The following is a 56,130-nucleotide window of genomic DNA, read 5'->3' as shown; positions in this document are numbered from 1 at the left end:
GTCTTCGCGTGCGTGCGGCAGTTCAGCAGATCGGTGCGGGCGACAACTTCGCGCTGCACCAGACCGGCGAACTGCTCGCCCACGCTGGACGAGGCGCCGTGCAGATCGGCGCCGTAGTAGTACGTCGCGACGCCCTGCGCAGCCGGGTTCATCGAACCGTCGGTGTGCAGCGAGACGCACAGATTCGCGTCCGTCTCGTTGGCGAAGGCAGCGCGGGCCAGCTCGTCCGGACCCTGATCCCGGCCGCGGGACAGATAAGCCCGTACGCCGGTCGCGCCGAGGCGACCCTCGATCCGCGCAGCCAGGTCGTAGGCCACGTCGGACTCGCGCAGCCCGAAGCCCTCCCAGCCGTAGTCGAACCCACCATGCCCGGGGTCGATCACCACGGTCTTGCCCGACAACCGCGGACCGGCCGCGCGAACAGCCTCCGAGGCGCGCAACGCGTCCGGCCGACCGCCGGTCGCCATCGGGCGGATCCGCTGCAGCGCCTTGAAGGTGGACGGGCCGCAGGTGCCGTCGGACGGCAGGCCCATGTTGCGCTGGAACTCGGTCACCGCGCGCTGGGTGTCCGGTCCGAAGATGCCGTCCACCCGAGCGACGGCGAACCCGAGCTCCTGCAGTTTCGCCTGCAGGCTGGCCACGTCGTCGCCGGTGAGCGGATGCGACGGGACGTACGTCAGCAGCCGGTCGCCCAGCCGCCAGCGGGCGTCATCGATCGCGCGATAGGTCTGTGGACCGACGATGCCGTCGATCATCAGTCCCCGGGCCTGCTGGAACCCCCGGACGGCCTGAGCGGTCGCCTCGTCGTACACGTAGTGATCACCAGGTTGCAGCAGGCCGAGCCGCTGCAGCTTGCCGATAATCTCGGCGACTGCTTCCCCACTGTCGCCGATTCGGTAGATCCGTGCGCCATCCGACGAATTGCCGACCATCAATGCTCCTTGCCGTGCGGCGGAAAAGTGTCCTGACCCGGAGGTCAGGACACCCGGTACTACGTTCAGCCGGTGAAAGCAGCCAGTTCCTTCAGCAGCGCGGCCTTCGGCTTCGCGCCCACGATGGACTTGGCCAGCTCACCGTTCACGTAGACATTGATGGTAGGGATACCGGTGACGCGGTAGTTGCTCGGGGTGACCGGGTTCTCGTCGACGTTCATCTTCAGGAAGGTCAGCTTGTCGCTGTGCTCGCCGGCCAGCTCCTCCAGGATCGGGGAGACCTGACGGCACGGGCCACACCACTCGGCCCAGAAGTCCACCAGGACGGGCTTGTCGCTCTTCAGGACCGTGCTGTCGAACTCGGCGTCGGTCACAGCGTTCATCTTCTCGCCCATGGCGATCTCCTTCGGTTGGTGCTCGAGGTGGTGTGTCAGGTGGTGCGGGGGTCAGACGCCGACCGGCTCGGTGGCCGCGGCGACCGCCGAGTTCGAGACGTCTTCCAGCGTGGCCAGGAAACGCTCGGCGTCCAGCGCGGCCGAACAGCCGGTGCCGGCTGCCGTGATGGCCTGGCGGTAGGTGTGGTCGACCAGGTCGCCGGCCGCGAAGACGCCCGGCAGGTTGGTCTTGGTGGAGCCGTTCTGAACCAGGACGTAGCCCTCGTCGTCCAGGTGGATCTGACCCTTGACCAGCTCCGAGCGCGGGTCGTGACCGATGGCGATGAACAGGCCGGTGACCGGCAGCTCGCGGGTGGCTCCGGTGACGGTGTCCCGCAGGGTGATCCCGGTCAGCTTGTCCTCGCCGTGGATCGCGGCCACCTCGGAGTTCCAGGCGAATTCGATCTTGTCGTTGGCGAAGGCCCGCTCGGCCATGATCTTCGAGGCGCGCAGCTCGTCGCGACGGTGCACGATCGTCACCTTGTCGGCGAACCGGGTCAGGAAGGTGGCCTCCTCGATCGCGGTGTCGCCACCGCCGATGACGGCGATCTCGTGCTGACGGAAGAAGAACCCGTCACAGGTCGCACACCAGGACACGCCGTGGCCGGACAGCCGCTCCTCGTGCTCCAGGCCCAGCTTGCGGTAACCCGAGCCCATCGCCAGGATCACCGTCTTGGCCCGGTGCACGGTGCCGGCCGAGTCGGTGACCGACTTGATGTCACCGGTCAGGTCGACCGCGACGATGTCGTCGGCGACCAGCTCCGCACCGAAGCGCTCGGCCTGGGTCCGCATCTCGTCCATCAGCGCCGGGCCCATGATGCCCGCGGAGAAGCCGGGGTAGTTCTCCACCTCGGTCGTGGTCATCAGCGCGCCACCAGCGGTGACCGAGCCTTCGAAGACCAGCGGGGCCAGCTGCGCACGGGCCGCGTACACCGCGGCTGTGTATCCGGCCGGGCCGGAGCCGATGATGATGACGTTGCGGACGCCTGCGTCGCTCATGAAGTGGGTTCCTCGGTTTGTCGTCGAGTGGTACGTCGTACTCAACGGATCCTAGAGGCCGACCATTCCCACGGTACCCATCCCGGGCCGCCTGTACCGCAACGGCTCACGGGCCGGCGATCACCGGTTGCGCAACGTCACCGTGGTGTCGTAGAACGGGCTGGCGACGCCCCCGGAATCACTACAACCGGTTACCACGAAGACCCGAACCTCGTGCGGCGAAGCGCCCCGCAGACCGATCATCGTGGCGCGCTTGCCGTCCACTGTGACCGGCTGCACCAACTCCAGTTGCGGACTCGTCCGGGCGGCGGCGAAGGTCTGTGCGCAGGCCTTCTCCGACTCGTTCCCGTGCAGCACCGGGCCGCTGGCCTTCTCCAGCCACTTCTGCGCCTGGGGACCCACGCGCTCGGTGGTCAGGGTGAACGGGTCCGGAGGCGGAGTGTTGGTGAGACCCGCGGAGCCGTCGTCGCTGCGGTCCATCGTGCTGATCACCACACCGGCACCGGCCGCCGCGACGGCGAGCACTGCGGCAGCGGTAAGCAGCAGCTTCGGCAGGTGGCGACGCGGCTCCTCACGGATTTGAGCCAGGGAATGTACGCCGACGGTCGACGCCCGCAGTACGGACTCGGACACGATGACGGCGTCCAGGTGCTCGGCGACGTCGAGCGGGATCGGGATGTCGGCGCGACCCTCGTCGGCGAGATCCTCGCTCAGCTGCAGCAACGCGTCGTACGTCTGCTGGCAGTCGGGACACGCCTTCACATGCTCACGAGCGCGATGCGCGTCCGCCGCGGGCAGCAGGTTCTCGATCAGGTCGGCGATCGTGTCGGTGGACAGATGCTCGAGGTGCTCACTGGTCGGCAGACCCGGGTCGGTCATCGGGAACTCGCCCCCTGATGGGAGGTGCGCAAAGTGGTCATCGCTGGAATGCTCCGGGATCGCGGGTCATGGGTGGGCGACCCCGCTTCGACGGCGGGACCGGTCATTCGGTTCCCACCGGATTCTTCGCCGGTGCAGCGGCTGGTTCGGTTGCCGGTCCGGCGGGGCTGCCGCCGCGGGTCGTCTGCCAGTGCCGCAGCAGCGGCAGCAGCTTGGCCCGGCCGCGGGCGCACCGGCTCTTCACCGTGCCCGGAGCGCAGCCGAGGATGGCGGCCGCCTCCTCGATCGAGTAGCCCTCCATGTCCACCAGGACGAGGGCGCTGCGCTGGTCGGTGTTGATCTGCTTGAGCGCGTGCAGGACGTCCATCCGACGCTCGCGCAGTTCGGCCGGGTCGTCCTCGGCGGGCCCGGCCAGCTCGGCCGCGCGGTCCTCGTCCTCGGGCAGCGGGTCGGCCTGGCGTACCTGGCGGCGGCGGATCCGGTCCAGGCAGGCGTTCACCACGATCCGGTGCAGCCAGGTGGTCACCTTGGCGTCGCCGCGGAACGAGTCGGCCCGGCGGAACGCGGAGATGAACGCCTCCTGGAGCGCGTCCGCCGCCTCCTCGGGTTCGCCGAGGGTGCGGATCGCGACCGCCCACATCCGGTCCCGGTGCCGCTTGACCAGGTACCCGAACGAGTCCGGGTTGCCGGCCACGTGCAGCCGGAGCAGCTCGTGGTCGTCCATCGTCTCGTACGGCGGGTGCGTGGGGACCGGATGGTCGCCGGCCGGTCCGATCCGCGGGATCGAGGGCGGCGGGCCGTCCTGACCGGGCGGGGTCGAGCTGTCGAGTGAGGTCATTTCTGGATCGCGACCTCCGCGATCTCGCCCCGGTAGTCGCTACCGTCCTTGGGCAGGCTGGTCAGCCAGACCAGCACGAACCGGGTCTGGGTCGGCGCGGCCGGCTTGAGGACCGCGGACTCTCCCGCGTCCTTCAGTTTGGCGACCGACTTCCAGTCGTCGACCGTCTCCGGCGCGGAGGCCGCGCCCGGGTCGGCGGGCACCATCAACTCGAGGCTGGTCGGGTCCCCGACCAAGGTGACCGTCACCTGCGAGACGTTCGTCGGCTGGCCGAGGTCGTACCAGATCCCGACGCCCTTCTTGGTGCCGCCGAGATCAGGCCGCTTCTTGTACGACATCGTCGTCCAGGTCGTACTGGCCTTGCCGTCGTAGGTGTTCTTCACGTCGTCGGGATGCTCGAAGCCATTGCCGTCCGGCTCCGGGTCGAAGTCCTTGGCCGCGACGATGGTGGCCTTGGCGTTGGTTACCGGCGGCGGTCCACTGGTGGCCGGCGTGGTCTTGTCCCCGCTACCGCCGCTCTGGTCGTTGTTGATCGCGCCCTTCACCAGGAACTGTGCGATCCCGATCACGGACAACAGGGCGAGGATGGCGAGCAGGATCAGGATCCGGCCGCCCCAGCTGCCGCGCGGCTTGGGCTCGTCGGTCGGTGGCTTGCGGCGGCCGTGGCCGTTCTGGCTCGGCGGTTGCTGGCGGCGTACCGGGCGGGTTTCCGCGGCGGTCGCGTACGCCGGCTGGGCGGCCGTCTGGCCGTTGCCGAGCTGGTAGTCGGGCGTCGGTGTCGGGTCCAGCGCAGGCGGCACGTAGGCCGGCGGGACCACCTGGGTGGCGTCGTCGACGCTGCCGTTCTGTCGCGCGACCGCGACCGTCTCGTCCATCTGGCTCGGTGGCTCGTGCGAGCTGCCGACGACGCCCGAGAGCGCTGCGGACAGGCCGGCCGCGCTGGTGATCGGTGCCGAGTGATGCCGCGGCGGGTCACCGAGCAGCCGGTCGGCGATGTCGTCGAGGGAGCGCGGTACGCCGGCGCGTACCTGTCGAGGGCTGAGTAGACGGCCGTGCTCGACCGGGGCGGGTTGCAGTCCCCAGGCCGGGCCGGAGCTCGGCCACCTACCGGTGAGGGACGCGTAGAGGAGCTCGCCGAGCGCGCGGACGTCCTGTTCCGGCGTACCGGGGCCGGTCGAGCGGAGGGCGGCTTCGGTCGCGAGACCGACGACCTTGATCGCGCCCGCGTCGGTCACCACGACCGTGGACGGGCTGATCGAGCCGTGCGAGTGGCCGGTCCGGTGCAGGTTCTCGAGCGCCTCGGAGACCTCGCGGGCCAGCCAGCCGGCCTGCTGGCCGGTCAGCGGCCCGGCGGCGAGCATCCGCTCGAGCGGGCGGCCGCCGGCCCATTCGCGGACGCAGTACGTCACGCCGTCGTGCATGTCGCAGTCCAGCACCCGGAGGAAGCGCGGGTCGGCCGCGGCGGCCGCGCGGCGGGCGGCGTCGAAGAGCAGGTTCGTCCGCGGATCGCCGACCGGGAGGACATCCACCACGACCGGGCGGCTCAGCACCTCGTCCACGGCACGCCAGACCCGGGCACCGTCGATCTCCGCGAGCAACTCCGCGATCCGGTAGCGCCCGGCGAGCAGAGCACCCGGACTGACGGTCTGGTTCGACACGGGGTCTCTCGCCCTCCTCGATGGCACTGGTCAGATCGCAGCCCCATGCTAGTGCTTCGGCACGACTAACCGAGGTGCACTAGCGCACAAGCGGGGGATCAGGCGCGGCGCGCGCCTCCGGGCAGCTTGGATGTGACCATGGCCACCAGGTCGGTGACCTCGTGGATACGTAGTACCCGGGCTACCGCGACATACACCGGCAGCATCACCGCGGCCGCGATCGCCAGCAGCACGGCCGAGGTGACCGGACCGCTCCAGTCGGTGACCGAGTCGATCACGCTGATCACCACCCGGCCAACGCCCGCGCCGGCCACCGCCGCGATCACCATTGCCAGCATCGGCAGCCCGATGCCCGAACCGGACACCCGGGGGATCCGGCGGGCCAGGACACTGCGGGACAGCAGTACGGCGACCAGGTAGGCGATCGAGTACGCCGCGCCCAGCATGACCGCGCTGTACCGCAGGTGCTCCTCGCCCAGCAGCACCCGTACGCCGACCACCGCGGCGATGATGTTGACGGCCGCGATCACGCACTGCATGAAGAACGGGGTCCGGGTGTCCTCGAACGCGTAGAACGTGCGCAGCTGGAAGTACTGCACGGTGAACGGGACCACGCCCAGCGCGAGTGTCATCAGCGTGTACGCCATCAGCTGGGTGTTGTTCGCACCCGCGCCGTACCCGGCGATGACCGTGGTGATCGGATGCGCGAACGCGATCATCGCCGCCGCGGCCGGGATGACGATGGCCAGCGCCTGCCGGAGCGACTTGGCCGAGAGCCGGGACACCTCGGCTGTATTGCCTTCGGACGCCAGGGCCGACATCTGCGGCAGCGCGGCGGTCGCAAGGGAGACGGTCACGATGCCGTGCGGCACCAAGATGATCAGCATTGCGGTGCTGTAGGCAACCAGACCTGCTTTGGCGCCTGGGGTGTTCGAGGCGCTACCGGCGATGGCGAGTTGGGTGACCACGACGAGGGTCACCTGGTTGACCGCGACGAACAGCACGGTCCACATGCCGAGTCGCGCGGTCTGGCCGAGGCCGGTACCGCGCAGGCCGAACTTCGGCTTGTAGTGATGGCCGCTGGCGCGCAGGTACGGCAGCATCACCAGCAGCTGGACCGCGATGCCGACCGTATGCCCGAGCCCGAGCAGCAGCTCCTCGCCGTGGCTGAAGGTGGGCGGGGTGGAGCCGACCCGGTAGACGAACAGGAACACCACGATCGACGCACAGGCGACGATGTTGTTCGCGATCGGCGCCCACATCATCGGGCCGAACCGGCGCCGGGCGTTCAGCACCTGGCCGACCAGCACGTACGCGCCGTAGAAGAAGATCTGCGGCAGGCACAGCCGGACGAACATGATCATCGACGCGCGCTCGGAGGCCCGGGACGGATCGTGCAGTTCCTTCGGCAGGTAGAGCTCCGCGATCAACGGCGACAGCAACACGCACGCGACCGTGACGACGGCCAGTACGACGAAGCCGAAGGTGAGCAGCCGGTTGGTGAAGTCCTGGCCGCCGTCGTCATGGTTCTTGATCGCGCGGACCAGCTGCGGGACCAGCACGGTGTTGAAGACACCACCGGCCAGCAGGATGTAGAGGCTGTTCGGGATCGTGTTCGCGGCGGTGAAGATGTCGCCGCGCAGCGCCGTACCGATGGCGGCTGCGAGCAGGGCGATCCGGACGAATCCGAGCAGGCGGGACAGCACCGTTCCGGCTGCCATCACCGCCGCGGAGCGCAGGGTGCGGTCAGCCATCCTTCGTCCCGACTCCTTCTTTCAAGCTTTCCTGGGCGTGGCCGTTCGGCTCCGGGTCGATCGCCAGCGGCTGGAGCTCGTCGGCCGGCAACTCGAGCCGGCCGGTGGAATCGGTGGACCCGGCGGAATCGGTGGAATCGGTGGACCCGGTGGGGTCGAGCGGGGCCGGGTGCAGCGGGTCCGGGCCGGGCTCCGGCGCGGTCGGGTTCCGCTTCTCGGAGCGGATCCGGCGGTAGATCCGGACCGCCGACGTCCCGAACAGCAGCGCGCAGGCGGCACCGACCAGGATCCAGCCGACACTGCCGTACTGCGCGGCCTGGATCACCAGCTCCTGCGACCGGCCGAGCGGGATCTGCTGTCCCGAGATCACCTCGGCCTCGGCCCGGATCACACCGTTCTGCTCGGCGCTCGCCTTGATCTGGAACGTCGCCTTCTGGTGCGGCGGGACGATCTTCTGCTGGATCGGCTGGATCCGCAGGTCGTCACGGTTCGGCGAGGAGACCGAGACGCCGACCCGGATCGTCATGTCCAGGCCGTTCTCGACGGTCAGCGGGAACTGGCCCTTGCTGCCGGACAGGTTCACCTTGATCGCCCGGTGCTGGCCGCGCTCGCCGCCGGCGTTGGTGACCAGGTGCACCTTGTTCAGCTGCGAGACCACTCCGCCCTGCTCGTAGCTGATGAACCGCTGGGCCTCGTCGGCGAACCCGCGCCAGCTGGTTGAGCCGGACCGAAGCAGTGCGCGGCGCAGGTTCTCGTCGGCCTGCTCGATGTTGTTCAGCAGCGAGATGAAGGTGTTGGTCGAGTTGCTGAGCTGCCGGATCTGGTCGAGTTGGCCGCTGGTCAGACCCGGGGTCTGGTGGGTCGCGGCCGGTGCCTTGGTGACGATCGGCTTCGGCGTCGCGGCGTTGATCTGGTTCAGCGTGACCGGGGTGACCCACGGCAGGCTGAGGCCTTGCATGAGCTGCGCGGTGGCCAGACCATCGGGGTCCCAGCCCCGCGGCGGCAGGGCGACGACGGAGAGCGGGCCCTTACCGGTCGAGGCGAGCAGTTCGGTCTCGGCCGCGAACCGCTGCCGGACCTGCAGGGGTGACGAAGCGTCGGCCGGGTCGGGGCCGCCCGCCGTCAGCGCCGAGTCCGCGATGACGGTCCGGACGCTCTTCACTGGTCCTTCGGGCGTGAGTACGTCGTACAGGGGTGAAGGGGACAGGCTCGGCCGGTCGGCCGCGGGCCAGGAGCTGCTGCTGACGAAGGTGGTGTCGTCCGGTCGCGACCCGGCGTACCCGGTGGAGGCGGCGGCCAGGTTACGGCTGGTGACCGAGCCGTTCTCCAGCCAGAGGCCGGAGTTGAAGCCCTGGGCGCCGCCGAGGTTGTACTGCTCGGTGGCGGCCCGGGACTGGCTGACCAGATCGCGCAGGGTGCCGCCGCCGTCGATCAGGCCGGCCACGTCCGGATCGCCGTACGGGAGCAGGATGGCGGGGTTCTTGGCGCGGGTGGCGTCGAAGGCCTTCAGCCAGTTCGCGACCGCCTTGGCTCCGGTGCCGGGCTTGCTGATGTTGTTCGCGCCGACCACCCGGTAGCCGTCGCGCATCTGCCGGGCCTCGTCGAGCATCGCCGGGTCGACCAGCCAGGTGACCGGCTGTTTCTGGCCGAGGGACAGCAGCCGGCCGAGCGCTCCGGTCGGTGCCATCGCGGTGGCCAGCGACTCGTTCGCGAAGCGGTCGTTGGCGAGCATCGTCGGGCGGTGCCGCAGCGGGAGGACGACGGCCGTTGTCACCTTGCGGGCGGTCGGTTTGCCGTCCGTCACCGGCATCAGGGTCCGGCTCCGGCCGGCCGTCACCCGGTCTTCCTTGGTCACGTTGCCGCGGAACATCACCCCGACGGCGTACACGCCGGGCTTCCTGCCGATGTTCCACTCCGCCCACGGCACCACCAGCTGGAACTTCACCGTCGCCTTGGGCGCGAGCGGTTCGGTGTAGGCCTGGAAGGTGGTCGAGTCGGCGTTGTCGAGACCGTGGCAGGTGTTCCGGTTGTTGACCGGCTTGTTCTCTTCGGTCGGGATCGCGGCGAGCTCGGCGGGGGTGGTCAGCCGGGTCTCGTCGATACACGCGATCGCCTGCGGGTTCTCCAGCGTGACGTTGCTGGTGTTCGTCACCTGGCCGGTGATCGTCACGGCCTGCCCCGGCCGGGGGGTCGCCGGGGTGAACGAATCGATGGTCACGTCGACCACGGGATCGTCGGCCAGTGGGCTCGCGGCCGCCGTCGTCGCGGCGCAAACAGTTGCCGACGCAACGATCATCAGGCTCGCCGCCGTCGCCGCGGAGAGCCTCAGTCGCCGTCTGAACACGCCGTCACCGTAACCTAGTTCCCCGTGTCCTCTACTCCCGACCGTTCCGCCACCGCTGGATCACTGTCCGCAGTACAGCGGAAAGGTGTCCAAGCCTTGCTGGAGATCGCTCCCGTGGTCGACGAACTGGGTGTCCGGTTCGCCGCGGCCGGGCACGAACTCGCGCTGGTCGGAGGACCTGTCCGGGACATTCTGCTAGGCCGCGGGAGCAAGGACCTGGACTTCGCCACCTCGGCGCGGCCGGAGGCGGTCGAGAAGCTGCTGGCCGGCTGGGCGGACCACGTCTGGGATATCGGCAAGGCGTTCGGCACCATCGGTTGTCGGAAGGGCGAGTGGATCCTCGAGATCACCACCTACCGGTCGGAGTCCTACGATCCCATCTCGCGCAAGCCCGAGGTCTCCTACGGCGACAACCTTGACGGGGACTTGTCCCGGCGCGACTTCGCGATGAACGCGATGGCGGTCCGGCTGCCGTCGCACGAGTTCGTCGACCCGTACGGCGGGTTGGAGGACGTCGCCGCCAAGGTGATCCGGACGCCGGGCTCGCCCGAGGACTCCTTCTCCGACGACCCGCTGCGGATGATGCGCGCGGCCCGGTTCGCCGCCCAGCTGGGGTTCACGCCCGATCCGGCCGTGGTCGCCGCGATGACCGCGATGGCCGAGCGGATCACGATCGTGTCCGCCGAGCGGGTCCGCGACGAACTGATCAAGCTGGTCTGCGCGGACCACCCGCGGATCGGGCTCGACCTGCTGGTCTCGACCGGCCTGGCCGACCACGTGCTGCCCGAGCTGCCCGCCTTGCGGCTGGAGCGGGACGAACACCACCGGCACAAGGACGTCTACGAGCACTCGCTCACCGTGCTCGAGCAGGCGATCGAGCTGGAGCCGCGGCTCGGCGGCACCGAGCCGGACTTCATCAGCCGGTTCGCCGCGCTGATCCACGACATCGGCAAGCCGAAGACGCGCAAGTTCGAGGCCGGCGGCAAGGTGACCTTCCACCACCACGACGTGGTCGGGGCGAAGCTGGCGAAGAAGCGGATGAAGGCGCTGCGGTTCAGCAACGAGCAGATCGACCAGGTCGGCACGCTGGTCGAGCTGCACCTTCGGTTCCACGGCTACGGCACCGGCGAGTGGACCGATTCCGCCGTACGCCGGTACGTCCGTGACGCCGGAGATCTGCTCAACCGGCTGCACATCCTCACCAGGGCCGACTGCACCACCCGGAACAAGCGCAAGGCGGATGCCCTGCGCGCGGCGTACGACGATCTGGAAGAGCGGATCGCGCGGCTGCGGGAGCAGGAGGAGCTGGACTCGATCCGGCCCGACCTGGACGGCAACCAGATCATGCAGATCCTCGGCATCGGTCCCGGCCGCGAGGTCGGCGAGGCCTACAAGTTCCTGATGAACCTGCGGATGGACGAAGGGCCGCTCGGCGAGGACCGCGCCCGCGAGGAACTTCTGAGCTGGTGGAACAACCGAACCTGATCACCCTCGACCGGGGTGACGCGCAGCTGCACGGCACGGTGAGCGGGACCGGGCCGACCGTTGTGCTGCTCCACGCCGGTGGTGAGGAGCGCAGCGTGTGGGCGCCGGTCGCGGCCGCGCTCCCGCTGCGGAGTGTCGCCTACGACCTGCGTGGTCACGGCTCGAGCACGGGTGTCGCCAACAGGCTTCAACCGCTGGCCGCTGACGTGACAGCGATGATCCGGCGCGAACCGGCCCCTGTGGTCGTGGTGGGCGCCTCGCTGGGCGGGCTTGCTGCGATCGCGTCGCTGGGGGAGTCGCCGCAAGACGTTGCCGGGCTGATCCTGGTCGACGTCGTACCCGATCCCGATGCGGCGAAAGTGCGTGCCTGGCTGGATGTGCGGGGTCTGCGCGACCATCGGGCCGAGCTCGTCGAGGACATCTTCGAGCACAGTCACGAGCTGCTGGCGGCCGCTGCGAACCTTGCCGTGCCGATCCTGCTCGTCCGGGGTGGACCGTCGTCGCCGCTCGGTGACCCGGAGGTGGAACGCTTCCGCGCTGCCAATCCGGCCGTCGTCGTCACCCGTGTGCCGGGCGCGGGACACCTGGTGGCGCGCGACGCCCCTGACGAACTGGCGCGGATCATCGCGGACCAGGCCTCTCTCTGGCTAGCGGGTTGACCAGGCTTGCGCCTGCTAGATCGGGTCGAGGGGGATGGTGGCGTAGGCCTTGGCTATGAGGTCGGCTGAGGGGGTGTGGGGCGCGTAGGTGGTGGTGCCGGTGGGGGTGGTGATCGAGGCGACCGGGAGGGCCGGGTCGATGGAGTTGGTGAGGTAGGCCGCGTCGTAGCCGGCGAGGGTGGTCAGCGGGACGGGGATGGTTTCACGTGCAACGGCGAGCGTGTCGAGGCCGGCTTGCAGGGTGAGCATGGTGATACCGGGCAGGACGGCGGCGTCGGGCCAGACGATGCGGTCGCCGGTGGCGAAGCAGATGTTCCAGATCGCGGCTTCGGAGACGTTGCCGGAGCGGTCGAAGAAGAGGGCGTCGTCGTACCCGGCGAGGTTTGCCTGGCGGCCGTAGTACGTGAGGGAGAACGTGCCGGTGTGTTTGAGGTGCGGGACCGGGCGCTCGTGGTCGAAGGCGAGGAGTCGCGGCGCGGTCGGGGTGGGCTCGATCGGGTCGGAGACGGTGACGAGCAGGTCCACATCCAGGTCGCGGCCGCGGCTGAAGGCGTTGATGCGGACCGAGGCGTCGGGCGACGGGGCGCGGTCGAGCGCAGTACGTAGTACAGAAAGGATGCGGTCGGCGGAGACGCCTCGGGCGAAGAGTTCTTGGGAGCTGCGGTCGAGCCGTTCGAGGTGCCGGGCGAGGCCGCGGACCTGGCGATCGCGGATCTGCATCGAGGTGAAGTGGCCGTAGTTGATGGCCCGCAGCAGGGCCGGTGGGACGGATTCGAGCGGTACGCCGTTCAGTTCGAGGTTCTCGGTCACACCTTCAGTCTGGGGGAAGCAGTCCACGCGTAGTCTCGCGGCGTGGACGTCATGAGCATCATCGGGTGGGGCGGATCGGCGCTGGTCGTGGTGTCGTTGCTGCAGACCCGGATCCTTCGGCTGCGGCTGCTGAACCTGGTCGGCTGCGTGATCCTGGTCGGCTTCAACCTCGCCATCGAGGTCTGGCCGATGGTCGGGATGAACGCCGTTCTCGCCGTGATCAACGTCGTGCACCTGTGGCGGCTCGTGCGGCACCGGCATGACGATGCCGAGTACGCCGTACTCGAGGTGAACAGCTCCGACGCCTATCTCGGCCATGTGCTGGCCGCGCACGCCAAGGACATCAGCAGCTTCAACCCGGACTTCACCTCTGCCGCGAGCCAGTACGCCTTCCTGGTCCAGCGCGGCGAACGCACTGTCGGCGTCGTCCTCGCCCACGACGCCGGCGAGGGCCGGGCCCAGATCGACCTCGACTACGTCCTCCCCAAGTACCGCGACTTCACCCCCGGCGAGTTCGTCTACCGCCGCAGCGATGTCTTCACCGACCACGGCTTCCACCGGGTCATTGCCCCCAGCCGTATGCGCGACTCCGGCAAGTACCTCGCCAAAGTCGGCTTCCACCGAGAAGGCCCCTACCTCGTCCTCGACCTCAGCTGAGGTCTTTGGCGAAGCAGAGGGAGGCTGGTTCGTTTTCGAAGGGTGGGTACGGCGCAGTGGGGGTGTAGCCGTGGTGGGTGTAGAGGGTGAGGGCTTCTTGCTGGGCTGTGCCGGTTTCGAGGCGTAGGCGGGTGATGCCTAGGCGTCGGGCTTCGGACTCGACTTCCGCGAGGAGGAGGCGGGAGAGGCCCCAGCCGCGGGAGGCCGGTTCGACGTACATGCGCTTGATCTCGCCGAGGCCGGGCTCGACGGGTTGCAGGCCGACGCAGCCGACCGGGGTGCCGTCGACGAGGAGTAGGATGAACCGGATGTCGGGGTGCAGGCCGACCAGGGGTTGGTCGTCGCCGTAGACGCCGGCCAGTTCGGCCTGCTGGGCGGTGGTCAGCGCGAGGATGTCCGGGTCGGTGGTCGCAGCCGGCCGCAGTTCCACCGCGTCGATCAGGGCCATGTCGCGACGGTAGCAACCTGCCGTGACGCTGCTGTTTCGACTTCCTCACCGGCTCGCAACCGGGCTGTGAGGCCGACGCTGGTGCAAGAGGAAGTAACAGCGTCGACGTGCTCTGATATCGGGTGTGGATTCCATCGAGCAGATCGCGGCAGATGTTCGCAGTGGGGCAGTAGATCCGGTCGAGCTGGTCGAGCGGGCTCTGTGGCGAGCAGAGGAGACAGCGGAGCTCAACGCGGTTGTGCACCTCGACAAGGACGGTGCCCGGAAGGCTGCGGCGGCGCACGACCGTACTGGCGCATTAGCGGGCATTCCCGTGCTGGTGAAGGAGATCATCGAAGTAGAAGGCCTGCCCTACCGCTGTGGCTCGCTCACGATGAACGAGCTCGGTGGTAGCGACGCAGACGTCGTACGGCGGTTGCGTGCGGCCGGGGCGATCGTGATCGGGCTCAGCCACAGTCACGAGTTCGCCTACGGGTGCACTGGGACTTCAAATCGCGTTGGGCCTTGCCGCAATCCGCATGACCTCTCACGCATCACCGGTGGCTCCAGTGCCGGAGCAGCAGCGGCAGTGGCGGAAGGTGTTGTCCCTTTGGCGATCGGCACCGACACTGCCGGCTCGGTGCGGATCCCCGCAGCACTGTGTGGGGTAGTCGGCTTCAAGCCCGCCCGGAACACCCTGTCCACAGACGGCGTCTTCCCGCTCTCCCAGAGCCTCGACCACGTCGGGGTACTCACCTCAACGGTCGCCGACGCGCAGTACGCCGTCGACGCGCTGACCGGTTTACAGACAGCCCGTACTGCGGGCCCGCCGCGGCTCGGGCTGGTGCAGAATCCGGAACACCTCGACTGTTCCCCGGAGGTCACCCGGGCCTGGCTTGCCGCCGTAGGTCGTCTGCAAGAAGCCGGTGCCCTCGCCCTGGACGTGATGATCCCCGACTGGACCGAGACCACCCAGGCGGCCGTCGACCTGCAAGGACCGGAGGCGGTCGCAAACCACGTCGGCCGGGATACCCGCCGCTACCAACCCGACGTCCAGGAGAGACTGCGCGAAGCGGCCGAGGTACCGGCTTGGCGTTATGTCAAGGCACGTCATCAGTCCACGGTGCTGACGGGTGAGCTCGGAATGTCGCTCGGTGGTGTCGATGCCTTGCTGCTGCCGACCGTGCAGCTGGTCGCCCCGATGCTCGACGAGGTCCGTTTCAAAGCCAAGGAGGTCCGGACCAAGCTGTTGCGAAACACCCGCCTCGCCAACCTGACCGGCTACGCGGCGTACAGCGTCCCGCTGCCTGTCGACGGGCTGCCGATCGGTCTGCAGATCATTGCCGAGGACAACCAAATGGCGAGCACTGTCGCGCAGTGGATCGAACACGCCCTGGTCTCTCGTCCACAGGCTGTGGACGAGAGACCAAGGAGGGCGGACTAGAAAACCTCTTCGAACTACGAGTAGAACCTCACGTCGGCGAGCGTCCACCAGTGGTCGCTGGTGGAGGTCGAGGTGATCCGGACATACCGCGCCCGGGTCGGAGTCACGTCCACGTTGGTGACCTGACCGTCCGATGTACCACTGGCCAGCGGTCGCCAGGTGGTCCCGTCATTGCTGTAGGTCAGCTTCCACGAGGCCGCGTAGTCCCCGAGATTGCCGCCGCTGTCGAGCGACACCCGGCGTACGGTCTTCGCCGTGCCCAGATCGACCTGCAGGTACTGATCCGGCGCCTGTGCAGCCTTCGACTGCCACAGCGTGGATCCATCGGCATCGATCGCCAGCGCCGCATCAGCAGCCGGCACCGCGGTCGCAACAGCGTTCGCCAGTGAGATCGGCGTCAACCGCGAGCCACCCGCACGAGGCCAGGTGAAGGTCGCGAGCCCACCGCCCGGCAGCGTGTACTCGAATGACTGGTCGCCGACCGCCACCGCGAATGACCGCGGGTCGTCGTTCTCGTTGTGCACCACCAACGCCGTCGACCCGTCCGGGTTGCGGAACGCGGCATCCATCAGCTGCCCGTTCCACCCGGTCGTCCCGTACGACGTACTGCCGATCCGCACTGCGCCCGGCTTCACGAACTTCGACAGGTGACCGATCGTGTAGTACTCCGCGTCGTTGGTGATCGTGCCGTCCGGTTGCAGCGTGACGAGCCCGGTGCAGGTACCGCAGCCGCCGAGGTGCGGACCGCCGGTCGAGTCGAGCGCGATGTTCCAGTTCACTACGGACTTCGCCCAGTTGCGGGTGGTCCCCAGTGCGAGGTTCCGAGCATGCCAGGTGAGCGTGCCGCGGAAGATCTGCGCCGGGGTGTCACTGGCGCCGTGCGAACCGGAGCACTCGGTGAACCAGATCCCCTTCTCCGGGAACGCCTTCTGCAAAGCACTCTGGGCCGCTGCGCTGCCCGAGTAGCAGTGGTACGCCGTACCGGCGATCCACTTGGCTGCAGGCGTGCTGAGCAACTGGTACGGGTAGTCGGTCTCCGGGTCCTCGCCGGGCGGAGTGTTGGCGACGTCGCCGGGGTGCGTCGTCCAGTTGTGGTCGTAGCCGAGGATCTTGGTCCGCGGGCTCGCCTTGTGCAGCAGTGGACCGAGTGCCTCGATCACTGCCGCCTCCTGGCGCACCGGCATGTCCGTGCCCGGGTAGCCACCGGGCTTGCGGTTCTGCGGCTCGTTCTGCACCGACAGGAAGTCCACCGGTACGCCGGCCGCCGCGTACGCCTGCACGAACTTCACCAGGTAGCGCGCGTAGGCGTTGTAGATCGCGGGGTCGTCCTTGAGCCGGCCACCGACCAGGGAGTCGCCGGTCTTCATCCAGGCCGGTGGGCTCCACGGCGTCGCCATCACCTTGAGCGCCGGGTTGAACTGCTTGGCCCGCCGGAGCAACGGCAGCACCTGGGTCTGGTCGTGCGCGATGGTGAAGTTCTTCAGCGCGAAGTCGGTCTGGCCGGCGGGCACGTCGTCGTACGTGTAGTGCGTCGCTGCAGCGGTGAAGTCGGACGAACCGACCGGCTGACGCAGGAAGCTCACGCCGATGCCCTGCTTCGGGTCGAACAGCGAGCGCAGGGTCTTCTCCCGGTCGGCCGCGCTCAGGCGGTAGAACACCGCCGCGGACGAGTCGGTGATCGAGGCGCCGAAGCCGTCCATCGTCTGGTACTTCGTGCTGGGGTCGACCGTGATCGTCGTCAGTTTGCTGTCCGTCCGGCTGAACGCGACCGGGGTCCGCTCGTGCAGCAGTTCGGCACGGTCCGGAGTGGTGACCCAGACCCGGGCCGCCGATCCGGTCGCGTGGTTCACAGCGGGCGTCCGGGCGGCGTCCGCGCCGACCGACATCGCGCTGAGCACCAGGGCGGAGACCGCGACGGTCCCGCCGATCGTTTGCCAGTTCATTGTTCTCCTCTACAGCGGGCGGGCTGTAACAAATGAAACACAACCAGCTGTCTCCAGGTCAGAAAACAGGCCAGCTGGCGTCTCGTCAAGACTGGGATTAGGGTGCATGTGTGAAACAGAGCGATGTAACAAATGCCTAGAGCGCGCGCGACCGTGCGCGACATCGCGGCCGAGACCGGTGTTTCGATCGCGACCGTCTCACGGGTCCTCAACCAGGCGGGCAACGTGGCGCCGCAGACCAGGGAGCTGGTCGAGCAGGCCGTCGAGCGCCTCGGCCTCCGCGCACCGGGTCCCCGCGGCGGGCAGCCGAAGCCGGTCGCGGGCGCCGTCTACGTCCGCTGCCCGTATGTCCTGACCGACTACTTCGGCCTGATCGTCTCGTCCATCGCCGAGACCCTCGAGCGGCACGGCCGGCAGCTGGTCCTCAATGCCGGTGAGGCCGCCCAGCACACCCAAGCGCTCGCCCGGCTGACCGGCGGCCACGGCCTCGCCGGCGCGATCCTGATCCTCCCGCCCGAGCCCAGCGACGAACTCGTCCAGCTTCAGGCCCGACGATTTCCCTTCGTCGTCGTCGACCCCCGTACTACGCTGCCGCGCGACATCCCGTCGGTCTCGGCGGCCCACTTCGCCGGCGCGCGGCAGGTCACCGCGCACCTGGTCGAGCTCGGCCACACCCGGCTCGGCGTGATCGCCGGCCCGCGCGAGTGGCTCGCGAGTGACGCCCGGATGGGTGGCCATGCCGCCGCCTGTGCCGACGGCGGGATCCTCCCGGATGCCGAGCTGGTCCGCTACGTCGAGCCGACCACCGAGCAGGGGTACCGCGCGGCCGGGCAACTGCTGGACCTTCCGAACCGCCCGACCGCGCTGGTCGCTTTCAACGACAAGGCCGCGGTCGGCGCGATGCAGGCGGCGGCCGAGCGCGGTCTCCGGATCCCGACCGATCTCTCGATCGCGGGCTTCGACGACATCGACCTCAGTCGCGCCACGTCACCGCTGCTCACCACCGTCCGGCAGCCGCTCCAGGAAATGGGCCGGATGGCGGTCAGCCTGCTGACCCGCCTGCTCGACCGCCACGAGGTCGAGGCACTGCACGTCGAGTTGGCTACTGAACTGATCATCCGAACCTCCACCGCCCCACCAAACTGACCACCCCACGTGCGGCAGGATGCTTGCGTCCGAAGAAGCGGAGGGACGTGTGGTCCACTTCTTCGGACGTAACCGCTGGGTCAGCCGATCGATCGGAGGGCGTGGAGGGCGGCGATCGACTGGTCGACGAGTTCCTCGGCGGTGATCGGGCGGTCGGCTTCGGGGAGGCCGGACCATTCGACGGCCAGGTCCTCGACGTACGCGAGCCAGGCGTGCACCAGCATCCGGGTCGGCGAGGCAGCTTCTCCGGCGGCCGCCGAGTCGCCGAGCAGGTCGAGCACCCGGGTGGTGAGTCCGGCCCGGGTCGCCTCGTAGATCTCCACGACGTACAGGTCTCCGCCGGCGGCGCCGCGGACGAACGAGATGTACGAGTCGCGACGGCGGGTCACGAAGGCGAGGAACGCGAGCAGCATCTCCCGCAGCTGCTCCTCCCGCGGTAGCGCGGGATCCGGCTTGGTGACGCGCAACAAGCGGCGTCCGGCCGCGCTCATCACCTCGACGTAGAAGTCGCGCTTGGTCGGGAAGTAGTGGAACAGCAGGCCGCGGGAGATACCGGCCTCGGCCGCGACGGCGTCGGTCGACAGCTCGTGGATCGGCTGGGTCCGCAGCATCTGCAGGCCGATGCCGACCAGTTGCTTGCGGCGATCCTCCGCGGTCAGTCGCTGGCGCACGCTATTGAGCATTGCTCAGTAAGGCGCTACCGTCAAGGGACACCCCTGACCGGGGTGGTGGGGTGGGGGTCAGCATCGATACAGCGTGAGGAGACGTGATGGGTTTCGAGCCGTCCAGCCGGGCGCAGGAGTTGATCGGCAGGGTCGCGGAGTTCATCCGGACCGAGATCGAGCCGATCGAAGCCGAGGTGCACGCCGCGACGAAAGCTGCCGACGACCCCTGGCAGCCACTGCCCGTCTACAAGGAGCTGCAGGCCAAGGCCCGCAAGCAGGGCCTCTGGAACCTCTTCCTCCCACCGGCCGAACCCGGCAACGAGCAGTACGGCGATGGGTTGAGCAACCTCGACTACGCCCCGATCGCCGAGCTCACCGGCCGCTCCTTCCTCGCGCCGTACATCTTCAATTGCAACGCGCCCGACACCGGCAACATGGAGGTGCTGCTCCGCTACGGCTCGGCCGAGCACAAGCAGCGCTGGCTCGAACCCCTGCTGGACGGCACGATCCGGTCCGCGTTCTGCATGACCGAGCCCGACGTCGCCTCGTCCGACGCCACCAACATGGCCGCGACCGCGATCGTGGACGGCGACGAGATCGTCATCAACGGCCGCAAGTGGTGGAGCACCGGCGTCGGCCATCCCGACTGCGAACTGCTCATCTTCATGGGCCTCACCGATCCCGACGCACACCGCTACGCGCGGCACACGATGGTGCTCGTCCCGCGCAGCACTCCCGGCGTCAAGGTCGAGCGCCTGCTCCCCGCGATGAGCCGGTACGACGAACCGCACGGCCACGGCGAGGTCTCCTTCACCGACGTCCGGGTGCCGGTCGCCAACATCCTGGTCGGCCCCGGTCGCGCCTTCGAGATCGCCCAGGGCCGCCTCGGTCCGGGCCGCGTGCACCACTGCATGCGCCTGATCGGCCTGGCCGAGAAGTCCCTGGAACTGGCATTGCAACGAGGCACCACCCGTACGGCGTTCGGCAAGCCGCTGGTCAACCTCGGCGGCAACCGGGAGCGGATCGCGGATGCGCGGATCGCGATCAACCAGGCGCGGTTGCTCGTGCTGCAGACGGCGTACTTGCTGGACACCAAGGGCCTGGCCGGCGCCTTGAGCGAGGTCAGCCAGATCAAGGTTGCCGTACCGCGGATGGCGCAGGACGTGATCGACATGGCGATCCAGTTGCACGGCGGGGGCGGTCTCTCCGACGACTTCCCGCTCGCGGGCGCGTGGACGAGCGCCCGGGCGCTGCGGCTGGCCGACGGGCCCGACGAGGTGCACCGTGGAGTCGTTGCCCGAATCGAGTTGGCGAAGTACAAGGAGGAGTCGAAGTGAGCAGGGTTCTCGTCACCGGTGGTGCCAGCGGGCTCGGCGCCGCGCTGGTCAATCGATTCGTTGCCGACGGCCACCAGGTGCTGAGCACCGATGTCGCCGCCGAGGTCGACGGGCACGGCGCAACGGCGTACCGGCAGTTGAATGTGCGGGACGCTGCCGACTGGGACGCGGCCGTCGCCTGGTGCGAGGAGAACTGGGGTGGGCTCGACATCCTGGTGAACAACGCGGGGATCGCGACCGGCGGGCGGATCGACGTCGAGTCGCTGGCCGAGTGGGACCGGGTGATCGACATCAATCTGATGGGTGTGGTCCGCGGTTGCCGCGCGTTCACGCCGATGTTCAAGCACCAGCAATCCGGTCAGATCGTGAACACGGCCTCCGCGGCCGGGCTCGTGCATCCGCCGATGATGAGCTCGTACAACACGGTGAAGGCGGGCGTCGTCGCGCTCTCCGAGACGCTCTCGCACGAGCTCAGCCCGTACGGCGTGAGCGTGTCGGTCGTCTGCCCCTCGTTCTTCAAGACCAACCTGGCCGACTCGATCCAGGGCGCCGACACCGCGATGGGCGCCACCGCGCGCCAGCTGATCGAGAAGTCGCCGCGAACCGCCGACGACATCGCGGCCAAGGTCATCGCCGGCGTGCAGAAGCGGCAGTTCCTGATCATCCCGGACCGCCCCGCCCTGCTCGCCTGGCGCACCAAGCGCTTCGCCCGCCCCCTCTACGACCGCCAGATGCGCAAAATCGCTGCCCGCGCCAAACAACGCACGGAGGCGAGCGGCCCCGCGCGGGACGCCGGTGGTGCAGGCAGCCCCGCGGCCGCCGCGGATTCCGTGCCGTCAGCCGGGGAGCGGTGAGGGTCCTTGGCGGCTGAGGAGCGCGGCGGAGCGACGCCTCCCGCCGGGGCGCGCGAGGTGCGCGCGGAGGATGCCTTCGATGTCGCCGCCGTCGATGGCTGGCTCCGGGCTCAGACTGAGCTGCCTGTTGGGCTGCCGGAGGTGAAGCAGTTCTCGGGGGGTGCGTCGAACCTGACCTATCTGCTGCGGTACGCCGATCGCGATCTGATCCTGCGGCGTCCGCCGAAGGGGACGAAGGCGAGGAGCGCACACGACATGGGCCGGGAGTACCGCATCCAGGCCGCCCTGAAACCGGTCTTCCCGTACGTCCCCACGATGGTTGCCCACTGCAACGACGACGCGGTGATCGGCTCCGAGTTCTACGTGATGGAGCGGATCGCCGGCACCATCCCGCGCAGCTCGGCGCTCGGCGTCGACCTCACTCCGGCGCAGACCCGGCAACTCGGCTACACCCTGATCGACACGCTGATCGACCTGCACCAGGTCGATCCTGAGCAAGCCGGTCTGACAGATCTCGGCCGCGGCGCCGGGTACGTCGAACGCCAGATCTCCGGCTGGACCGGCCGCTACCGCAAGGCGAAGACCTGGAACGTGCCGAGCTTCGAGAACGTGATGAGCTGGCTCGCCGCCAACCAGCCGCCCGACGCCGCGACCTGCGTGATCCACAACGACTTCCGGCTCGACAACGTCGTACTGGATCCTGACGACCCGTTGAAGGTCATCGGTGTCCTCGACTGGGAGCTGGCGACGCTCGGGGATCCGTTGATGGATCTCGGCAGCGCGCTCGCGTACTGGGTCCAGGCGGACGACGACTGGGCCTTCCACAAGTTCAAGATGCAGCCGTCCGACGAGCCCGGAATGCTCACCCGGGAAGAGATCGTCGCGTACTACGCGGAGAAGACCGACCTCAAGCCCGCGAACTGGGCCTTCTACGAGGTCTACGGACTGTTCCGGCTAGCCGTGATCTGTCAGCAGATCTACTACCGCTACCACCACAAGCAGACCCGGAACCCTCGCTTCAAGAGCCTCTGGCTGCCGGTGAACGTGCTCGAACGCCGTTGCCGCCGGATCATCCGCAAGGCGGGCTGAGATGGGTGCGATCTACCTGGTTCGGCACGCGCAAGCGTCGTTCGGCCGCAGCGACTACGACCGGCTCTCGCCACAAGGTGAACAGCAGGCCGCGCGCCTCGGCGAGGCACTGGCTGCCCGCGGAATCAAGCCGAACCTCGTCGTCGCGGGTGCCATGCAACGCCACGCCCGTACGGCGGAACTCGCGCTCGCCGCCGCCGGGATCGACCGTGCTGTCGAGGTCGACCAGGGGTTCAACGAGTTCGACCACGACCAGGTGATCGTGGCGCACAAACCGGCGTACAAGCGTCGTGCGGTCTTGCTCGCCGATCTGGCACGGACCGGGCATCCGGCCCGTGCGTTCCAGGAGATGTTCACCGCCGCGACGGAGCGCTGGACGTTGAGCGACGGCGAGGGGTACGCGGAGAGTTTCACCGACTTCTGCGAGCGGTCGGAGCAGGCGGTACGCCGTACCGCCGGCCGGCTCGGCAAGGGCGAGACGGCGATCGTCTTCACCTCCGGCGGACCGATCGCCGCGATCGCCGGGCGGCTGCTCGGCGGCGACGACAAGCTCTGGCTGCGGCTGAACCCGGTCACCGTCAATACTGCGATCACCAAGGTCGTTTCCGGCCGCAGCGGCCTGACCCTGATCAGCTTCAACGAACATCCGCATCTCGACGGCACCGACATGCTTTCCTACAGATAGGGCTGGTTATGCGACGCAACATCCTGATCACCGGGGGCAGCGCCGGACTGGGTGCGGAAATGGCTCGGCAGTTCGCCGCCAAGGGGCACAACCTGGTGCTGACGGCCCGCCGCGAGGATCGCCTGAAGACCCTGCGGGACGAACTGACCGCAGACCATCCCGCGATCAAGGTCGTCGTCCGCCAGCTCGACGTGACCGATCACGATCAGGTGTTCGAGGTGTTCCGCACTGCCGACGCCGATATCGGCGGGCTGGACCGGGTGATCGTCAACGCGGGGATCGGCAAGGGGACGCCGATCGGTACCGGCCGGTTCGACGCGAATCTCGCGACGACGATGACCAATTACGTCGCCGCGCTGGCCCAGGCCGAGGCGGCGATGGAGCTGTTCCGGGCCAGGAACGCGGGCCACCTGGTGTTGATCTCTTCGATGGCCGGCGTGCGCGGGGCGCCGAGGGCGATGACTGCCTACTCCGCCAGCAAGGCCGCGATCGCCGCTCTTGGTGAAGGGCTGCAGGTGGAGTTGCTGGGCAAGCCGATCAAGGTGAGCGTGATCCAGCCGGGGTACATCAAGTCCGACCTGAACGGAGGGGCCGGCAAGTTCGTGGTGGATACCGTTCCGGGCGTTCGCGCCATCGTCGCCGCGATCGAGGCGGAGCAAGCCAGAGCAGCCGTACCGTCGTGGCCATGGCGTCCGCTGCGGATGGTGTTGAAGGTCGTACCGGTCTCAGTTCTGAAGAGGATGATCTGATGCGTTGGGGTCTGACCGTTCCGTTGACCGGGGTGCCGTTGCGCGACCACCGGTCGTTGATCACCGAGTTGGCGTCGCTGGGCTACACGGATCTGTGGTCGGCCGAGGTGGCCGGGGCCGATGCGTTCACGCCGTTGGTGCTCGCGTCCGAGTGGGAGACCGGGCTGCGGTTGGGGACTGCCGTCGTACCGGTGCATACCCGCGGACCGGCGGCGTTGGCGATGAGCGCGGCGGCCTTGGCGGACCTGGCGCCCGGGCGGTTCGTGCTCGGGATCGGGGCGTCGTCGGAAACCATCGTGACCGGGTGGAACGGGATCGCCTACGACCCGCCGTACGCGCGGACCCGCGACGTACTGCGGTTCCTCCGGCAGGCGTTCGCCGGGGAGAAGGTGAACGGGGAGTTCGACAGCTTCACGATCAACCGGTTCCGGTTGGAGAAGGCGCCGGAGGTTCCGCCGGCCATCATGCTCGCCGCGCTACGGCCGCAGATGCTTCGGCTGGCTGCCCGGGAGGCGGACGGGGCGATCACCAACTGGCTCTCGGCCTCGGACGTGCGCCAGGTGCGGGCCGAGCTCGGCGATGACAAGGAACTCGCCGCGCGGATCTTCGTCTGCGTCACCGAGGACACCGAGATGGCCCGCAACATCGGCCGCTACCTGATCGCCACCTATCTCACGGTGCCGGGCTACGCGGCCTTCCACGACTGGCTCGGCCGCGGCGAACAGATGAAGGAGATGCGCGACGCCTGGGCAGCCGGCGACCGCAACGCGGCGATGGCAGCGGTCCCGGTCTCGGTGATCGACGAGCTGGTCGTCCATGGCTCCGCCGACGACTGCCGGGCGCAGATCAACGCCTACGTCGCCAACGGTCTGGACACCCCGATCATCGCTGCGTTGCCGACCGGCACCGACCTGATCGAGACCGCCCGGGCACTCGCTCCCGCTTAGTTCTGGCGGGTCACGTAGGTCCTCCGGAACACCTCGCGATAGCCCAGCCGCTCGTTCAGGGCGCGGATCGGCGGGTTCTCGAGATTCATCAGCGTGAAGGAGTGCGTGACGCCGGCGTCGCGTGCGGCCGACAGCGACGCGAGTTTCAGGAAGCCGGCGAGCCCTTTGCCGCGATGATCCCGCACCGTGCCGGTCATGTCGTTCCAGGTCCTGGTGTCCTCGCGGTTCACCATCGTGAACGAGGCCACCCGGCCGCCCTCGAGGAGCGCCAGGCTCAGCTCACGATCGAGCAGGGAACCGGGCCAGAGTTCCGTGCTGAACCAGTCGAAGGGGACCTCGAACGGCGGGCCGCCGGGGATGTCCGCAGTGGATTCCCGGTACGCCGGGAAGACGTCGGCCGCCTCGAGTTCGGCGAACGGAACCAGCGTGTAACCGTCGGGCACCGGCGGAACCAGGATCGCGTCGGTGAGCTCGCGACCGGCGTACGTCATCTCGGTGGTCGCCTCGAAGCCTTTCGCCAGCGCGAAGAACTTGCCGTCGCCGTCCGCGTAGGACTGGACGAAGGACGAGGGCAGGGCGGCGAGCCAGTCGTCGCAGATCTGCAGGAGGCGGGTGCCGAAACCCTGGCGCCGGAAGTCGGGGTGCACGAGGAGGTTCAGCGAATAGGCGTTCGGGGTGTCCAGATGGTCGGCGCGCGTCAAGCCTGCCCAGCCCGCGACCCGTCCGTCGGCTTCAGCGACGAATCCGACGAACCGATCGGTGCCGAGCCGCTCGGTCAGGCTCCGCCGCAACCAGGTCCGGGCGCCGACGCCGTACGGCCGAACCAAGGTGCTCAAGGCAACTACTTGGTCGAAGTCCTCGGGTATCGCAGGCCTGATCTCCACCTCGCGAGGGTAGGCCGGGCAAGGTTCAGTTCGGGGCGATCTGAAGTGCGCGGATGCACAGCGGGGTGCTGCCGGCCTTCTGGACGAGGACGATGCCGGTGACGTGGTGGCCCTTGGTGGTGCCGTCGAGGCGGACGATGATGGCGGTCTGGCCGAGCGGCTCATCGACGACGGTCAGCTTCGTCGGCGCTTTGATCATGGCTTCGAACAGGAGCGGCAGGAGTTGCTTGGATTCGGCGCAGCCCAGCGCGGCGGCGGCGTCCAGCTTGTTGGCGTTGAGCTGGGTGACGAATCGCTGGGCCAGGTCCTTCGCCTTCGTGAGGTCGCCGCTGCCGGCCGTCGGCAGCGTCATCGTCGGCTCCTGCGAAGGGTCCTGCGAGGGGTCGTCGGAGGGGAAGTAGGACGGGAAGTCCGACGGGATCTCGGTCGGGATGTCCGACGGGGCCAGGCCGCCGGGTTGGCTGGTGTCCGACGAGTCATCGCCGACCAGGTTGGAGACGACCACGCCGCCGACGCCGAGCACAGCGATCAGTAAGACGACGAGCAGCGCGATGAAGAGCCCGGCCCGGTTCTTCTGCGGCGGCCGCTGATACCCGGGCGGACCGCTGAACCCACCGGGCCCGTTCGGATCGAACACCCGAGTCTCATCCTGCTGCTGATACCTGTTCGGGTCATACCCCGTCCACTGAGTCGGCTGCTGTCCGGCGCCCGGCGGTTGGTTCTGGGGAGGCGGTTGCCAGCCTGGCGGGGGACCGCTCGGACCGGGCTGACCTTCGCCGGGCGGACCCGGTGGCGTCGGGGTACTCACAGGACGAAGTGTCGCATCCCGCTAGGAGCTCAGCCGATGCTCCGCGAGCCATGTTTCCGCCCGCCGCTTGGAAGCGCGTGACAACCACGCGTCCTGAATCACCTCGGTCAACTCCTGCAGACTCAACTCACCTAGCCGGCTAGCCCGCACCAGCACCGACAGATGCCCGTCGAAATGCGGCGTGGTGAAGAACGGATTGCTCTCGTCCGACACCAGCGCCAGCTTGTCGTCCTCCGAAGGCACCCACAGCACGATCACATCGTCGTACCGCTCACCCGTCTCAGGATCGAACGCATCAGGCCGCTTGGTCCGGAAGAACACGAACGACTTCCCACCCACCTGATAAACCGGATTCTCACCGCCACCCTGTACGACGGTGACGTGCGGCATCCCCTGAGCTACTGCATGCACGTCCGCCACGCGAGCTTTCCGGCCGGCCATGCTCGACAGTCTAAGGACGGGCCGGGATCTTGATGGTGAACGTGGAGCCTTGTTCTGGGGTGCTGGTGACGGTGATGGTGCCGTGGTGGGCCTCGACGAGGTGTTTGGTGATGGCTAGGCCGAGGCCGCTGCCGCCAGTGGTGCGACTGCGGGAGTGTTCGGCCCGGTAGAAGCGGTCGAAGAGGTGGGGGAGGTGTTCCGGGGCGATGCCGGCGCCGTTGTCGGTGACGGTGAGGTGATAGCCGTTGCCCTCCCGGCGTACGCCGACCTGCACTTCGCCGCCCGAGTCGGTGAAGCGGATCGCGTTCGAGACCAGGTTGCCCAGGGCCTGGCGGATCCGGGCGCTGTCGACGATCGCAGCAGCAACCCCGGTCACGTCCGCGCTCAGCGTGACTCCGGCGTCGTCGGCAGCCGGGCGGTGCGCTGAAACCACCTGCTGGACGAGGTCGCCAAGGTCACGCGGCTCCGGATGCAGCCTCAGCATCCCAGCGTCGGCGAGCGCGAGATCCTGCAGGTCGACGATCAACCGCTCCAGCAGCCCGGCCTCCTCCAGGAGCGAGGTCACCAGCGCCTTGTCGAGTGGCACCACCCCGTCCTCGGAGGCGACCAGATAGCCCTTGATGTTGGCGAGCGGGGTCCGCAGCTCGTGCGCGACGTCGCTCACCATCGCCTTCCGCTGGACGTCGTGATGTTGGATCGACTCGGCCATCGCGTTGAACGCGTGCCCCAACCGGGCGACCTCGTCGCGACCGGTCACCGGCACCCGGGTCGCGTGGTCTCCGTTGGTCATCCGCTGGGCGGCACCGGTGAGAGCCAGGATCGGCCGGACCAGCCGGCGACCGGCGAAGATCATCACCAGCGCCGCGATCAGGAGGACGCCGAGCGCGGTTGCCGCCGTACGGAGGAGTCCTTCGCCGGAGAAGACGTTGAAGGTGCTCTTGGCGCCGAGATAGAGCTTCGCCTGCGGAGCGACGTACGGCGCGAGCGCGTCCGAGCGGGCCTGCATCGAGCAATTGACGAACTTGTCGCTGGGTGCGACGCCCTCCTTCGGCGACACCACCTGCAGTCCGTCGGACTGGTCCAGGGTGCTGAGCTGGTAGGTCTCACCGGCCGTGGTCAGGCACTCGACGGTACGCCGTACTTCGTCCTCGTTCACCGTCTTGGCTTTCGCGCTCGGCGCGTAGAGGCCGGCCGGGATGCACTTGTCCTTGGTGTTCTTCGGCGTCTTCGCGACTTCCGCAACGGTGTAGCCGGCGCTCAGCGGTTTCGCCACGTACGCCAGCGACGGCGTGCCGTCCTCGAAGGCTGTGACGGTGACGTTCTGGCCGCTGGCCTTGTAGCAGGCCGCCGCCTGATCGGCCAACTGCTCCCGCTGGTGGCGCTCCGCGTCGGTCAGCCCCCAGCTTGACGAGCCGATCGAGGTGGCTTTGAAGGCCGCCGTACCGGCGATCGTGGCCCGCTTTGTCGTCGCCTGGACAGAGCTCACGAACAGGCCGCCGACCGCGGTCGAACCGCGCGCGTCGATTGTTGCCGCCGGCACCGAAGGCAGGTCCGGTCCGGCGCCGAGCTTCCGGGCGGAGTCGACGATCGTCGATCCGTCCGCCTCCGTCAGCGCGATCCGCCGGCCGGTACGGTCCGCCAGCTGATGGACCACCTTGTCGACGCCGTTCCAGGAAGCGTGGTCCGAGGCGTACTCACTGAGCCGTCCGTAGATCTCCGTGTCGACCTGCAGCTGGGACGTGTTGTCCTCCAGCTCGCCCTGCAACTTCTCGGTCGTGCTGTAGGTCGCGATCACCGCCGTAGCGATCACCGCGCCGAGGGCCACCGCCAGCGAGAGCCCGAGGAATCTGAGCAGGACGCTACGACGCATCCGAGGTCACCACCTTGTCGGCCAGCTTGTAGCCCACGCCGTACACGGTCTTCAGGTACGCCGGGGAGCCCGGTTCCGGCTCGATCTTCTTGCGCAGATTCATCACGTGCACGTCGATGGTCCGGTCGAACACGTAGTGATCGAAGCCGAACGCGTGCTCCAGCAACTGCTGCCGGGAGAACGCGCGGCCGGGGGAGGCGGCCAGGCAGGCCAGGATCTTGAACTCGGCCGGCGTGATCTCCACCAGTTCGCCTGCCAGCTGGACCTCGTGCCGCACCGGGTCGATCTCGAGCGCCCCGACGCGGTAGACCTCACCCTCGGCCCGGCCGCGCGTACGCCGTAGTACGGTCCGGACCCGGGCCACCAGCTCACGCGGGTTGTAGGGCTTGGTCAGGTAGTCGTCGGCGCCCAGGTCGAGGCCGAGCAGCAGGTCGTCCTCGGTGGAGCGGGCGGTCAGCATGATGATCGGTACGTCCCTGTCTCCAGCACCGTCGGCGCGGAGCACCCGGCAGACGTCGAGGCCGTCGACCTTCGGCATCATGACGTCGAGAACGAGCAGATCGGGGCTGCGCCGGCGGGCCTCGTCGATGGCCGCCCGCCCGTCGTGCACGACGACGGTCAGGTGGCCCTCCCGCTCGAGGTAGCGCCGGATCAGCTCCGCCTGCTTCCGGTCGTCTTCGGCAACGAGGATCCGGGCTGGCATCTCACCACTGTCGCCGAACTTGATGAGATTTCGATGAAGATCAGCTGAGAGCATCGGGCGCTGATCGTTCCTTCACAGGTTCTTCACGGCCTTCCGGCCACGCTCCCACTCATGAAGATCAACTCACGCAAAGCACTCTCGCTGGTCGCCGTGCTGGCACTGGCCGGCTGCGGGGCCAGCACGCCCGGGGCGGACAAGAAACCGGTCGAGAGCGACGACAAGAGCCCGCTCGCGGAGTACATGGGGGACGGGTTCACCGCCGGCTCCGGAAACGGAGGCTTCACGGTCTCCCGGGCGATCGGCCCGCAGGAGTCCGACGAGCAGCAGCTGGCGAACCAGCGCAAGATCGAGGACTCGACTGCCGCCTGCATGAAGACGGCCGGCTTCGACTACGTCGCCGTGCCGCCGGAAGCCAACCCGAAGTCCAAGTTCAACGACGCGTTCAACCTGCCGAAGGACAAGTTCGCCGAGCAGTACGGCTACGGCATCAGCACCATCGACTGGTCGAAGATCGGCAAGGACGCGGACAGCAAGAATCCGAACACCACCATCCGCAACAAACTCTCCGCCACCGCGAAGAAGGCCTACGACAAGGCACTGAACGGGGACCTCGGTGGTGGTGGCGGGGTCATCGCGGTGCCGGCCGACGGGAAGGGCGGCAAGAAGATGGACACCGGCTGCCGGGGCAAGGCCGCCGATGCCGTCTACGGCAAGCGCGACCAGGCGTTCGACTTCAGCAAGTACGAGTCGTTGTTCAAGGACATCGAGGCGTTGCGGAAGCGGATCGACAGCGACCAGCGGGTGGTGGACGCGACCGCAGCCTGGTCCGACTGCCTCGCCGACGCCGGCCATCCCGGGTTCAAGAAGGTCGACGAGCCGCGGCAGAAGGTCAGCGACAAGCTGGACGAGCTGCAGGGGAAGAAACCGGAGACCAAGACGCCCGGTCCCAGCAAGGTGACCTTCGGCGGGCCGCCGTCGTTCGACAAGGTCGACCAGCAGAAGCTGGCGGATCTGCGGAAGTTCGAGATCGAGCTGGCCAAGGCCGACCAGGGCTGCAAGGCGAAGGGGTACGACGCGTCGTACAAGAAGGCGCAGTTCGAGCTGGAGAAGGAGTTCGTCGCCAGTCACAAGACCGAGCTGGAGGCGTACCGCGACGGAACGGCGAACCGGTGACCGCTTCGCCCAAGTCCCGCCGGCGGGTGCTCGTCGGGGTGTCCACGGTCGCCGCGCTCTCGCTGGGCGTCGGTGTCGCCGCGGGCAGCCGCATCACCTCGCCGGAGGACGCCGCCGCAAAGACTGCTCCACCGAAGGCATCCCAGATCACCGTGCCGGTGGAGAAGAAGGCACTTGCCAGCAAGGTGGTCGCCCGCGGTGACACCTCCTTCGACGGCGCGGTGAACATCCGGGTCGAGACGAGCGGGCTGACCACCCCGGCCGTGGTGACCGGCAAGGTCCCGACGGTCGGGTCGACGCTGAAGGAGGGCAAGGCGCTGCTGGAGATCGCGGGGCGTCCGGTGATCGGCCTGGCCGGCGTACTGCCGATGTATCGATCGCTCGCTCCGGGCAGCAAGGGGCCGGACGTGCTGCAGCTCGAGCAGACGCTCGACCGGCTCGGGTTCGACCCGGGGACGGTGGACAGCAAGTACGACAGCAACACCGCGCATGCCGTCGAGGAGCTGTACCAGGCGGCCGGGTACGACGCGCCCGAACCGGGCGAGCAGCTGACCGAGGCGGTCGACCGCGCGAAGAAGAACGTCGACCAGTTGAAGAACGCGCTCCGGCAGGCGGAACGGGCGCTCAAGCAGGCCAAGGCGGCGCCGGGTCCGGGAAAGAAGGATCTCTCGGTCGAGCAGGGCGCTGTGAACGATGCGAAGACGGCGCTCGACGACGCCGAGGACGCGCTGGCCGATGCCAGGGCCAAGGCCGGTACGCCGTTGCCCGTCTCCGAGGTCGTCTTCGTGAAGACGCTGCCGCGCCGGGTCGACGACGTGAAGGTCGAACGCGGCGGCACCGTCAACGGCGTGGTGATGTCGGCCAGCGGCGCCTCGCTGGTCGTCACGATCAAGGTGGACGCGCAGACGAAGGAACTACTGAAGGCCGGGATGACGGCCAGCCTCGACCTCGGTGACGGCACCATCGTGCCGGCCACGATCCGCCGGATCAGCAAGAACGCGGACCAGTACGACGTGGTGGTGGCGCCCAAGTCGCTCACGCCGCACGCGCTGGAGTTGCTCCGCGACGCGAACGTCCGGGTCACCATTCCGGTCAAGAGTACGAACGGGAAGGTGCTCGCCGTACCGGTGGCCGCATTGTCCGCGGGACCCGACGGTGGCTCGCGGGTCGAAGTACAGCGCGACGGAAAGACCGATCTGGTGCCGGTCAAGGTCGGCCTCTCAGCCGACGGCTACGCCGAGGTCTCGCCGATCGGAGACACCAAACTGTCCGAAGGCGACCAAGTGGTGGTCGGCAAATGAGCACCGTGCTTTTGGCCTCGCCTCCGGCTCGGCGGGTCATCGGGCTCAACTCCCGGTCTTCCCTCGTCCCTCCGGTCGCTTCGCTCCCTCCACTCCTCAGTCCAGCCCGGGAGGCCCGATGACCTCGCAGATGACGGCCGTTGCCTTGCCGGCTCCGGTGGTGGAGATGATCGGCGTACGGCGGTTCTTTCCCGGACCGCCTGAGGTGCAGGCGATTCGCGAGGTGGATCTGACGATCCGGGAGGGCGAGTACCTGTCGATCGTCGGGCCGTCCGGGTCCGGGAAGTCGACGCTGCTGCATCTGTTGGGGCTGCTCGACAACCCGACCGGCGGGGTCTACCGGCTGGACGGGGTCGACACGATGAGCCTGCGCGAGCGGCGCCGGGCCGTACTCCGAGGCGAACGGATCGGCTTCGTCTTCCAGTCCTTCCATCTCCTCGACCACCGCACGGTGCTGGAGAACGTCGCGCTGTCGATGGTGTACGTCGGGGTGCCGCGGAAGGAACGGATGGCGCGGGCCCGGGTCGCCCTCGAACGCGTCGGCCTCGCCCACCGGATGGAGTTCGGGCCGGGCGTCCTGTCCGGCGGTGAACGCCAACGGGTAGCCATCGCCCGGGCCCTGGTCGCCGAACCAAGTCTGCTCCTGGCCGACGAACCCACCGGCAACCTGGACAGCGTCAACGCGGAGGCGATCCTCGAAGTGTTCGACGAACTTCACCACGAGGGCATGACACTGGCCGTCATCACCCACGACGACCACGTCAGCCAACGAGCCCAACGCCAGGTCCGCATAGTCGACGGAACCCTCCAGTGGTAGGCCCGGAACCGGGCGAGCCATTCCCGCCCCGAACCGGCGGTCCGGGCGAGCCGACCACCCCACGAACCGGCTCCCCGGATCCCGCCGGCGAGCCGTCCACTTCACCATTCAGCCGCTTCCGGCTCGCACTGGCGGGGGTGATCCGGCGAGGGGCCGGGTCGCGCCGCCGGGCGGGCCGGAAGCGGCGGGCCGGCGGGCCCGCGGTACGGGATTTGCTGGATGAGGCGTTGGCTGGGGTTGCGGCACGACCGACCCGGCTGATTCTGACGACGCTCGGCACGGTGCTGGGTATTGCAGCGTTGGTTGCGACGGTCGGGCTCGGTCAGACAGCGAGCGGGCAGATCACCCAGCGCTTCGACCTCGCCGCAGCAACCCGCGTCGTGGTCTCACCCGACTCGAAGGGCGGTCAGGAAGACCAGGCGGCGACGCAGTTGCCCTGGGACGCACCCAACCGGATCAGCAGGCTGAACGGCGTCGATGCCGCAGGCACGGTGAGCGCCGTCAACGTCGGCGACGACCTGGTCCGCAGCGTCGCAGGTCTCGACACCCAGAAGGACGGCCACGCGCTGAGCGTGCTGGCCGCTTCGCCCGGCCTGTTCGACGCGGTCCGCGGGAAGCTCCGCACCGGACGCTGTTTCGACGCCGGCCACGACGCGCGCGCCGACCACGTGGTGGTGCTGGGCAAGAACGCGGCCGACCGGCTGGGGATCAACCGGGTCGACTCGCAGCCGGCCGTCTTCATCGGCGAGCAGGCGTACACGGTGGTCGGGATCCTCGACGAGGTCAGCGGCCGTGCCGATCTACTCGACTCGGTGATCATGCCGAACGGGACCGCCAAAGCGGAGTACGAGCTTGAGGCGCCGGACTCGCTGGAGATCCGGACCCAGGTCGGCGCGGCGCAGTTGATCGCCAAGCAGGCACCGGTCGCCATCGACCCGAACAACCCGAGCACGCTGAAGGTCGACGCGCCGCCGGCACAGGGCGGCGTACGGAAGGGTGTGCAGAACGACCTGAACGCTCTGTTCCTCCTGCTGGGTGCGGTCGCCTTGCTGGTCGGCGGTCTGGGCATCGCCAACGTGACGTTGTTGTCGGTCCTGGAGCGTGTCTCCGAGATCGGCTTGCGACGAGCCCTGGGCGCCGCGCGACGACACGTCGCGGTGCAGTTCCTGGTCGAGAGCGTGCTGGTCGGGTTCCTCGGCGGTCTCCTCGGTACTGCGGTCGGCGTACTGCTCACCGTCGGCGTCTCGTGGAGCAAGGACTGGACGCCGATCCTGTCCAGCTCGCTGTCGTTCGGCTCGCCGTTCCTGGGTGCGTTCATCGGGCTCGTGGCCGGCACCTACCCGGCCTGGAAGGCCTCCGCCATCCAGCCCATCACCGCCCTCCGCGGCACCTGAAGCTTCTCTGGGTCTTTACAAATATCTATCCTGACCAAAGTAGACATTCGGCTCTGGCGTGTGTAATGTTACTCGTGTTGACAGAGAAGAACAGCGAAGCTGAGGTGGACAGCTAACGTCCTGTCCAAGAGTGTGATTGTGTAGTTCGTACGACGGCGGATTCCGCCGGGCCGATCAGTGAAGGGGCTCGGGTCTCACGCCAGGATCAGAGTCTGTGGAGCCAGTGGTTGAGCAGGGTTCCAGACTTGATGGATCGAAGTACCAGTTTGTAGTTGGCAGTAGCAGTAGCAGTTGAAGTGGCAGTTAGCAGTTGAAGTTGCGGTTTGTAGTTGAAGTGGCAGTTAGCAGTTAGCAGTTGAAGTGAGCAGTTCCGTAGTCGTAGTAGCAGTGCGTAGTTGTAGTTGCTGTTTGTAATTGAGGTAGCAGTAGGTAAGTAAGTAGCTGTAGTACGAGAGAGAAGGGAAGGATTACACCGTCGGATCGCCCGCCAGTGCCAGTACTTCGCCGGGCGGGTGCCGTAGTTCCATCAGATGGGAAGGTGGTCTTCGGTTACGCATTCAGCGATCCCCGCAGTGACGGCCTTCACGTGGCGTTCTGCGGACAGGTAAGAACCGGCCGCACGGCCGGTAGATGGTGACAATCCAAAACCCCTGGGCCCCGGTGCTTCGGCACCGGGGCCCTTCGACACGGAGGTTCGATGACCCCAGATTTGCACACGGAGATACCGATGAGCTCAACCCCAGCAGGACCGTCGGCCACTTTCGACGATGACGACTACCCCGCCTTCACGATGGGCCGGGCCGCCGAGATGCTCGGCACCACCCCCGGATTCCTCCGCAGCCTGGACGAGGCGAAGCTGATCACGCCGCAACGCTCGGAGGGCGGCCACCGCCGCTACTCCCGCTACCAGTTGCGCATCGCCGCCCGTGCCCGCGAACTCGTCGACCAGGGCACCGCCCTCGAGGCCGCCTGCCGGATCATCATCTTGGAGGACCAGCTTGCCGAAGCCCTGCGGATCAACGAACAGATGAGGGAGCAGGGTTAGCGCTCGGGCTCAGGGAGTAGCGGGCTCGCGGCGGGTTGCTGACAGCCGCGAGTAGATGAGCGCAGTGAGGAAGAAGCCCAGGACCACGAAGGTGAGCACCGGGTAGGACTTCCCGTCGTCGGGCAGGATCACGGCGCCGAGTGCGGCGGCGGAGACCTGTCCCACGTTGAAGATCATGTCGTAGAGCGAGAACACCCGGCCCCGGTAGACGTCGTCGACCCCCGTCTGGACGAGCGTGTCGACGCTGATCTTCACGCCTTGCGCGCAGAAGCCGGTGAGGAATCCCGAAACGAGGATCGCGGGTTGCGTGTAGAGACCGCCCGGGATCGCTGTCACTACTGCGGCTGCGACGAAGAGCACGGTGACCCAGCGCCGCAGAGTCAGGACTCGCGTTGCCCAAGGTGTCACCAGGGCGGCGATGAAGAGGCCCGCACCAACTGCACCGGTGGCGATCGCCAGTGCGCCGAAGGCTTGGTCCAGTTGACCGGGACCGTAGAACTTGTTGCGATACAGCAGGATCATCGCGACGGTGACGAGGCCGAAGAAGAATCTGAGCGAGCCGATCGCGGCGAGCCCGAGGGCTGCCTGGCGGCGTTCCTTGAGATGCCGGCCGCCGTCGATCAGGCCGGCGACGATGCCGCGGATGGCTTCGACGACTCCTGGTTCGTCGCCGGTGAGGTCGGGGCCGAGCTGGTTCCGGCTGAGTCGCAGGGCGAGCAGGGCGGCGGCGAGGTAGATGGCGGCCGTCGTACCGAGAACTGTCAGGTCCGAGTCGGAGACGAGTTTGACGCCGGCGCCGAAGCCGCCGCCGATCAGGAAGGACGCGGTACCCGAGGTGGGGGTGACCGCGTTCGCCATCACGAGTTCGTCCTGCTCGACGACGTGCGGGAGGCCGGCGGAGAGGCCGGACAGCAGGAAGCGGTTGACGCCGAGAGTGAGCAGGACGGCGAGGTAGAACGGCACCCCGGCGTTGCCTAGGGCAACGATCGCGCCGACGACCAGGACCAGGGCGGCGCGGGTGAGGTTCGCGCCGAAGAGGATCTGCCGCCGCGACCAGCGATCGAGCAGGACGCCGGTGAACGGGCCGAGGATCGAGAACGGGAGAAGCGCTACCGCGAACAGCCCGGCGATCGCCGCGGCGTCCGGCGCGCGTTCCGGCGAGAACAGCACGTACGCCGCCAGCGCCACCTGGAAGACGCCGTCGCCGAACTGCGACGTCAGCCGGACCGCGAACAACCGCCGGAAATCCCCACGCCGCAACAGCCTGCCGAGATCCCGGATGAACTGCACGCGTGCACTGTAACCGCCGCTCCCCGCACCCGCCGCCGGCAACAACCCCCGCAAGCCCCGGAGCCACCCAGGGCGGCGATCCCGCCCGCCTCATCCGTGGCGCGCTCTACTTCTTGGTGAGGCGTTCGCGGGCCGTGCGGCCGCGGGTGTTGGCGGGGACTACGCCTGCGATGGTTCCGAGCCCGAGGAGTGGCATGTTGCCGTAGACGGTCTCGAAATTGCCGGCCGGTACGACGTACGTCTCGTGCCAGATCCCCACATTGCCGCCCTTGTATGCGAGCTTGAAGAACTGCGTCCAGGCCGGCCGATGCGTGCGATCCGGGTCGTTCGCGAACGCCTGCAACTTCTCGGCCGACTCCCAGTACTGCAGCATCGTCGTCGTCCGCAGCCCCGGAAACACGCGGAACCCGAGCAGCCCACTGTCCGGATCGGCGGACAGCTCGCGCAGCATCGGGCTCATCGCCTTCGTGACCGGCAGCCACTGCCGCCAAGCTCGCAGCTTGTTCACCCGCATCCCGATCAGAAACACCACGACGTCCTTGTCGTACGCCGCCGTCTGCCGCCCCTCGACGATCTCCATCATCGACTCCTTTTGGATAGTTAAGCTCCCCAATATTGGAAAGTGATACTCTCCAAAAGTCAAGAGGGAGAGACCAATGTGGATCGCTGAACTGTCCCGGCAGACCGACGTGCCGGTGGCAACGATCAAGTACTACCTGCGCGAAGGCCTGCTGCCCGCCGGCGAAGCGGTCGGCGCCACCAGAGCCCGGTACGACGAATCGCACGTCCGCCGACTACGCCTGATCCGCGCCCTCGTCGAGGCAGGCGGCCTCACCCTTGCCCGCGTCCGCGACGTGCTCTCCGCCGTCGACGAGGAGTCCCGCGAACTCCACGACGTACTCGGCGCAGCCCACGGCGCCCTGCGACCCGACAAACTCGAGGCCACCGACGAGTCCCTCGCTCGGGTCAACGAACTCCTCGCCGACCACGGCTGGCGAGTCGACGAAGACTCCCTGGACCGAGTCCTCCTAGCCAGCGCGCTAGACGCCCTGGATCGAGTAGGTCACCCGCTAGACCCTCTACTACTGGACAGCTACCTGATGGCAGCCGAGCAAGTAGGCGACGCCGACGTCGCCCACCTCCCCACCGGCACCCGCGCAGAAACCGTAGAAGCCACAGTCGTCATCACCGCGCTAGGCGCCCCGGTCCTCCTGGCCCTCCGCCGCCTGGCCCAGCAAAACGCCTCAGCCCACCGCTACAACGCAGTACGAACTCGCCCTTGCCTGTAACTCAGGCTTGAGCTCGGGCGGCCTGGCGTTCGAGCAGGCGGCTGCGCTGTTCTACGAAGCGGCTCGCCTGGGCGTCCAGCGCCGTCATGAATTCGGCGAGTTCGTCGCGGGCCTTCGCGCCGTCGCCGGAGAGGTCTTCGCGCTCGAAGACCTTCCAGTTACGCAGGATCGGGGCGACCACCTCGTCGTGGTGCAGGCGCAGGTCGTAAATGCCGGCCTTCGCGATCGTCACCGAGTTCCGGGCGAAGCCCTCCATGGTGGCGCCCGGCATCGAGAAGTCGCGGACCTCGTTGGTGACGGCGCGCATCGTCTCGTTCGGTGCCGCCTCGAACGCCGCGGCGACCAGGTTGCGGTAGAAGATCATGTGCAGGTTCTCGTCGGTCGCGATCCGGAGCAGCAGCTGGTCCGCGATCGGGCAGCCGGTCGCCTTGCCGGTGTTGCGGTGCGACACCCGGGTCGCCAATTCCTGGAAGCTGACGTACGCGATCGCCTCGAGCATGTTCTTGTCGACCTGGTGCCCGGCGGTCATGTGCGCCATCCGGGCGACTTCCAGCTCGACCGGGTCGACGCCCCGGGTGACGACGAGGTAGTCGCGCAGCGCGATCCCGTGCCGGCCCTCCTCCGCGGTCCATCGGCCGACCCACGTTCCCCAGGCGCCGTCGAGCCCGAACTGGGTGGCGATCTCCCGGTGGTACGACGGCAGGTTGTCCTCGGTCAGCAGGTTGGTGATCATCGCGACCTTGGCGACCGGGTCCAGCCGGGACTGCTCCGGCGCCCAGTCCTCGCCGCCGAGGAAGGCGAAGTCGCGCCCCTCGCTCCACGGCACGTAGTCGTGCGGATTCCAGTTCTTGGTGATCTTCAGGTGCCGCTCGAGGTTCTCCTCGACCACAGGCTCGAGCTCATGCAGCAGATTCGTCACCAGCTTGGCATCCATCCCCCTAGCCTACGGCACCGTAAGTTACGCATCCGTAGGTTCGGAGCGGCTGCGCACCATCGCCGCGATGGTCAGCTCCATGTTCCGCCCGAGCTGATCCAGCCGGCTCTGCTTCACCGCTTCGGCCCGGGCCGGATCAGCCAGTACGCCGTGCCGCATCCCGCTGTCGCCCGGCCCGTGCGTGAACCACTGCCGGATCAAGGTCTGCTCACCCTGCGCCGCCAGCTCGTACTCCCAGTGCGCGAACGGCTCGTCCTCGCCACCGAACACGTCCCACCCGAACCGCACCGGCTCCTCGGCCGCCGTCACCCGGCACTGCACCTCGGTCTTGAACCCGTCCGCGAACTCGTTCCGCGCCTCGAACCAAGCCCCCGCCGCCGGCCCATCAACCCCGTCCAACCAGGCGCCGTACACACACTCCGGACTCCACGCGCCGTACCCCGCCACATCGGTGATCCAGCTCCAGACGGCCTCCACCCGCGCGTCCACCAGCACCCGAACCTCAACCGTCGCCCCAGTAACTCCGTAGTCATCCATGCCGACAACGTCGCCCCGCCGCCACCTATCTCGACATTTCCCGATACCTCTCCAGCAACTCGGCCAATTCGCCCGGGTGTCCGAGCATCGGGAAGTGCCCACCAGGCAACTCGTCCGGCGCGAACCCGAGCCGGTCGCTCGTCAGCCTCCGCAGGTAATCAGCCGGGAACAGCAGATCCTCGGTCGCGATCACCGCCCGCGTCGCCACGTCCGGCCACCGGTCGAACAGCGCGGGGTCATCCATTGGCTTCCCGGCCTGCGGTTGCAACTGCCGCCTGGCCTCAGCGGCAAGCTCGGGCGGCAAGTCCTGGAAGAAGTAGTCCGAGTCCGGGTCGCCGTCCCACTTGTAGTCCGTATGCCCCCAGTAGTCGTTCACCCTCTCTCCAGGTAGCGGGATCATGCCGGCCACGAAGACGAGGAGATCCACCGACAACCGTTCGCACACAGCAGGCGCCGTGAACCCGCCCAGCGAGTGGGCGACGACCACCAGCTCGGTACGCCGACCGACCGCGCTCACCACCGCCTCGCAGTACGAGCTGAGGCCGGCCGACTCGTCGTCGCAGGGGAGGTCGACAGCGATGACGTCCTGGCCGCGGGACTGGAGTTCGGCGGTCAGCAGGTGCCAGTGCCACGGCGTACATCCCGCGCCAGGGATCAGGACATAGGTCATGGACAGGACCTTATGGTGGGCGGATGGAGCGGAGCGGGTATCCACATTTCCTGGGGATCGGTACGCGGTGGAAGGACAACGATGTCTATGGGCACGTGAACAACGTGGAGTACTACAGCTTCTTCGACACCGTGATCAACGATTTCCTGATCCGTTCCGGTGGACTCGACATCCACGGCGGCGACGTGATCGGGCTCTGTGTGGAGTCGCAGTGCACCTTCAAGCAGTCGCTCGCGTTCCCGGACTCCGTGGACGCCGGGCTGCGGGTGTCGAAGCTCGGTAACTCCAGCGTGCACTACGAGATCGGCCTCTTCCGCGCAGGCTCCGACGACCCGGCAGCGACCGGCCGTTTCGTGCACGTCTTCGTGGACCGCACCGATCGCCGTCCCACTCCGATCCCCGCCCAGCTCCGCACCGCCCTGGAAGGAATCACCGGATGATCGTCCGCGGCGCCGTCCTCCGCGAGATGGGCCTACCCAGCCCGTACGCCGTATCGCGACCGCTCACCATCGAGGACATCGAGCTCGCCCCACCCGGCCCCGGCGAACTTCTCGTCCGCATCCGCGCCGCCGGCCTCTGCCACTCGGACCTCTCCGTCATCGACGGCTCCCGCCCCCGAGTCATGCCGATGCTCCTGGGCCACGAAGCCACCGGCGAGGTCATCCAGTCCGAGTCACCCGACTTCACCCTCGGCGACACCGTCAGCTTCGCCTTCGTCCCCGCCTGCGGCACCTGCCCCCCATGCGCCGAAGGCCGCCCCGCCCTCTGCGAACCAGGCGCAGCAGCCAACACAGCAGGCACCCTCCTCTCAGGCGAACGGAGGCTCGCGCCCGCCCCCGCCGCGGCCGACGGGCCCCGCCCGACCACCGCTCCTCCGGGCGGCAGTAGCTCGCCCGCTGGCGAGCGGCGTACCGGCGACACCGCCGGCGCTCTGCTCTCCGGCGAGCGCCGTCTCGCTGCATCGGGCGGCGGTAGCTCGCCCTCCGGGGCGCCGGGCTCCTCCCACGTCCACCACCACCTGGGAGTTTCTGGATTTGCCGACCATGCAGTGGTGTCTGCTCGTTCGGCGGTGAAGATTGATTCTGAGCTTCCGCCTGAGATCGCTGCGCTGTTCGGGTGTGCGGTGATGACCGGCGTCGGTGCGGTCGTCAACACCGCTCGCGTGCAAGCCGGTCAGAGCGCCGTCGTCTTCGGTCTCGGTGGCGTCGGTCTCTCCGCGCTCCTGGGTGCTGCGCTCGTCGGAGCCAACCCGCTCGTCGCGGTCGACGTCGTACCGCAGAAGCTCGAGCTGGCCCTGTCCTTGGGCGCCACCCACGCAATAGATGCCCGAGGCAACGACACGGTAGGGCAGATCCGGGAAGCCACCGACGGCGGCGCGCACTACGCCTTCGAGACGGTCGGCAGCGCCGCAGTACTGGCTCAGGCGTACGCCGCAACGCGTCGCGGCGGCACCACCGTCACCGTCGGCCTGCCGCACCCCTCGCAAACCCTGAGCATCCCAGCCGTCAGCCTGGTCGCCGAGGAGCGCACCCTCAAAGGTTCCTACCTCGGCTCAGCCGTCCCCAGCCGCGACATCCCCCGCTACATCGCCCTCTACCGCGCCGGCCGGCTCCCGGTCGATCGCCTGCTCACCTCGACAGTCGGCCTCGACGACCTCAACGAAGCCTTCGACACCCTCGCATCCGGTACGGCGATTCGCCAGGTGCTCGTCTTCTGAAAGAACACGGTGGCGACGGTCAGCCAGAAAGCCGACCGCCACCACCGCGTACGTAGTACGGACTAGTTGTTGTTGATGAAGGTCCGGGCCAGCTGCTGACCCTGGGAGACGGCCAGGTCGTGGTTCTCGATCGGGTTGATGGTCGAGTTCTTGAAGACGATGTAGGTCACGCCCGAGTCCGTACCACCGTTGCTCGGATCCGGGTTGATCCCTAGCTGAACCGCAGCGGCGTACGACGCCTCGCCGATGATGTCCGTCGGTCCGGTATCACCGACTACCGCATAGGTGACCTGGTTGTTGTAGATGACGGCGACCACACCGCCACCGGCGATCTGGAAGTTCTCGTAGTTCCAGGTGCTGCTGGGACTCGGCACCACGACGTACGGGAGCTGGGCTGCGTTCAGCGGCTGGTCACTCGACGTGTGGAAGGCGGTGTCGGGCAGGAAGCAGCAGTCGGTGTTCTCGTTGCACTGCGAGGTCCGGATCCCGTCGCAGTCGATGTCCATGTCGGCCTTCCAGAAGACGGCGCCGTTCTTGCCGCAGACCGGGATGGTCCGGCCGAGCTCCTCGTCGGTCTTGTAGGTGCCGTTGGAGATCTGGCTGCAGGTGGTCACCTTGGCGAGCAGTTCGGCCGCGGTCGGCGCACCGCCACCGCCGCCACCGGCGTCCGTGACGGTCAGCGAGTCGAGGTTGGGGCCACCGTTGGCGGTCGTCGCGGTGGCCTTGATGGTGTGCGAGCCGGCTGACAGCGTGGTGTTCACCGTGGTGGTGTTCCAGGTGGTCCACACGCTGGTGCTGGCGAACTGCGGTGTCGCGACGGTGGTGCCGTCGACGGCGATCGTCATCGGCCGGTTCACGGTGGTGCCGTTGGAGTACCGGAACGCCAGTGCGGCGCTGCCGGCGGTCCCGATGTTCACCGTGAAGGTGACCGAGGAGCCGGTCACATTGTCGTAGTTGACGAACCCGGTGCCGGTGTAGCCGGCGTGGTTGGACTCGACGACACCTTGCGACCGGGTGGCGTTCTCGGCCTGGTACGTGGTGGTCGCGGCCGAGGCCGGAGTCGTGCCTGTCGACACCAGCAATACGCTGCCGATCAGTGCGAGGGCGAGTGCGAGGGGGCGGAACATGCGCATCGTTCACCTCTCTATAGTTAGTAAACTTTCCTAACTGTCAGACCCTGGTTGCGGTCCGTCAAGAGGTCGTGACCAGTAGTTGGTTCCGGAACCGCGGAAGGGGCGCTATTGAGGGAAAAGGCTTACCGAGCAAGCAAACGTTAAATTGAAACCAAACCGTATACATCCGGACAACCGTCGGGCAGGCTACGCACAGTGCGCGGAGGCGCACGAGATGTGAGACCAGCGCGCCGTCCGCCCCGTAACGGCGCGCTTGGAGTCCCTGAGGAGGGCCCCAGATGCAGAGCAGGTTCCGCCGAACCGGTGCGCTCGTAGGTACCGGTGCCGTGTTGTTCGGTGCGCTGGCGATCGTCGCCGGCAACCAGGCAGACGCCCAGCAGGGACCGTCGCCGGTCCCGCTCGACCAACTTCTCGCCGGTCAGCCCTTGCAGGGCAAGGCCGCGCTCGCCAAGCTCCAGCCGCGCCTCGCCGATCTGGCCGAGCGGAACGGGATCGCCGAGCTCAAGCTCCAGCAGATCCTCGCCACGGACAAGACGAGCTGGCTGGACAAGGACGGCAAGCTCTTCTTCAAGGAGCCGGCCGCCACCGCCAAGGAGAAGGCCGCCACCGCCTCGAAGGTGTCGAAGAAGAGGCTGGCCGCCGCCGCGGCCGGGCCGGCGTTCGAGCTGCACAGCAAGGCCGGATCGAACCGGGTGATCTACCTCGACTTCGACGGCCACACGATCACCAACACCGCGTGGAACACGAACGGCAAACCGTCCAGCGTGAACGTCACGGCGTACGACACCGACGGCGACACCGGCAACTGGAGTGCCGCCGAGCAGGCCGTGGTCCGTGAGGTGTGGGCCCGGGTGTCCGAGGACTACGCGCCGTTCGACGTCGACGTGACCACGCAGGCGCCGGCGGAGTCCGCGATCGATCGCTCCGGCTCGGCCGACCAGCAGTACGGCACGCGCGTCGTGATCGACCCGACCACCTGGTACCAGTCCGGCTGTGGTTGCGGCGGCGTCGCGTACGTCGGCGTCTACGACAGCAGCAGCCAGCACGCGTACTACCAGCCGGCCCTGGTCTTCACCAAGGGTGTCGGCACCGGCGCGAAGAACATCGCCGAGGCCGCCTCGCACGAGGCCGGTCACAACGTCGGGCTCAGCCACGACGGCACCGCCTCGGTCGGCTACTACTCCGGACACGGCGCATGGGCGCCGATCATGGGCGTCGGCTACTCCAAGGCGATCAGCCAGTGGAGCAAAGGTGAGTACAGCGGCGCCAACAACAAGGAAGACGACTTCGCGGTGATCGGCCAGAACGGCCTGGCGCTGCGCGCGGACGATCACGGGAACGGAACCACCGATGCTACCGCCCTGAGCCTCGGTACGGCCGTCAACGGGATCTACGCGAACGACGCCGACGTCGACACCTTCCGGATCGACCTGGCGGCCGGCACGTTCACCTTCGCGGCGAACTCGGCAGCGGTCGGCGGTGACCTGGACATCAAGCTCCAGTTGCTGAACTCGGCCGGCACGGTCGTCGCCACGGCCGATCCGGCGGCGGGTCAGACCAACTCCGGTACGCCGACCGGGCTGAGCGCGAGCATCCGCCAGCAGGTGGCCGCTGGCCGCTACTACCTGCGCGTCGAGAACACCGGCTACGGCAACCCGCTGAACACCGGCTACTCGACGTACGGCAGCCGCGGCGCCTACTCGGTCGGTGTCACCGCCGGCTAGCCGGTACTGCGTAACGGGGGCTCATTTTTCAGCACCTCGCCTTTGCTTTTGTTTTCGGGGGGAGTCCTTGAGGAGGATTCCGAATGATTGGCAAATTCCGCCGTACCGGTGCGTTGGTCAGTGCCGGTGCAGTAGTTTTCGGAGCGTTGGCCGTTGCTACAGGCAACCAAGCTGATGCCCAGCTCCTCGGTCAGCCCACACCCGGCTTGGCTGCACTTCCCAAAGTGCAGTCCAAGCTGGGCGAGCTCGCCCAGCTCAACGGTCTGACCGAGGCTCGACTGCGCGACACGCTTGCGACCGACAAGACCAGCTGGCTCGATGCGCAGGGCCGCTTGTTCTTCCGCGAACCAGGTCTGACCACCGCCCAGAAGGCACCGGAGGCATCGCCTCGCTGGGCCAAAGAGTCGGTTGCCGCAGCCGACGGTCCTGCCTTCGAGTTGCACAGCAAGGCCGGCTCGAACCGGGTGCTCTATCTCGACTTCGACGGCCACACGATCACCGGGACCGCGTGGAACTCGTCCAAGAATGTCGACCCGGTGAACGTCACGGCGTACGACACGGATGGGAACCCTGCCGTCTTCAGTACTGCCGAGCAGGACGTCGTACACGAAGTCTGGGCGCGGGTTGCGGAGGACTACGCCCCGTTCGATGTCGACGTGACGACGCAGCAGCCGGCGCAGGATGCGATCAACCGCACCGATGCGAACGACCTGCAGTACGGCACGCGGGTCGTGATCGATCCGACCGGTTGGTACCAGACCGACTGCGGCTGTGGCGGCGTCGCCTATATCGGCGTCTACGACACGAGCGGCAACCACGACTACTACCAGCCGGCGCTGGTCTTCACCAAGGGCGTCGGCACCGGAGCGAAGAACATCGCCGAGGCAGCCTCGCACGAAGCCGGTCACAACGTCGGCCTCAACCACGACGGCACCGCATCCGTGGGGTACTACGAGGGCCACGGCTCCTGGGCGCCGATCATGGGCGTCGGCTACTACCGCGGGATCAGCCAGTGGAGCAAGGGCGAGTACTCCGGCGCCAACAACACCGAGGACGACTACGCCGTCATCGGCAGCCATGGATTGGCGCTCCGTGCGGACGAGGTCGGTGACAGCACTGGGGCTGCTGCCGCCCTCGCCGTCGGAGCGACTGCCACCGGCGTGATCGCCGCTGAGTCCGACATGGACGTCTACAAGATCACTGTCGGTGCCGCAGGCAACTACACCGCAACGGCCAGCGCTGCCGCACTCGGTGGCGACCTGGACATCAAGCTCGACCTGCTCAACAGCGCCGGCGCCGTCGTCACCTCTGCCAACCCGGACTCGGGCCAGAGCGACGCCGGTACGCCGACAGGTCTCGGCGCCACCCTCACGAGCAACCTGCAGCCCGGTACGTACTATCTCCGGGTCGACAACACCGGCTACGGCAACCCGCTGAACACCGGCTACTCGACCTACGGGAGCCGCGGGGCCTACTCCCTCGCGATCAACCCGAGCTGATCTCCTGCGGTTGGTCGTCCTCTGGCGGGGCGACCAACCGCAGGTCTCACTCGCCGCGCTGTAGCCCCAGCGTCGCGATCAGATCCTCATGCAACTCGAACCACACGGTGTGACAGGAGTCGACTCCTGTTCCGTCGACCCCTGCCGCCTCACCCGCCATCGCCCTGCCGAGCGCTCGATTGAACCTGGTGCCGTACCCCTGGAACCGATCGAGCACGGCGCTCAACTGCTCGACCACCAACCCGAGCTCTCGATCCAGTCTCTGAAGCTCATCGATCACCGCCTTGTCCCACGCGTCATCGCTGTGGTCGTTGAAGGCGAACGCATCCGCCGCAGTCGGCCTCAACTGCCAATCGGTACAGGCCTTCTGAAGCCGGGTGTTGAACGGCAAGAACACCTCGTACGCCGTACGCACGCGCTCGCGACCACCCGCGATCTCGTCGAGCTCCGCCGCCAGTTGCCGCTCGTTCTCCGCTCTCCCCGCTTCGGTCAGCGACCACCCGCCTGTGCCGGCGAACTCCGACCAACTGATCCATCCGAACGCCTGCGCATCGAGCAACAACTCGGCCGCCTTCACGCGCTCGACCCCGAACCTCCGGGCGACTGCCTCGGCATCGGCCATCCCTTTGAGCCGAACGGCGTGCAACACCAGCAACTCCGTCGCCGACCCCTGGCTCATTGGTCCACCCCGTCGGCGTGTGCTTGGTCTCCTCTGGCGAGCAGCCGATCGAGCCGCTGCTGACAGGCTTGCGGCGAGTTCAGTCCCAGCGCCGTCGCCATCTGCGCCCAGGTCAACCCGAGGTCTCTGGCTGCGAACAGCAGCCCGGTCTCCAACTGATCAACCTCCGCCCGAGCCGCTCGCAACAGCCCCAACGCCGCCAGCGCTTGGACTCTCGCTGAGGAGTCGTCAGGATCTGACTGCCCCTGACGGGCAGCTTGCGCGGGCGCCACGGTCCGGCTCGACTGCCAGACGAAGTACTGGATCAGATCCACCGCCGACGGCGGCACCGGCTTCGGTTGCCAAGGCCGCCGATCAAGCGTGTCGGCACCCGCCTCCAGCAGCACATTCCTGGCCGTCCGCTCCCGCTCAGCCGCCAGTTGATCTCCTACCGCCGCCTTGCCCCGCTCAGCTCCACTCACCGGGGAACCATCCCGCTTCAACAACTAGTTGTCAACATTCCGTTGAAACTCTGCAAGGATGGCGGCCACCGGGTCAGTGGGCTGAGGCAGAGAGACCACTGGGTTCTGACCGAGAGGTCAGTGGGGTTCGGGCAGAGAGGCCAGCGGGGGTTCTGACGGAGAGATCAGTGGGTTCTGGGAGAGAGGCCAGTGAGTTCTGGCGAGAGATCAGCGGGTTCTAGGAGAGAGGGTGGTGGGCTTTGGTGGAGGTTCTAGGCGGGGGACGTGAGGGTTTGGTACTTCGGGGCAGGGCGGGGAGTCCGGGTGTTGTGCGTGGGGTGGCAAGGGTTGTCGAGGGAGTCGACGGTTTCGAGGAGGTTGTTGCCGGTGAGCTCCTGATCTGCCGGTCGACAGATCCGGCGTGGACCGTGCTCTTCGGCGTGATCGCCGGCGTCGTCACCGAATTCGGTGGCCGGTTGTCCCATGCGGCGATCGTTGCTCGAGAACGTCGCATCCCCGCTGTGCTGGGTGTGCCTCTCCTCCTCGACAAGGTACGGACAGGCGACCACCTCACAATCAACGGAAGCGCCGGGACCGTCCAGGTCCGAACGGTGTGGACGACCGAGTAACAGCCTCGGCAGCCTGCCCGGAGTCCTCGGCGACCCACCCCGGGCGCGCCGGCGGCGCTGCACGACCGGCACCTGTCGCGCCCCCTCCTCCGGTGGTGCCCCGCTCCTTCCCCCACCCACAGCCGGCACCACCGATGTCCCCGCTGACTCTGCGCTTGCGCAGATGCTTGTTCACCCGCCAGCCGCCACCGGCAGCTCTGCAACATCGAGGGCATGACGTACGACGAGATCGCCGTTGGTCTACCCCGTTCCGCTGCTCGCCGGTCCGATCGCGGTGCTCGCCGGTCTAATCGCGGTGCTCGTCCCCAGTCTGATCGCGATGGTCGCTGGTCTGATCGCGGTGCGCGGAGCTGCCGGGGTCGCGGAGCTGCCCGGGGGCGTCGCGGCGGGGATGTTGTCGGGAGTTCAGAGCAAGGCTTTGATCCAGGTGTCGTGGTTGGTTTCGATGTACTGGGCGGCGGGGCCCCAGTGGTTGCCGTGGCCCTCGGCGTACAGGCGGGCCCAGGGTTGCTCGCCGGTCTCCGAGCCGCATCTGAGCAGGTCGTACATCCCTCGCGTGTGGGCGGCGATCAGACTGGGGAACTTCCGGCGTTCGTCCTCGTCCAGCCCGTAACCATCGACCAAGGCGCGTAACCGGGGTGCGTCCGTAGCGACATCACCGTTCGGCAGAAAGGGTACGAATCCACTGGCGGCGTAGCCGAGGTCCCAGAGTCGTGAACCTGGGCCGGCGCCGTCCCAGTCGATGAAGACCCAGCGGTCGCCGTCGATGACCAGGTTCCACGGTGCCAGATCGTTGTGGCAGATGAGATCTCCGCCGGTCGGATCAGGAATCACCACATCCCAGGCAGCATCCGCAGGTGGACGAAAGCTCGCCATCGCGTCATGCAGCTCTCGAACCATCCCACCAAGTCGCCGCAACTCATCAACGCTGAAGGTCGACGGCACGTCCGCAAGCCTGCCGGGGATGTACTCCAACACATGACGCCCACGATCATCTCGCCCCAGCGTCCGAGGAGCCCCCTCGAACCCGACCCGCTCCAGATGGTCCAATACCGCCTCAACCCCCGCCGTCGCCCCCGAAGCCGGCTTCCGCACCGTCTCCCCAACCCGAACCACCCCGTCAGCAACATTCCCCCCGACCAAAACCTCCTCGATCTCAGCTACATCGTCGACGGACAGAACATCGTCGGTCTTCGTGGTGTCGGCGGATCGCGTCTCTTTCACCCGTCTGATTGTGCCCTTGACGCGAGTAGCCGTCGCGGGGATTTCCGTGGTGGGTGAATGCGAGGCGAGAGGGCAACGGTCGTGGAATCTGCTGCTGTGGTTGAGGAGTGGTGCTGCAGGTGGCGTCGGGCGTGCGATCGCCGAGATGAGTGAGGGTGAGCGAGTGCGGTTGGAATGGCGCTATCTGTGGTGCACCGGTCCGGCGGATAGGTGTTGGGGTTTTCGGGTGAGTGCGGCGGTGGTTGGTCGGTCGGCCGGTGTGGAGGGCGGGGGAGTGCGGAGGGGTGGGGTTAGGCCGGAGAGGGCTTTTCGGAGGGGGAGGGTGGTTGGAGGGTCGAGGGTTGGGGTGGGCTGGGGTTTGGGGTGGTCGAAGATGGCTTCGGTGGTGGCGATCTCCTGGGTGAGGCGGTGGACGGTGTGGTGGCCGGCGGCTCGGGATTTGGTGGCGGCGAGGTCTCGGGGGAGGGACTCGAGTTGAGCGAGGTCGGCGAACGAGGTGCGGAGGGTTGTTTCCAGGTGGAGGCGGACGGATTGTTCGCGGTCGGGTGGGACCAGGTCGGGGAGGCGGCTCGAGCGGTAGGCCGAGTCGATGATGAGGGGCCATTGGCCCTCGGCGGTCTGGCGGTTGAGGGCGTCGAGGGTTGAGCCGCGCGGGAGGCCGGCCCGTCGGTCGAGGTCGGCGGTCAGGACCCGGACGGCGGGAACGAAGGCCTGGTACGACGGTGTGCTGCGGACCTCATTGATGCCGGGGGCAACTTCGTCGATACCGAGCCGGGTCACGTACTCGTTGAGGTGATCGTGTGCCCACGCTTCGGCGACTCCTTCCTCCAAGGCGCGGGCACCGGGTAGTCGGAAGGCAACCCGAGCCGCATCCTGGGTCGCGTCGGCTGGGCCGAGGAAATGAGATTGCTCGTGCAGTACCGTCACCAAGGCTTCGCGGCAACGGATGAGTGCGTCATCCGGTTGTCTGCTCCCTGGATCCGCATAGAGCTCACGCAGTGGATCGAGGATGCACTCGCGATCCAGATGCAGCGTCCCGTCCCAGTGGGCGACACCGAGGATCCCTTCACCGGCCTCGATGATGTGACCGTTCCAGGCGGTCCGGTCGGCTCCGCTCACGGCGACGGCCGCCTCGGCATGCGCGACCAGCAAGGCCGGCAGCGAATCGGGTGGGCCCGGCGAGCGCCCGACGTACCGGGGTGAATTGACGAGGTGCAAAGCGGCGGAGATCTCGTCACTGGGCGTCCGCCGCGCGAGTCCGTCGCCGGGAAGATGCGGCACGGCGTTCAGTTCGTTGGCCGGCCTCATTCGCGTGGGCCCCGCCGACGCAGAGGCGGTGCCGTCGGCGGTGGTGGATTCGGTGGTGGTCATCCGCGGAGGGCTGTTGCCAGGCGGACGAGGGAGTCGGCGGATCGGCGGAGGTCGTGTTGGTCCGCGGCGTCGGCCAGGGTGGCTCGGCGGCGTAGTTCGGCGATCAGCCAGTCGGCTTGCGCCCGACGTTCTGAGGTTGAAGTTGGGGTTGAAGGGGTCTCGTGATCCATCGCGGTCCTCCGGGAGATTGGCTACTCGCCGGAGAACATATGGAGAAGCAAGAAGAACTCAGCCGCGGATTTCCCAGCTGTGGATAAGTCAGAAGAGCGTCGGCGGCGCGGCCGGCAACGGCTCAGGCAGCGGCTCCAACGGCACAACGGCAGCGACCGCAGAGTAGAAGCGCCGGGCCAGCGTCAGTGCGTCGACGTTGTCGGGCGTATGCAGGAAGACAGTCGGCGACCGCCCTTCGCCCAGCCATTCCACGACGGCCCCGACGAGGTAGTCCCAGCCCGCAATCGTGAGCGAGGGATCGTCACGCCCCATGTACCGGACGATCGGCGTCGCGGTGAGCGCGCGCGACCGTCGTAGTACGCGGGGCTTCTTCATCCAGGCATCGCGCTCCGCGTAGCTCGAGGCGGGTCTACTGAACAGGGTCACCGTGTCGAAGGGAACCCACTCGGCACCCACCCGGCCGAGGACCTGTTCGAGTTGCCGGGCCGAGCGCTCGTCGTCGAAGAACGACGGATGCCGCACCTCCACGGCGTACCGATAGGAGCGTGGCAACCCGTGCAGGAACGCAGCCAGTACGCCGAGATCACCCGGCGCGAAGGAGGCCGGCAACTGGATCCAGAACGCGTGGTTGCGCGGCCCGAGCGGCTCCATCGCCGTGAAGAACGACCGCACCAAAGCGTCCGTACGCCGGAGCCGCTGCTCGTGCGTGAGCTCCTTCGGCAATTTCACCAAGAACCGGAAATCCGGAGAGGTCTGCGCTGCCCAACTCTCCACCGAAGAAACAGAAGGCGTCGCATAGAAGGTCGTGTTGCCCTCGACCGCGTTGCACCAGCTTGCGTAGGCACGGAGGCGCTCGGAAGGAGGCAGCGGATGCGGGATCAGGCTGCCCTGCCAGGGCGCGTGCGTCCACATCGCGCACCCCACATGCAACCGCATGACACCAACGCTATCGAAGCCGGCCGACAAAAAGAGCAACGAAGGGAAGGAAAGCGGGGGGCAGGGAAGGAAGGCGGGTGGGGGTCAGGCAAGGAAAGCGGGGGGCAGGGAAGGAAGGTGCGTAGGGGGTCAGGGAAGGAAGGCGGGGGTGGGGAAAGCAACGGGCCTCGCGGCAGGAAGGCCGCGAGGCCCGTAGTACTCCGCGCTCGAAGAACGGAGTACTCGATAAGCAACTACTTAGCGCTCGACCTCGCCCTTGATGAACTTCTCGACCAGGTCGCGGCAGACGTCGTCGGCGTACTGCTCCGGCGGCGACTTCATGAAGTACGACGAGGCGGACAGGATCGGGCCGCCGATGCCGCGGTCCTTGGCGATCTTCACCGCGCGGATCGCGTCGATGATGATGCCGGCCGAGTTCGGCGAGTCCCAGACCTCGAGCTTGTACTCCAGCGACAGCGGGACGTCACCGAAGTTGCGGCCCTCGAGCCGGATGAAGGCCCACTTGCGGTCGTCCAGCCAGGCCACGTAGTCGGACGGGCCGATGTGCACGTTGCGCGGGTCGATCTTGTCGACCAGCTGCGAGGTGACGGACTGGGTCTTGCTGATCTTCTTGGACTCCAGCCGGTCGCGCTCCAGCATGTTCTTGAAGTCCATGTTGCCGCCGACGTTCAGCTGGTAGGTCCGGTCGACGGTGACGCCGCGGTCCTCGAACAGCTTGGCCAGCACGCGGTGCGTGATGGTGGCGCCGATCTGCGACTTGATGTCGTCGCCGACGATCGGCACGCCCGCCTCGGTGAACTTGTCGGCCCACTCCTTGGTGCCGGCGATGAACACCGGCAGCGCGTTGACGAAGGCAACCTTCGCGTCGATCGCGCACTGGGCGTAGAACTTGGCAGCCTGCTCCGACCCGACCGGCAGGTAGCAGACCAGCACGTCGACCTTCGCCTCACGAAGAGCGGCCACGACATCGACCGGCGCCGCGTCGGACTCGGTGATGGTCTCGCGGTAGTACTTGCCGAGCCCGTCGAGGGTGTGGCCACGCTGCACGGTGACACCGCTCGGCGGCACGTCGCAGATCTTGATGGTGTTGTTCTCGCTGGCGCCGATCGCGTCGGCGAGGTCGAGGCCGACCTTCTTGCCGTCCACGTCGAACGCGGCGACGAACTCGACGTCGCGGACGTGGTAGTCGCCGAACTGGACGTGCATCAGACCGGGGACGCGCTCGTCGGGCTTCGCGTCGCGGTAGTAGTGCACGCCCTGGACGAGCGAGCTGGCGCAGTTGCCGACACCGACGATCGCTACGCGGATCGAAGTCATCTGGAACTCCTTAGTTGGGGGGTGTAACAGGCGGGGAATGCTCTTCGGGGGGCCGCTGCCGGTTGCGCTCGCCGTCGATCAGCTCGTTCAGCCAGCGGACCTCGCGCTCGGCCGACTCCAGGCCGTGCCGTTGCAGCTCGAGGGTGTAGGCGTCGACCCGCTCCGCGGTCCGGCTCATCGCGGCCCGGAAGTTGGCCAGCCGTTCCTCCATCCGGCTGCGGCGCCCCTCGAGGATGCGCAGCCGGGTGGCCGGATCGGTCCGGCCGAAGAACGAGAACCGGACGCCGAACGTGTCGTCCTCCCACGCCGACGGTCCGGCGTCGTGCATCGCCTGAGCGAAGTGGTCCTTGCCATCGGCCGTGATCGTGTAGACGATCTTCTGCCTCCGTCCGTCCGGCGTCCCGGCGTCGGCGGAGATCAGCCCGTTGCGGAGCATCGCCTTCAGACACGGGTAGAGCGACCCGAAAGAGAGCACGCGTCCCCAGCCGAACTGGGCGTTGACGCGCTTGCGGAGCTCGTAACCGTGCATCGGCGCTTCGTGCAGCAGACCGAGTACGGCGAGCTCCAGGACCCCACTGCGGTTTCCCATGACCCACCTCCTTCGGTCTAGTTTGTCATGACCTGATGTATCGGTTCGATACATCGTGGCGCCACTGTAGGCAGGTCCAGTGAAAGCGCTCAACTCCTGACAAAGTCGGCCTTTGTCAGCCTCGCGCCCGCCACGCTGCCACAAAACCTGTTACGTCAGGCTCTGATCTGCGTTAATTCGTCTGACACACAGCGTCGTGGTCCAGGAGCGGAGGGTCATGGCCGACAGCCATGGGAAGCACGCGAAGCACGGCATCGAGGACGAAGGGCCGCTGGCCCGTACTGCGTTGCGCTTCACCGCATTCACCGAGAAATGGTTGCCGGACGCCTTCGGGTTCGTCCTCGTCGGCACCTTCGTCGTCCTGCTGTTCGGCCTCGTCGCCGGCGAACCGCTGCTCAAGCGCCCCGATGATCCGGCCGCGACCAAGGGCTACGGCCTGATCGACGGCTGGGGACTGGGCTTCTGGAGCCTGATCACCTTCACGCTGCAGATGGCGATGATCATCATCGGCGGGTACGCCGTGGCGACGAGCGGCCCGATCGCCCGGCTGATCACCCGGCTGGCCCGGATCCCCAGGTCTCCCCGGACGGCGGTCGCCTTCGTCGCCGCGGTCGCGATGCTGGCGTCGTACCTGAATTGGGCCTTCAGCCTGATCTTCGCCGCGATCCTGGCCCGCGAGGTCGCCCGGAACGTGCCGAAGGCGGACTACCGGGCGCTCGGCGCGATGGCCTTCCTCGGTCTCGGCACGGTCTGGGCCCAGGGCCTGTCCGGCTCGGCCGCGCTGCAGGTCGCCAGCGCGAGCAGCAGCCCCGCGCCGGTCCAGGAAGTCATCAAGGCAGGCGGCCACGCGAGCGGACTGATCCCACTCACCGACACGATCTTCACCTGGCAGGCGATCGTCGCGACCTTGATCGTGTACGCCGTGGGCGTGGCGATGGCGTGGTTCATCGCTCCTGGCGAGGGCAACGCGCGCACTGCGGAGGACATCGGGATCGAGTTGAAGCCGCTGATCGGCCGCGGTTCGGCGTACAACGGAAAACAGAGCCAGGATGGCGAGAAGCGACGGCCGGGTGACTGGCTGGAGCACTCACCGCTGTTCAGCCTGCTGGTCGTTGCCCTCGGCGCCATCTATCTGGTCCGGTACTTCGAGGGCAAGAGCTTCTTCAACGCCCTCGACCTGAACACGGTGAACCTGATCCTGTTCCTGCTCGCCATGCTGCTGCACTGGCGGCCATGGCGGATGGCCCGGGCGGTGCGCGACGGGGCACCGGCGGCGGCCGGCGTACTGCTCCAGTTCCCCTTGTACGGCGGAATCTTCGGCATGATCGCCTACACCGGCGTCTCCGCGCGGATCGCCGGCTGGTTGGTGCAGGCAAGCAACCAGTTCCTGTTCCCCCCGCTGGTCGCGATCTACTCGTTCATCCTCGGTGTCTTCGTCCCCAGCGGCGGCAGCAAGTGGGTGATCGAAGCGCCGTACGTGCTGCAGGCCGCCAACGAGCTCAAGGTCGACGCCGGCTGGATGGTGGTGGTCTACGACCTCGGCGAGGCCAGCGCCAACCTGCTGCAGCCGTTCTGGATGCTCCCGACGCTGGCAATCCTCGGCCTCAAGGCCCGCGACATCATGGGCTACACCTTCACCATGTTCCTGGCCTGCTTCCCGGCCGCCCTGATCGCCGTCACCCTGCTGGCCCCTCATGTCACCGGCTGACCAGGGACGTGAAATAGGGCACATCGCGGAGTCTCCGGGCGAGTCGTGGCCTCCTCCGAAGGGATGAGACCGGGTGGCCGCCGGGAGCGTTAGGATTCCTGCCGGAATAGGGAGCGCTACCACATCGCCCGTACTCTGGGTGGCAATGACTTCAGCGAGATCGTCGAGGATTGCACTGTGAGTGAAGGTCGTAGGAAAGCCGCCCCGGTCCGTCGGCGAGGGAAGAGACACTGGGCGCTGCGGGTTCTCGGCTGGATGCTGGGGCTCTTCTTCCTCGGGGTGATCGGGGCCGCGGCGGCCTTCTTCATCGGCTACCAAACGACCGACATTCCGGACGCGAACGCAGCGTTCAAGACCAACACCACCACCGTGTACTTCTCCGACGGCAAGACCCCGATCGGCAGCTTCTACGACCAGAACCGCCGCTCGGTGCCGCTGGACCAGATCCCGAAGACCGTCCAGGACGCGGTGATCGCGGCCGAGGACCGGACCTTCTGGACCAACCCGGGCGTCTCGCCGTCCGGCATGGCCCGCGCGGCGTTCAACATCGCCCGCGGTCAGCAACTGCAGGGTGGCTCGACGATCACCCAGCAGTACGTGAAGATCATGTACCTGACGCAGGAGCGAACCTTCTCGCGGAAGTTCTCCGAGCTCTTCATCGCCACCAAGCTGAGCCGGCAGACGGACAAGAAGGAAATCCTCGCGGGTTATCTGAACACCATTTACTTCGGCGAGGGCGCGTACGGCGTGGCCGCGGCCGGCGACGCCTATTTCAGCCAACCCGTCCCAGCCAAGCTGAATGTCGGCCAGGCCGCCCTGCTGGCGACCGTGCTGAACAACCCGACCCGGTTCGACACCGACTCGACCGACCCGGTGGTCAAGGCACGGATCCTCGATCGCTACCGGTACGTGCTGGACGGGATGCGGCAGACCGGCACCATCACCGAGGCGCAGTACAACGGCTGGGCCAAGGCCGTGCCGCCGACCCAGAAGAAGAAAAAGAGCGACCGGTTCCGGGGCGTGCAGGGCTTCCTGCTCGACATGGCCCGCAAGGAACTGTCCAAGCTCGGCGTCCCCGACGACGAGATCAGCGGTGGTGGCC

55 protein-coding genes (2 of these 55 running past the window's edge) are annotated in these 56,130 nt (G+C 67.6%); 24 read left to right on the top strand and 31 right to left on the bottom strand.

Going from position 1 to position 56,130, the window contains the following annotated elements:
• The 8 genes from ABZ004_RS07475 to ABZ004_RS07440 all read right to left on the bottom strand — a co-directional run.
• Positions 1 to 932, bottom strand: the 5' portion of a protein-coding gene (locus ABZ004_RS07475; protein ID WP_355678929.1) for an N-acetylmuramoyl-L-alanine amidase. Its footprint begins 208 nt before the window's first position; the window shows 932 of its 1,140 coding nt (coding positions 1-932); it begins with the start codon at positions 930 to 932; the stop codon falls past the left edge of the window.
• 65 nt (positions 933 to 997) lie between these two features.
• Complete coding sequence (gene trxA / locus ABZ004_RS07470; RefSeq protein WP_112245051.1) at positions 998 to 1,327, bottom strand: thioredoxin; 330 nt, start codon at positions 1,325 to 1,327, stop codon at positions 998 to 1,000.
• Positions 1,328 to 1,378: 51 nt separating this feature from the next.
• Positions 1,379 to 2,365 (bottom strand): thioredoxin-disulfide reductase, encoded by a 987-nt coding sequence (gene trxB, locus ABZ004_RS07465; RefSeq protein WP_355678928.1) that lies wholly within the window; start codon positions 2,363 to 2,365, stop codon positions 1,379 to 1,381.
• 120 nt (positions 2,366 to 2,485) lie between these two features.
• Complete coding sequence (locus tag ABZ004_RS07460; RefSeq protein ID WP_355678927.1) at positions 2,486 to 3,244, bottom strand: hypothetical protein; 759 nt, start codon at positions 3,242 to 3,244, stop codon at positions 2,486 to 2,488.
• 103 nt (positions 3,245 to 3,347) lie between these two features.
• Entirely contained in the window at positions 3,348 to 3,968 is a 621-nt protein-coding gene (gene sigM, locus ABZ004_RS07455; protein WP_355678991.1) for an RNA polymerase sigma factor SigM, read from the bottom strand.
• Between the two features lie 110 nt (positions 3,969 to 4,078).
• Positions 4,079 to 5,740, bottom strand: a complete 1,662-nt coding sequence (locus ABZ004_RS07450; RefSeq protein WP_355678926.1) for a protein kinase family protein — start codon at positions 5,738 to 5,740, stop codon at positions 4,079 to 4,081.
• Positions 5,741 to 5,838: 98 nt separating this feature from the next.
• Positions 5,839 to 7,494, bottom strand: a complete 1,656-nt coding sequence (gene murJ / locus ABZ004_RS07445) for a murein biosynthesis integral membrane protein MurJ (protein ID WP_355678925.1) — start codon at positions 7,492 to 7,494, stop codon at positions 5,839 to 5,841.
• On the bottom strand, positions 7,487 to 9,838 hold the full coding sequence (locus tag ABZ004_RS07440) for a hypothetical protein (RefSeq protein ID WP_355678924.1): 2,352 nt from the start codon (positions 9,836 to 9,838) through the stop codon (positions 7,487 to 7,489). Before ABZ004_RS07440 ends, murJ begins: the two co-directional genes overlap by 8 nt.
• Positions 9,839 to 9,901: 63 nt before the next feature.
• On the opposite strand from ABZ004_RS07440, the gene ABZ004_RS07435 reads away from it, so the two are divergent.
• Complete coding sequence (locus ABZ004_RS07435) at positions 9,902 to 11,323, top strand: CCA tRNA nucleotidyltransferase (protein WP_355678990.1); 1,422 nt, start codon at positions 9,902 to 9,904, stop codon at positions 11,321 to 11,323.
• Positions 11,305 to 11,982, top strand: a complete 678-nt coding sequence (locus ABZ004_RS07430) for an alpha/beta hydrolase (RefSeq protein WP_355678923.1) — start codon at positions 11,305 to 11,307, stop codon at positions 11,980 to 11,982. The genes ABZ004_RS07435 and ABZ004_RS07430 overlap by 19 nt, the downstream gene beginning before the upstream one ends.
• 15 nt (positions 11,983 to 11,997) lie before the next feature.
• On the opposite strand, the gene ABZ004_RS07425 is transcribed toward ABZ004_RS07430, so the two are convergent.
• Positions 11,998 to 12,792 (bottom strand): aminotransferase class IV, encoded by a 795-nt coding sequence (locus ABZ004_RS07425; protein ID WP_355678922.1) that lies wholly within the window; start codon positions 12,790 to 12,792, stop codon positions 11,998 to 12,000.
• Between the two features lie 51 nt (positions 12,793 to 12,843).
• Here ABZ004_RS07425 and ABZ004_RS07420 point away from each other — a divergent pair, with 51 nt between their 5' ends.
• On the top strand, positions 12,844 to 13,449 hold the full coding sequence (locus tag ABZ004_RS07420) for a hypothetical protein (protein ID WP_355678989.1): 606 nt from the start codon (positions 12,844 to 12,846) through the stop codon (positions 13,447 to 13,449).
• Here the strand turns inward: ABZ004_RS07420 and ABZ004_RS07415 are convergent.
• A complete protein-coding gene (locus ABZ004_RS07415; protein WP_355678921.1) occupies positions 13,442 to 13,897 on the bottom strand; it encodes a GNAT family N-acetyltransferase in 456 nt (151 codons plus the stop codon). The two genes, ABZ004_RS07420 and ABZ004_RS07415, sit on opposite strands and share 8 nt — an antisense overlap.
• A 124-nt stretch (positions 13,898 to 14,021) precedes the next feature.
• Here ABZ004_RS07415 and ABZ004_RS07410 point away from each other — a divergent pair, with 124 nt between their 5' ends.
• On the top strand, positions 14,022 to 15,320 hold the full coding sequence (locus ABZ004_RS07410; RefSeq protein ID WP_355678920.1) for an amidase: 1,299 nt from the start codon (positions 14,022 to 14,024) through the stop codon (positions 15,318 to 15,320).
• Between the two features lie 14 nt (positions 15,321 to 15,334).
• Here the strand turns inward: ABZ004_RS07410 and ABZ004_RS07405 are convergent, their stop codons facing one another.
• Positions 15,335 to 17,263 (bottom strand): discoidin domain-containing protein, encoded by a 1,929-nt coding sequence (locus tag ABZ004_RS07405; RefSeq protein WP_355678919.1) that lies wholly within the window; start codon positions 17,261 to 17,263, stop codon positions 15,335 to 15,337.
• Positions 17,264 to 17,395: 132 nt separating this feature from the next.
• Between ABZ004_RS07405 and ABZ004_RS07400 the strand changes: the two genes are divergently transcribed.
• Positions 17,396 to 18,409, top strand: coding sequence for a substrate-binding domain-containing protein (locus ABZ004_RS07400; RefSeq protein ID WP_355678918.1), 1,014 nt, complete (start codon positions 17,396 to 17,398; stop codon positions 18,407 to 18,409).
• Between the two features lie 80 nt (positions 18,410 to 18,489).
• On the opposite strand, the gene ABZ004_RS07395 is transcribed toward ABZ004_RS07400, so the two are convergent.
• Complete coding sequence (locus tag ABZ004_RS07395) at positions 18,490 to 19,080, bottom strand: TetR/AcrR family transcriptional regulator (RefSeq protein WP_355678917.1); 591 nt, start codon at positions 19,078 to 19,080, stop codon at positions 18,490 to 18,492.
• Between the two features lie 98 nt (positions 19,081 to 19,178).
• Between ABZ004_RS07395 and ABZ004_RS07390 the strand changes: the two genes are divergently transcribed.
• From ABZ004_RS07390 to ABZ004_RS07365, 6 genes are read left to right on the top strand one after another with little or no spacing between them, the layout of a single operon-like run.
• Positions 19,179 to 20,411 carry an acyl-CoA dehydrogenase family protein gene (locus ABZ004_RS07390; protein ID WP_355678916.1) on the top strand — a complete coding sequence of 411 codons (1,233 nt, stop codon included), beginning with the start codon at positions 19,179 to 19,181 and terminating at the stop codon, positions 20,409 to 20,411.
• Entirely contained in the window at positions 20,408 to 21,265 is an 858-nt protein-coding gene (locus tag ABZ004_RS07385; protein WP_355678915.1) for an SDR family NAD(P)-dependent oxidoreductase, read from the top strand. The genes ABZ004_RS07390 and ABZ004_RS07385 overlap by 4 nt, the downstream gene beginning before the upstream one ends.
• A gap of 6 nt (positions 21,266 to 21,271) precedes the next feature.
• A complete protein-coding gene (locus ABZ004_RS07380; protein ID WP_355678914.1) occupies positions 21,272 to 22,354 on the top strand; it encodes a phosphotransferase family protein in 1,083 nt (360 codons plus the stop codon).
• 1 nt (position 22,355) lies between these two features.
• Complete coding sequence (locus tag ABZ004_RS07375; protein WP_355678913.1) at positions 22,356 to 23,039, top strand: histidine phosphatase family protein; 684 nt, start codon at positions 22,356 to 22,358, stop codon at positions 23,037 to 23,039.
• 8 nt (positions 23,040 to 23,047) lie between these two features.
• Positions 23,048 to 23,788 carry an SDR family oxidoreductase gene (locus ABZ004_RS07370; RefSeq protein ID WP_355678912.1) on the top strand — a complete coding sequence of 247 codons (741 nt, stop codon included), beginning with the start codon at positions 23,048 to 23,050 and terminating at the stop codon, positions 23,786 to 23,788.
• On the top strand, positions 23,788 to 24,735 hold the full coding sequence (locus ABZ004_RS07365; RefSeq protein ID WP_355678911.1) for an LLM class F420-dependent oxidoreductase: 948 nt from the start codon (positions 23,788 to 23,790) through the stop codon (positions 24,733 to 24,735). Before ABZ004_RS07370 ends, ABZ004_RS07365 begins: the two co-directional genes overlap by 1 nt.
• On the opposite strand, the gene ABZ004_RS07360 is transcribed toward ABZ004_RS07365, so the two are convergent.
• The 5 genes from ABZ004_RS07360 to ABZ004_RS07340 all read right to left on the bottom strand — a co-directional run bounded on the left by ABZ004_RS07360 (position 24,732) and on the right by ABZ004_RS07340 (position 29,441).
• A complete protein-coding gene (locus tag ABZ004_RS07360; RefSeq protein ID WP_355678910.1) occupies positions 24,732 to 25,619 on the bottom strand; it encodes a GNAT family N-acetyltransferase in 888 nt (295 codons plus the stop codon). The genes ABZ004_RS07365 and ABZ004_RS07360 overlap by 4 nt on opposite strands.
• 25 nt (positions 25,620 to 25,644) lie before the next feature.
• A complete protein-coding gene (locus ABZ004_RS07355; RefSeq protein ID WP_355678909.1) occupies positions 25,645 to 26,256 on the bottom strand; it encodes a hypothetical protein in 612 nt (203 codons plus the stop codon).
• A gap of 192 nt (positions 26,257 to 26,448) precedes the next feature.
• The gene (locus ABZ004_RS07350; RefSeq protein WP_355678908.1) at positions 26,449 to 26,868 is read right to left on the bottom strand and encodes an MmcQ/YjbR family DNA-binding protein; all 420 of its coding nucleotides are present in this window, start codon (positions 26,866 to 26,868) and stop codon (positions 26,449 to 26,451) included.
• 10 nt (positions 26,869 to 26,878) lie between these two features.
• On the bottom strand, positions 26,879 to 28,738 hold the full coding sequence (locus tag ABZ004_RS07345; RefSeq protein ID WP_355678907.1) for a HAMP domain-containing sensor histidine kinase: 1,860 nt from the start codon (positions 28,736 to 28,738) through the stop codon (positions 26,879 to 26,881).
• Positions 28,728 to 29,441 carry a response regulator transcription factor gene (locus ABZ004_RS07340; protein ID WP_355678906.1) on the bottom strand — a complete coding sequence of 238 codons (714 nt, stop codon included), beginning with the start codon at positions 29,439 to 29,441 and terminating at the stop codon, positions 28,728 to 28,730. Before ABZ004_RS07340 ends, ABZ004_RS07345 begins: the two co-directional genes overlap by 11 nt.
• A 111-nt stretch (positions 29,442 to 29,552) precedes the next feature.
• On the opposite strand from ABZ004_RS07340, the gene ABZ004_RS07335 reads away from it, so the two are divergent.
• The 5 genes from ABZ004_RS07335 to ABZ004_RS07315 all read left to right on the top strand — a co-directional run bounded on the left by ABZ004_RS07335 (position 29,553) and on the right by ABZ004_RS07315 (position 35,171).
• Positions 29,553 to 30,614, top strand: a complete 1,062-nt coding sequence (locus ABZ004_RS07335; protein ID WP_355678905.1) for a hypothetical protein — start codon at positions 29,553 to 29,555, stop codon at positions 30,612 to 30,614.
• On the top strand, positions 30,611 to 31,915 hold the full coding sequence (locus ABZ004_RS07330; protein WP_355678904.1) for a peptidoglycan-binding protein: 1,305 nt from the start codon (positions 30,611 to 30,613) through the stop codon (positions 31,913 to 31,915). The genes ABZ004_RS07335 and ABZ004_RS07330 overlap by 4 nt, the downstream gene beginning before the upstream one ends.
• Before the next feature lie 118 nt (positions 31,916 to 32,033).
• Complete coding sequence (locus ABZ004_RS07325; protein ID WP_355678903.1) at positions 32,034 to 32,732, top strand: ABC transporter ATP-binding protein; 699 nt, start codon at positions 32,034 to 32,036, stop codon at positions 32,730 to 32,732.
• Between the two features lie 137 nt (positions 32,733 to 32,869).
• Complete coding sequence (locus ABZ004_RS07320) at positions 32,870 to 34,126, top strand: ABC transporter permease (RefSeq protein ID WP_355678902.1); 1,257 nt, start codon at positions 32,870 to 32,872, stop codon at positions 34,124 to 34,126.
• 727 nt (positions 34,127 to 34,853) lie between these two features.
• Positions 34,854 to 35,171, top strand: a complete 318-nt coding sequence (locus tag ABZ004_RS07315; protein ID WP_355678901.1) for a MerR family transcriptional regulator — start codon at positions 34,854 to 34,856, stop codon at positions 35,169 to 35,171.
• A 9-nt stretch (positions 35,172 to 35,180) separates the two neighbouring features.
• Here ABZ004_RS07315 and ABZ004_RS07310 read toward each other — a convergent pair whose 3' ends face one another.
• A complete protein-coding gene (locus ABZ004_RS07310) occupies positions 35,181 to 36,461 on the bottom strand; it encodes an MFS transporter (RefSeq protein ID WP_355678900.1) in 1,281 nt (426 codons plus the stop codon).
• Between the two features lie 106 nt (positions 36,462 to 36,567).
• Positions 36,568 to 37,041: a DUF4188 domain-containing protein gene (locus tag ABZ004_RS07305; RefSeq protein ID WP_355678899.1), complete on the bottom strand. Its 474-nt coding sequence runs from the start codon at positions 37,039 to 37,041 to the stop codon at positions 36,568 to 36,570.
• 76 nt (positions 37,042 to 37,117) lie between these two features.
• Between ABZ004_RS07305 and ABZ004_RS07300 the strand changes: the two genes are divergently transcribed.
• Complete coding sequence (locus ABZ004_RS07300; RefSeq protein ID WP_355678898.1) at positions 37,118 to 37,750, top strand: MerR family transcriptional regulator; 633 nt, start codon at positions 37,118 to 37,120, stop codon at positions 37,748 to 37,750.
• Position 37,751: 1 nt separating this feature from the next.
• Here the strand turns inward: ABZ004_RS07300 and ABZ004_RS07295 are convergent, their stop codons facing one another.
• The 3 genes from ABZ004_RS07295 to ABZ004_RS07285 are packed head-to-tail and all read right to left on the bottom strand — an operon-like array spanning position 37,752 to position 39,891.
• Entirely contained in the window at positions 37,752 to 38,684 is a 933-nt protein-coding gene (locus tag ABZ004_RS07295) for an acyl-ACP desaturase (protein WP_355678897.1), read from the bottom strand.
• Between the two features lie 24 nt (positions 38,685 to 38,708).
• Positions 38,709 to 39,221, bottom strand: coding sequence for an SRPBCC family protein (locus ABZ004_RS07290; RefSeq protein ID WP_355678896.1), 513 nt, complete (start codon positions 39,219 to 39,221; stop codon positions 38,709 to 38,711).
• A gap of 25 nt (positions 39,222 to 39,246) precedes the next feature.
• Positions 39,247 to 39,891, bottom strand: coding sequence for an alpha/beta hydrolase (locus ABZ004_RS07285; protein WP_355678895.1), 645 nt, complete (start codon positions 39,889 to 39,891; stop codon positions 39,247 to 39,249).
• A gap of 23 nt (positions 39,892 to 39,914) precedes the next feature.
• On the opposite strand from ABZ004_RS07285, the gene ABZ004_RS07280 reads away from it, so the two are divergent.
• Positions 39,915 to 40,331 (top strand): thioesterase family protein, encoded by a 417-nt coding sequence (locus tag ABZ004_RS07280; protein ID WP_355678894.1) that lies wholly within the window; start codon positions 39,915 to 39,917, stop codon positions 40,329 to 40,331.
• A complete protein-coding gene (locus tag ABZ004_RS07275) occupies positions 40,328 to 41,608 on the top strand; it encodes a zinc-dependent alcohol dehydrogenase family protein (RefSeq protein WP_355678893.1) in 1,281 nt (426 codons plus the stop codon). The genes ABZ004_RS07280 and ABZ004_RS07275 overlap by 4 nt, the downstream gene beginning before the upstream one ends.
• A gap of 62 nt (positions 41,609 to 41,670) precedes the next feature.
• On the opposite strand, the gene ABZ004_RS07270 is transcribed toward ABZ004_RS07275, so the two are convergent.
• Positions 41,671 to 42,741, bottom strand: a complete 1,071-nt coding sequence (locus ABZ004_RS07270; RefSeq protein WP_355678892.1) for a glycoside hydrolase family 75 protein — start codon at positions 42,739 to 42,741, stop codon at positions 41,671 to 41,673.
• Positions 42,742 to 43,019: 278 nt separating this feature from the next.
• Between ABZ004_RS07270 and ABZ004_RS07265 the strand changes: the two genes are divergently transcribed.
• The gene (locus tag ABZ004_RS07265) at positions 43,020 to 44,465 is read left to right on the top strand and encodes a pre-peptidase C-terminal domain-containing protein (protein WP_355678891.1); all 1,446 of its coding nucleotides are present in this window, start codon (positions 43,020 to 43,022) and stop codon (positions 44,463 to 44,465) included.
• Between the two features lie 83 nt (positions 44,466 to 44,548).
• Positions 44,549 to 45,964: a M12 family metallo-peptidase gene (locus ABZ004_RS07260; protein WP_355678890.1), complete on the top strand. Its 1,416-nt coding sequence runs from the start codon at positions 44,549 to 44,551 to the stop codon at positions 45,962 to 45,964.
• Positions 45,965 to 46,010: 46 nt separating this feature from the next.
• On the opposite strand, the gene ABZ004_RS07255 is transcribed toward ABZ004_RS07260, so the two are convergent.
• Both ABZ004_RS07255 and ABZ004_RS07250 read right to left on the bottom strand, forming a co-directional pair.
• On the bottom strand, positions 46,011 to 46,643 hold the full coding sequence (locus ABZ004_RS07255; protein ID WP_355678889.1) for a transcriptional regulator: 633 nt from the start codon (positions 46,641 to 46,643) through the stop codon (positions 46,011 to 46,013).
• A complete protein-coding gene (locus tag ABZ004_RS07250) occupies positions 46,640 to 47,104 on the bottom strand; it encodes a hypothetical protein (protein WP_355678888.1) in 465 nt (154 codons plus the stop codon). Before ABZ004_RS07250 ends, ABZ004_RS07255 begins: the two co-directional genes overlap by 4 nt.
• Before the next feature lie 317 nt (positions 47,105 to 47,421).
• Here ABZ004_RS07250 and ABZ004_RS07245 point away from each other — a divergent pair, with 317 nt between their 5' ends.
• Positions 47,422 to 47,712, top strand: coding sequence for a PEP-utilizing enzyme (locus ABZ004_RS07245; RefSeq protein WP_355678887.1), 291 nt, complete (start codon positions 47,422 to 47,424; stop codon positions 47,710 to 47,712).
• Positions 47,713 to 48,117: 405 nt separating this feature from the next.
• Here the strand turns inward: ABZ004_RS07245 and ABZ004_RS07240 are convergent, their stop codons facing one another.
• The 6 genes from ABZ004_RS07240 to ABZ004_RS07215 all read right to left on the bottom strand — a co-directional run bounded on the left by ABZ004_RS07240 (position 48,118) and on the right by ABZ004_RS07215 (position 53,320).
• Entirely contained in the window at positions 48,118 to 48,936 is an 819-nt protein-coding gene (locus ABZ004_RS07240) for a phosphotransferase (protein ID WP_355678886.1), read from the bottom strand.
• Between the two features lie 180 nt (positions 48,937 to 49,116).
• Positions 49,117 to 50,307, bottom strand: coding sequence for a hypothetical protein (locus ABZ004_RS07235; RefSeq protein ID WP_355678885.1), 1,191 nt, complete (start codon positions 50,305 to 50,307; stop codon positions 49,117 to 49,119).
• Positions 50,304 to 50,477, bottom strand: a complete 174-nt coding sequence (locus ABZ004_RS07230) for a hypothetical protein (protein WP_355678884.1) — start codon at positions 50,475 to 50,477, stop codon at positions 50,304 to 50,306. Before ABZ004_RS07230 ends, ABZ004_RS07235 begins: the two co-directional genes overlap by 4 nt.
• 88 nt (positions 50,478 to 50,565) lie before the next feature.
• Positions 50,566 to 51,414 (bottom strand): DUF72 domain-containing protein, encoded by an 849-nt coding sequence (locus ABZ004_RS07225; RefSeq protein WP_355678883.1) that lies wholly within the window; start codon positions 51,412 to 51,414, stop codon positions 50,566 to 50,568.
• Between the two features lie 237 nt (positions 51,415 to 51,651).
• A complete protein-coding gene (locus tag ABZ004_RS07220) occupies positions 51,652 to 52,731 on the bottom strand; it encodes an inositol-3-phosphate synthase (protein WP_355678882.1) in 1,080 nt (359 codons plus the stop codon).
• Between the two features lie 10 nt (positions 52,732 to 52,741).
• Positions 52,742 to 53,320, bottom strand: coding sequence for a PadR family transcriptional regulator (locus tag ABZ004_RS07215; protein ID WP_355678881.1), 579 nt, complete (start codon positions 53,318 to 53,320; stop codon positions 52,742 to 52,744).
• Between the two features lie 217 nt (positions 53,321 to 53,537).
• Here ABZ004_RS07215 and ABZ004_RS07210 point away from each other — a divergent pair, with 217 nt between their 5' ends.
• Together ABZ004_RS07210 and ABZ004_RS07205 are read left to right on the top strand one after the other, a co-directional pair.
• Entirely contained in the window at positions 53,538 to 55,028 is a 1,491-nt protein-coding gene (locus tag ABZ004_RS07210; protein ID WP_355678880.1) for a TIGR00366 family protein, read from the top strand.
• Between the two features lie 177 nt (positions 55,029 to 55,205).
• Positions 55,206 to 56,130 carry the 5' portion of a transglycosylase domain-containing protein gene (locus ABZ004_RS07205; protein WP_355678879.1) on the top strand. Its footprint extends 1,316 nt past the window's final position, so 925 of the gene's 2,241 nt are visible here — the first part of the coding sequence; the start codon lies at positions 55,206 to 55,208; its stop codon lies off the right edge, out of view.

The organism is Kribbella sp. NPDC006257 (assembly GCF_040613535.1).
Lineage (GTDB): Bacteria > Actinomycetota > Actinomycetes > Propionibacteriales > Kribbellaceae > Kribbella.
This window is presented reverse-complemented; position numbering and strand designations above follow the sequence as displayed.

Excerpts from the sequence above, each read along its gene's own strand:
- trxA (WP_112245051.1), bottom strand. The coding sequence starts at position 1,327 with ATGGGCGAGAAGATGAACGCTGTGACCGACGCCGAGTTCGACAGCACG.
- trxB (WP_355678928.1), bottom strand. The coding sequence starts at position 2,365 with ATGAGCGACGCAGGCGTCCGCAACGTCATCATCATCGGCTCCGGCCCG.
- ABZ004_RS07460 (WP_355678927.1), bottom strand. The coding sequence starts at position 3,244 with ATGACCGACCCGGGTCTGCCGACCAGTGAGCACCTCGAGCATCTGTCC.
- sigM (WP_355678991.1), bottom strand. The coding sequence starts at position 3,968 with ATGGACGACCACGAGCTGCTCCGGCTGCACGTGGCCGGCAACCCGGAC.
- murJ (WP_355678925.1), bottom strand. The coding sequence starts at position 7,494 with ATGGCTGACCGCACCCTGCGCTCCGCGGCGGTGATGGCAGCCGGAACG.
- ABZ004_RS07420 (WP_355678989.1), top strand. The coding sequence starts at position 12,844 with ATGAGCATCATCGGGTGGGGCGGATCGGCGCTGGTCGTGGTGTCGTTG.
- ABZ004_RS07415 (WP_355678921.1), bottom strand. The coding sequence starts at position 13,897 with ATGGCCCTGATCGACGCGGTGGAACTGCGGCCGGCTGCGACCACCGAC.
- ABZ004_RS07405 (WP_355678919.1), bottom strand. The coding sequence starts at position 17,263 with ATGAACTGGCAAACGATCGGCGGGACCGTCGCGGTCTCCGCCCTGGTG.
- ABZ004_RS07400 (WP_355678918.1), top strand. The coding sequence starts at position 17,396 with ATGCCTAGAGCGCGCGCGACCGTGCGCGACATCGCGGCCGAGACCGGT.
- ABZ004_RS07390 (WP_355678916.1), top strand. The coding sequence starts at position 19,179 with ATGGGTTTCGAGCCGTCCAGCCGGGCGCAGGAGTTGATCGGCAGGGTC.
- ABZ004_RS07375 (WP_355678913.1), top strand. The coding sequence starts at position 22,356 with ATGGGTGCGATCTACCTGGTTCGGCACGCGCAAGCGTCGTTCGGCCGC.
- ABZ004_RS07370 (WP_355678912.1), top strand. The coding sequence starts at position 23,048 with ATGCGACGCAACATCCTGATCACCGGGGGCAGCGCCGGACTGGGTGCG.
- ABZ004_RS07365 (WP_355678911.1), top strand. The coding sequence starts at position 23,788 with ATGCGTTGGGGTCTGACCGTTCCGTTGACCGGGGTGCCGTTGCGCGAC.
- ABZ004_RS07350 (WP_355678908.1), bottom strand. The coding sequence starts at position 26,868 with ATGGCCGGCCGGAAAGCTCGCGTGGCGGACGTGCATGCAGTAGCTCAG.
- ABZ004_RS07345 (WP_355678907.1), bottom strand. The coding sequence starts at position 28,738 with ATGCGTCGTAGCGTCCTGCTCAGATTCCTCGGGCTCTCGCTGGCGGTG.
- ABZ004_RS07340 (WP_355678906.1), bottom strand. The coding sequence starts at position 29,441 with ATGCCAGCCCGGATCCTCGTTGCCGAAGACGACCGGAAGCAGGCGGAG.
- ABZ004_RS07335 (WP_355678905.1), top strand. The coding sequence starts at position 29,553 with ATGAAGATCAACTCACGCAAAGCACTCTCGCTGGTCGCCGTGCTGGCA.
- ABZ004_RS07325 (WP_355678903.1), top strand. The coding sequence starts at position 32,034 with ATGACCTCGCAGATGACGGCCGTTGCCTTGCCGGCTCCGGTGGTGGAG.
- ABZ004_RS07315 (WP_355678901.1), top strand. The coding sequence starts at position 34,854 with ATGAGCTCAACCCCAGCAGGACCGTCGGCCACTTTCGACGATGACGAC.
- ABZ004_RS07305 (WP_355678899.1), bottom strand. The coding sequence starts at position 37,041 with ATGGAGATCGTCGAGGGGCGGCAGACGGCGGCGTACGACAAGGACGTC.
- ABZ004_RS07300 (WP_355678898.1), top strand. The coding sequence starts at position 37,118 with ATGTGGATCGCTGAACTGTCCCGGCAGACCGACGTGCCGGTGGCAACG.
- ABZ004_RS07295 (WP_355678897.1), bottom strand. The coding sequence starts at position 38,684 with ATGGATGCCAAGCTGGTGACGAATCTGCTGCATGAGCTCGAGCCTGTG.
- ABZ004_RS07290 (WP_355678896.1), bottom strand. The coding sequence starts at position 39,221 with ATGGATGACTACGGAGTTACTGGGGCGACGGTTGAGGTTCGGGTGCTG.
- ABZ004_RS07285 (WP_355678895.1), bottom strand. The coding sequence starts at position 39,891 with ATGACCTATGTCCTGATCCCTGGCGCGGGATGTACGCCGTGGCACTGG.
- ABZ004_RS07280 (WP_355678894.1), top strand. The coding sequence starts at position 39,915 with ATGGAGCGGAGCGGGTATCCACATTTCCTGGGGATCGGTACGCGGTGG.
- ABZ004_RS07275 (WP_355678893.1), top strand. The coding sequence starts at position 40,328 with ATGATCGTCCGCGGCGCCGTCCTCCGCGAGATGGGCCTACCCAGCCCG.
- ABZ004_RS07270 (WP_355678892.1), bottom strand. The coding sequence starts at position 42,741 with ATGCGCATGTTCCGCCCCCTCGCACTCGCCCTCGCACTGATCGGCAGC.
- ABZ004_RS07265 (WP_355678891.1), top strand. The coding sequence starts at position 43,020 with ATGCAGAGCAGGTTCCGCCGAACCGGTGCGCTCGTAGGTACCGGTGCC.
- ABZ004_RS07260 (WP_355678890.1), top strand. The coding sequence starts at position 44,549 with ATGATTGGCAAATTCCGCCGTACCGGTGCGTTGGTCAGTGCCGGTGCA.
- ABZ004_RS07255 (WP_355678889.1), bottom strand. The coding sequence starts at position 46,643 with ATGAGCCAGGGGTCGGCGACGGAGTTGCTGGTGTTGCACGCCGTTCGG.
- ABZ004_RS07235 (WP_355678885.1), bottom strand. The coding sequence starts at position 50,307 with ATGACCACCACCGAATCCACCACCGCCGACGGCACCGCCTCTGCGTCG.
- ABZ004_RS07230 (WP_355678884.1), bottom strand. The coding sequence starts at position 50,477 with ATGGATCACGAGACCCCTTCAACCCCAACTTCAACCTCAGAACGTCGG.
- ABZ004_RS07225 (WP_355678883.1), bottom strand. The coding sequence starts at position 51,414 with ATGCGGTTGCATGTGGGGTGCGCGATGTGGACGCACGCGCCCTGGCAG.
- ABZ004_RS07220 (WP_355678882.1), bottom strand. The coding sequence starts at position 52,731 with ATGACTTCGATCCGCGTAGCGATCGTCGGTGTCGGCAACTGCGCCAGC.
- ABZ004_RS07215 (WP_355678881.1), bottom strand. The coding sequence starts at position 53,320 with ATGGGAAACCGCAGTGGGGTCCTGGAGCTCGCCGTACTCGGTCTGCTG.
- ABZ004_RS07210 (WP_355678880.1), top strand. The coding sequence starts at position 53,538 with ATGGCCGACAGCCATGGGAAGCACGCGAAGCACGGCATCGAGGACGAA.